This is a genomic window from Roseovarius sp. (assembly GCF_040219995.1).
GTDB lineage: Bacteria > Pseudomonadota > Alphaproteobacteria > Rhodobacterales > Rhodobacteraceae > Roseovarius.
This window is the reverse complement of sequence record NZ_JAVJUC010000039.1, coordinates 1-54787: the sequence shown is the minus strand read 5'-3', so window position 1 is coordinate 54787 and position 54787 is coordinate 1. Positions and strand designations below refer to the sequence as shown.

The following is a 54787-nucleotide window of genomic DNA, read 5'->3' as shown; positions in this document are numbered from 1 at the left end:
CGCACGCTCATCGCGCGGGGTGCCTCGCCGCTCGCCGCCTATCGCGCGGCGTCTTTGTCGGGCGCCGAGGCGTTCGGGCTGCGCGACCGGGGGCTGATCGCGCCGGGACGGCGGGCGGATATCGTGGTTGTCGGATCGCTGGAGGCGTGCGATGCGCGGTTGGTGCTCTGTGGCGGCGTGGTGGCGGACGATACGGCGTTTGCCGCACTTAGGAGCATCGCGCCGGTCGGCCGCCAGTCGGTCAAGGCCCCCACGGTGACACCACAGGATTTCCGTCACACCGGCAACCGCGCCGAAACCGACGTGATCGGCATTCTCGAAGGCAAGATCCTGACCGAGCATCTGCATGAGGAAATTGCGCCGCAGGATGGCGAAAAGCGGCCTGATCCTGCCCGCGATCTGGTGCGCATCGCGGTGGTCGAGCGGCATGGGCGCAACGGCAATATCGCGACGGGTTTCGTGCGTGGTTTCGGGTTGCAGGCCGGGGCCATCGCCTCGACCGTCTGTCACGATCACCACAATATCGCCTGCGTGGGGGTGGAGTATGACGACATCGCCCTTGCCGTGAACCGCCTCTCGGAGATCGAGGGCGGCTTTGTAGTGGCGCATCAGGGCCGGGTGCTGGCCGAATTGCCGCTGCCGTTGGCGGGGCTGATGAGCCTTGCGCCGTTCGAGGAGGTGCGCGACCGGCTGGAAGAATTGCGCGCGGCGGCCAAGTCGCTCGGGGTCACGTTGCAGGAGCCGTTCCTGCAGCTGGCGTTTTTGGCGCTGCCGGTGATCCCCGCGCTCAAGATCACCGACCGGGGGCTGGTGGATGTGACGCGGTTCGAACTGATCGGCTAGGGTACGACCTCAAAGCCCCTCGTAGGTGCAGAGCGTGTGCACCTCCTTCCCCATCTCGGTCAGCCGGGCATGGCCGCCAAGGTCGGGCAGGTCGACGATGAAGGCGCAGCCGGTGATTTCACCGCCCAAGCGTTCAACGAGCCGGATTCCCGCTGCCGCCGTGCCGCCCGTGGCCAGAAGGTCATCGACCAAAAGCACCCGCTCGCCCGGCTCGATGGCGTCGTCATGGAGTTCGACCACCGCCTCGCCGTATTCGAGCTGGTACTCTTCCGAGATCACCGCTCCGGGCAGTTTGCCCTTCTTGCGGATCGGCACGAAGCCCACGGAAAGCTGATGCGCGATCGCGCCGCCAAGGATGAAGCCGCGCGCCTCCAGCCCCACCACCTTGTCGATGGGCTGACCGGCATAGGGGTGCAGCATCTGGTCGATGGCGATGCGAAAACCGCGCGGATCGGCGAAGAGCGTGGTCACGTCGCGGAAAAGGATGCCCTCATGCGGGAAATCGACGATGGTGCGGATGTAATCCTGGACGGTCTTGGGCGGCGGCATGGCGGCTCTCCGGTCGGTTGCGTCCCGCTTCTGCCGCAGGGACGCGGGTCGTGCAAGGGGTCAGAGCGCGCCGCGATAGGCGGCGATGGCCTCGGTCAGGGCGCTGACGGCATAGATCGTGAGGCCGAAGACCACAATACAGAGCAGGAAGTTGAGCGCCGATTGGATCAGGCGGCCCATGCGCCCGGATGGGTTGCCGAGAAACGGGATCTCGGGGCGCAGCAGAAAGCGCGATGCGATGTAGCCGAAGAGCAGGACCGAGAGCACCCAGTGGGTCAGGCTGAGGATCAGTGCATCGTGTGTTTTCGCCAGATAGCTGGCCAGCCCCACCACCAGCACCCACCGGATCACCTGGAAAATCTCGTCGGTCATCGCCTCGAACCGGCGGCCCATGCCGTAGCGCCAGTTCTGGTCCGCGAGGGTGTCGATGATCCGGGTCATGCCCTTGTTAATGGGCACGACGCGCGCGGGCGTCCAGTGGTGTGACAGCCCGCGCGCGAAGAGTTGAGCGGCGCGCGATCAGCCGAGCACGCGCCCCGCCACCGCATCGAGCCGCGCCACAAGGGCCGGGTCGCGTTTGTCGGGGGCGGTGAGGATGGCAAACTCGAGCGCGCGGTCGCAGCCATGCGGGCAGGGCGCGCGGTCGGGTCCGAGCAGCACGGGCAGGCCGCGGACCATGTTGCGGCCCTTGTCGGCATTGCCTGTGAGGGTGGCGATGATGGTGGTGATATCCACCTCGCCATGATGCGGGTGCCAGCTGTCGTAGTCGGTGATCATGGCGACCGAGGCATAGCAAAGCTCGGCCTCGCGGGCGAGCTTTGCCTCGGGCATGCCGGTCATGCCGATCACGTCGCAGCCGAAGGTGTCGCGATAGAGTTTCGATTCCGCCATGGTCGAGAATTGCGGGCCTTCCATGGCGAGATATGTGCCGCCCTTGTGCACCGTGATGCCCGCGTCGCGCGCCGCCGTCTCGCAGGCCTCCGACAGGCGTGGGCAGGTGGGGTTTGCGACGCTCACATGGCCCGCGCAGCCGGGCCCGAAAAAGCTTTTCTCGCGGGCGAAGGTGCGGTCAATATACTGGTCGAGGATGACGAAATCGCCCGGCGCCATGTCCTCGCGGAACGACCCGCAGGCGGAGACCGAGATCACATCGGTCACGCCGAGGCGTTTGAGCGCGTCGATATTGGCGCGGTAGGGCACCGAGGAGGGCGTGTGCACGTGGCCGCGCCCGTGGCGGGGCAGAAAGGCCATCGGCACATCGCCCAATGTGCCGGTCAGGATCGCGTCGGAGGGTGCGCCCCATGGCGTCTCGACCGTTTGCCAGGTGGCGTCCTTCAAGCCGTCGATCTCGTAGAGCCCCGAGCCGCCGATCACCCCGATGTTCGTGTTTGCCATGTGCTGCCATTCCTGCCTGTCGATCACTGTCGCATATAGAATTACGCGGCTTTCGGAGAAAAGAAAATGCCTGCGCGGAGCCCTGCGGTAGCCGGGGCATGCCGACCTCTATTCAACTTGAGTCGGCCGGGGTCGGCTTGCGTGCAAGCCGTGCTGTGGCGAAGGTCTGGAATGAGGCCATCCGGTCAAACGCTGCGCTACGCACCAAGGTCCGATTTTCGATACGCTTTGTTTGCCGCGAGACAGATTTACGCTTTTGGGTTTAAGCTTATCCGTAACCTTAGGGAGAAATATATGAGAAAGTTTAGAAATGCCCAACCTGCCGATGCGGAGCGCTGTTTCGAAATTGAGACCTCCGCTTACGAGGGCGACGAAGCTGCGACCCACGCCAAAATCTGCGAGCGGATCAAGACCTATCCGAAGGGCTTTCTCATCCTTGAAGTGGATGGGAGAGTTGTTGGCTTCATCAATTGCGGATGCGCTCATGAGGTCGAGATGTCCGACGAAGACTTCAAAGAGCTCATTGGTCACGACCCTGACGCGCCTAATGTCATAATCATGTCCGTCGTCGTGGATCCGACGGAACAAGGCAAAGGCTATTCGAGTTCGCTGATGGATGAGTTTGTCACCCGGATGCGACAATTGGGCAAAGTAACGATCTATCTGATGTGTAAAGAGCATCACGTGTCCCTCTACGAGAAGCTTGGATACGGCTATCTGAAACCATCTGCCTCCGACCACGGGGGAATGGCATGGCATGAGATGAGCATGCGACTTTGAACCAGGACTTGTTGTTTCTGTTTCTCTGCATGGCGGACACTCGGCACTCCAAGTGAAGTGGCAGCTTCTGTCGGCACACCGGACGCAACATCCTGATGCGATACCCCGGTCAAATCCGGAGGTCTTTGCCAGCCGCAGCACCGTGCCGCGCGGGTTTTGGGCGGGGATCAGGCGGCGGAGCGGGCGCAGAGACTGGCTTGGTTGCGGCCCTGCGCCTTGGCGAGGTAGAGCGCGCGATCGGCCTCATTCAGCAGCCCCTCGACCGTCGGGGCGGGCAGGCCGGGCCGGTGTCGCCCGATGGTCACGCCGATCGAGATCGTGACGGTGAGCGCGGTGCGGCTGCCGGGCAGGTGAATCGGTGATTCGCGCACGCTACGGCAGAGACGTTCGGCAATCTGCAGCGCGCGCCTGCGGGGGGTATCGGGCAGGATGAGGAGAAATTCCTCACCGCCGATCCGGGCAAGCGCATCGCCGTCGCGCAACTGGCTGCGCAGGTGCTGGGTGATGGCGCAGAGCACCGCATCGCCCGCAGCGTGGCCATGGCGGTCATTGACACGTTTGAAGAAATCGAGATCGGCGAGCATGACGGCGGTCTGGGTGTCGTTGGTGCGGCTTTCACTGATCTGGCGGTCAAGGAAAGGCAGGGCGTAGCGGCGATTATAGGCTCCCGTCAGGGGATCGACGATGGCCGCTTGCAAGCCCGAGAGCAAGCGGGCGCGCAATCCCTCATTGCGCTGTTTGCGGCGCAGGTGAGTGTCGAGCCGCAACGCGAGTTCGATATGGTCGATCGGGCCGGCGATCACGTCGTCGGCCCCGATATCGAGCAAGGTCACGGCAAGCGGGCGGGCATCGGGGTCGAGAATGGCGACGACCGGACAGCCCCGGGTGCGCTGAGCCGCCTTTAGATCGGCCAGCAGACGCAGACCGTCCTCGGCATGAGCCATGGAAATGCGGATCATGTAGATATCGGTCAGTGCCGGTGCCGTCCGGGCGTCCAGTGTCAGTGCCGTATAGGCATGCGCGCTATGCGCCGTGATCCGGTCGCGCAGCTGGATCGCCTCTGCCCGGGTCTGCCCGATCACGGCGATGCGACCAGCGGTCATGAAATCCGATCGTTGATCGGCAAAGCCCGGGTCAATGCGCCCGCCCGAGGCCTGTGCGGCGAGTTCATGGTCGGTGTGATGCTGTCGCAGGAGATTACGCAGACGCGCAAGCAGCAGTGGTTCTGCCACGGGCGTGGTCAGGATGTCGTCGGCCCCGGCGCGCAAGGCCGCGTGCCGTTCGTCACGGCAATCATGCGCTTGCAGGACCAGGATCGGCGTGGCTGTCGCCCCGGTGAGGCGGCGCAGCGCTGCAATGAACGCGTCCAGTGTCAGACCCGAGATCTGGCTGCTGGTCAGGATGAGATCGGGCTGCTCGCGCTTCGCGATGTCGAGCGCCTCTTGCGCACTGGCCGCTTGCAGGACGTCATACGGCGTCGCTGAAAGCTTCACCTTCAGGACAATCCTGTTGGTGGCCAGTTCATCGACGATCAGAATTTTCCCTGACATCGGCGGAACGCCTTTCTGACTTGCCCTTTGCACGTCATCGACTATCCATGGCAGAGGTTAAGAAAACCTTTCCAGAAATTAACCGAGATGAAGATGCAGCAGGAATCCGCCGAAACGATCGCCTTGCAGGCCCTGGGCTGGCTGGCTGGAAATGAAGAGCTCTTGCCGGTGTTCCTGGGCGCGACCGGGGCGTCGGAGGCTGATCTGCGGGTCCGCGCGACAGAGCCGGAATTTCTCGGGTCGGTTCTGGATTTCCTGATGATGGACGATGCCTGGGTCGTGGCGTTCTGCGACAGTCAGGGTCTGAGCTACGAGACGCCGATGATGGCGCGCGTGGCCCTGCCGGGCGGCACGCAGATGAGTTGGACATGAGCCGCGCTGACGGGGTGCTGTTCGACAAGGATGGCACGTTATTTGATTTTCACGCGACCTGGAGTGTCTGGGCGCATGAAGTGATCCGCGATTTGGCCGAGGGCGAGGCTGAACTCATGCTGCGGATTGCCGAAGTCGCGCATTACGATCTGGCGGCGCGCTGCTTCCGGCCCACGAGCCCGATTGTCGCGGGCACCAATCGCGAGGCCGCTGAATGTCTGGCGCAGGCGCTGCCGGGGCGTCTGGTCGAGGAGATCGAAACCCATCTCATGCTGAGCGCGGCGCATGCCCCGCTTGCCCCCGCCGTGCCGCTTGTGCCCTTCCTGGAGGGGCTGGCGGCGCGCGGATTGCGCCTCGGGGTGATGACCAACGACACCGAATATGGGGCAAAGGCGCATCTGACCGCGGCAGGGGTGTTGGGACATTTCGATTTCGTTGCGGGGTTTGATTCTGGGCATGGTGCCAAGCCCGCACCGGGGCCGCTTCTGGCCTTTGCCCGCGCCATGGGGCTGGAGCCTGCGCGCGTGGTCATGGTGGGTGATAGCGCCCATGACCTGATTGCAGGGCGCGCGGCGGGGATGCAGACGGTGGGCGTGCTGACCGGCACGGCGGTCGAGGCCGATCTGGCACCACTGGCCGATGTGGTCATGCCCGATATCGGACATCTGCCGGATTGGCTTCTGGCATGACGCGACACCCTTTGTTCGGCCTGTTGCTCGCCACATTCGGCGCGCTGACGCTCACGCCGGATGCGCTCTTCATGCGGTGGTCGGGCATGGGCGGCTATCAGATGGTGGGCTGGCGCGGCCTGTTGATGGGGGTGGTGATGGTGGCGCTTTGGGCGATCACCTCTCGCCGCAGGGGCCGCGATGTGGCGCTTTTGGGCACCGGCTTTGGCCTTGCTATCGTTGTGTGTCAGTATTTCAATGCGACACTTTTCAGCCTCGGGATCGCGCATGCGCCGGTGGCGGTGATGCTGCTGGCGGTGGCGACGGTACCGGTCTTTGCCGCCATCTTCGCCCGGCTGATCATCGGAGAGCCGACGCGCCGCGCCACATGGGGGACGATCATTGTGGTGCTGTTCGGTATCACGCTCGCGGTCTTCGGCGGTAAGGGGGCGGTGACGCTGACCTCGGATGCGCTCCTGGGGGCGCTCGCGGGGCTTGGCGTGGCGATGGTGCTGGCGCTCAATTTCGTGATCCTGCGCGCGCGGCCCGACCTTCCGATACCGCTGTTGATCGGGCTGGGGGCGGCGCTCGCCGGGGTAACGGGGGTCGTCATCACCGGCCCGGCGCAGATGGCCGAGGGCACGGTCTGGGCGATCGTGGTCTGCGGCCTCATCATCCTGCCGGTGTCGTTCTTCTCGCTGTCGCTTGCCTCGCGCTATACCCATGCCTCGAATGTCAGCCTTCTGCTGTTGCTGGAAACGGTGCTGGGGCCGCTCTGGGTCTGGATCGGGGTGGGCGAGGGGCCGACGCCGATGATGCTGGTGGGGGGCGTCATCGTGGTCGGCAGCCTTGCGATTTACCTGTGGCACACCGGGCGGCGGCGGCTCGGGCTGCAAACGTGAAAGCGGCCAAGGCAAAAACGACAAGATACGTCGCAAAGCGGCATGTAGCGCGCATCGGTGCGGTGTTTCGTTAACCGAGACGAGCACCGGGAGGGCGTGACATGGCCGAGGATCTCAAGCGCAGAAAACGGACGGGCGGACGTGCGGGCAGTGCCGCGCGGCGCGGCACGGCGGTGATCGAACAGATGCCGTGGAACCCGCCGGTCAACACCGACCGGCCCGTTGAGCCGCTGCGCCCCGAGGGGGTGCAGGCGGTCCATGACGGCGCGATGCGCATTCTCGAAGAGATCGGGATCGAGTTCCTGAACCCCGAGGCGGTCGAGATCCTGCGCGCCTCGGGCGGCTGCGAGATCAATGGCGAGAACGTGCGCATGGGCCGCGATTTCGTCATGGAGATGATCGGGAAAGCGCCGGAAAGCTGGACGATCACGCCGCGCAACCCGGCGCGGCAACTGACCATCGGCGGCAATCATCTCAACTTCGGCAACGTGTCGTCGCCGCCGAGTTACTGGGACATGAAGATCGGCCGCAAGGTGACGGGCACCCGCGAGATGTGCCAGAACCTGTTGAAACTGAGCCAGTATTTCAACTGCATCCATTTCGTCGGCGGCTATCCGGTGGAGCCGCAGGATATCCATGCCAGCGTCCGGCATCTCGATGTGCTTTATGACAAGCTGACGCTGACCGACAAGGTGGCGCATGCCTATTGTCTGGGGAAAGAGCGAGTCGAGGACGTGATGGAGATGGTGCGCATCGCGGGCGGACTCAGCCACGAGGAGTTCGAGGCGACGCCGCATATGTACACCAACATCAACTCCACCTCGCCGCTCAAGCACGATTACCCGATGCTGGATGGCTGGATGCGGCTGGCGCGGCGCGGGCAGGGGCTGGTGGTGACGCCCTTCACGCTGGCCGGGGCGATGGCGCCGGTGACGATGGCGGGGGCGGTGGCGCAGTCACTGGCGGAGGCGCTCTGTGCGGTGGTGCTGGCGCAGGTGATCCGGCCGGGTGCGCCCTGTGCGATCGGCACGTTTACCTCGAATGTCGATATGAAATCCGGCGCGCCTGCCTTTGGGACGCCGGAATATATGCGCGCGACGCAGATGACCGGGCAGTTGGCGCGGTTCTACCGCCTGCCGATGCGGGCGAGCGGGGTCTGTGCCGCGAACGTGCCCGACGGGCAGGCGATGTGGGAGACCTCCAACAGCCTGTGGTCGGCGGTGCAGGCGGGGGCCAACATGGTCTATCATGCGGCGGGCTGGCTGGAGGGCGGGCTCATTGCCAGCCCCGAGAAGTTCGTCATGGATTGCGAGATATTGCAGCATATTCAGCGATATATGGACCCGATGCTGACGGCGACCGGGCCTGACGAGATAGCGGTGGACGCGATCCGAGAGGTTGGCGGGCAGGGGCATTTCTTTGGCATCCAGCACACCCAGGACCGCTATACCACGGCGTTCTACGCGCCCTTCCTGAGCGACTGGCGCAACTACGAGGCGTGGGAGGCGGCGGGGGCTGTGTGGACGCCCGCACGGGCGCATCAGGTGTTTCAGGACATCATCGCGGGGTTCGAGGCCCCGCCGATGGACGAGGGCATCCGCGAGGAACTGGCGGGTTTCGTGGAGCGCCGCAAGGCCGAGGGCGGGGCCCCGACGGATTTCTGAGACGGGGGTGAAACCGGGGGCTGTATTGGGTCGGTATTGCATCGGTGCGCGGGCGGCGGTCGATGGGATGGATGTTTGGGGTAAGATGAAGGCGGCGCTCGGGCGAACCGGGTATCAGGTCGTGGAGCGAGTGCAGGCCTCTGGCTTGCAGCGGACCTTGGCGCTAGGGTCCTTGGGGTCGAGACTGTAGAGCGCGGGCCGGTTGGTTAGATAGGCGCGCAAGGTCTTGTCCGGCAGGGTGCTGACCTTGAGTCCGTGCTCTTCGAACATACGGGACGCCATCACCGTGATCGGCAGCCCAATGGCATCTGCGCTATGCTCGCGGATCACATCGCGGACCTTCTCGTCCACTTGAGGACAAGGAATTCATCACCCAAGCGTCAGCGGGTAATCCGGATGGTTTTGCGGCAAGGGGCGATCTTTCTCGTGGCGCGCAAACCGGCCGTGGTCATGCCTGGGGTGCTTTGGGCACAGGGGGCGGAGCGGTGGCTCAGCCCGTCGTGTCCTGCCATTGGGGAAGCGACAGAACGCTTTGCATCAGGCTGTGGAAAGCGGGCAGTTCGGGGGCGGGGCGTCCGTTGAACAAGGCGACGAAGGTCTGCCCCTGCGGTCTTTTCAGGACGACGCTGAAGGCCCCCGGCATCGCGCCGAAATGGGTGAGCAATGGGTGCTCGTGCAGTGACCACACCCGCCAGCCAAGCCCGTAATGCTGTTGGCCTTCGGCGTAAGGCGGTCGCTCCATGGTCGCTGGATCGGAGGGCTGTGAAGCGAAGAGGAAATAGTCACCGGCGCTTGAAATCCAGCCACCTGCCGCCGCGATGATCGACGGGGTGTTGACCAGAAACGATCTGAAATTCTCGCTTGTCGGGTGCTCGACGGTAACCGCTGCGGGATCAAGGGACAGGCCGTTCGTTTCGGGCAGGAGCCTGTGCGCGGTGGCCGCGTAGCTGTCTGCGCCCACTTTGCCGAGCACGCGCCCGAGCCAGCAATAGCCGATATTGGAATAGGCATAGCGTGTGCCGGGGTCGAATTGCAGAGGCAGTGGCAGCATCGCATCGGCCACGGCTGCACAATCGGTGGCCGCGTCCGGTCTTAGGCCAAGCCGGTCTTGCAGCGCGGCTGAGTCAATAACGAAGGGATCGAAGCTCTTCGCGTTGTCCCAGCCTCCGCTGTGCTGCAAAAGCTGCCGGAGGGTAATGTGCGGCAGGCGTGGGTCTGTTGCGCGTGCGACATGTGGAAAGATATCTGCGAGCGTAGTGTCGAGGGTCAGGCGACCCGCGCGCACGAGCGCGAGCACCGCCGCAGCCGTGACCGGTTTCGACAGGCTGGCGATCTTGAACATGTCGCGGGGGGTCATGGCGCGCGTTCCGGCCTGATCGGCATGGCCATAGGCGCGCACCTCGGGGCGTTCACCTGTGGCACCGAAGGCAACCACCGCGCCTGCAAGTCCGTAAGCCGCCCGAAAGCGTTCGATCACGTCGTCGAGCGGGTTCGAAAAGGGGCGATAGCGGGACAGCAGGAGGCCTGCGCACAGGCCAGACACCCCGAGAATGGCCGTTCGTCGTGAGGTTTTCAGGATGCGCCCCCCATATTTGTCGATGGGATGTGACAATTATGCCGGCAAGTTGTCAACAACCGGGGTGTGAGACCATGGCGACGGGCGTTGTCGGAGCGGCGCAGGCGGGCTAAGTCGCTGCACGCCCATCCAGCCACCGCCGACACGCGCGGTCGACGCTCATGTGCAGCAGAAGCGTGAACACCGCCAGCACGATGAGGGCGGCGAACATGAGGTCGATCTTGGCGCGGCCGTTGGCGAGGAGCATGAGGTAACCCAGCCCCTTGGAGGCCCCGACCCATTCGCCGATGATCGCGCCGATGGGGGCGTAGACGGCGGCCAGCCGCAGCCCCGAGGCGAAGCCGGGCAGGGCGGCCGGGACGCGGATATGCCACATGAGGCGCGGGCCGTTGGCGCCCATGATCCGCCCAAGGTCGAGCCAATGTTGCGGGGTGCGCATCAGTGCGTCGAAAAAGGCCGAGGTGACGGGGAAGTAGATGATCAGCAGCGCCATCGCGACCTTGGACCACAGCCCATAGCCCAGCCAGAGCGTCAGGATGGGCGCGAGGGCGAAGACCGGGATCGCCTGTGAAAAGACCATCATCGGGCGGATCAGGCGGCGCGCCATTGGCGAGGCGGCGAGGCCGATCGCCGAGAGCCCGCCGAGGATTGCACCGAGGGCAAGCCCGATCAGCACCTCGGCGGCGGTGATGCCTGCGTGTTCCAGGATCAGCGCGCGGCTTGCCCAAAGCGTCTCGGCGACGCGGGCAGGCCCCGGCAGGATGAAGCGGGGCAGCGCTGCCAACACCACCAGCGCCTGCCAGAGCGCCAGCGCCAGCGCGGTGGAGGTGGCGATGGTGATCAGGCGGCTCATGTCTCGGGATAGCCTGCGAGGGCGGCGTCGAAGAAGGCGCGCTCCAGCCGGGTGGCGTGGGTGAAGGTTGCCTCGACCGCGCGCTGTTCCTCGGGGGAGAGGCCGGGCCAGACCGCGTCAAGCTGGCCGCGCAGGTAGGCGACGACGCTCTCGAAGCCGTCGCCGCTGTGGAGCGTGATCCATTCGCCGAACCAGAAGGGCAGGTCGTCCGCCTTGTCGGCATGCGGCGTGGCCCAGTCGAGATAGGACCATTCGGCCACCACCAGCACGGCGAGCATCTGTTCATAGCGGCCCGAATGCGTGGCCTCACGCATGATGGTCTGGAACTCTGCGGTGACCGGGTGCGCCGGGGCGGGCGGCTCTGCCTGACCACCCAGAGCCTCGATCGCGCGCAGGAAATAGGTGTTTTCCGGCCCCGAGATCAGCCCGAGGAACTGTGCGCCGGGGAGCGCGTCGGGGAGTGTGGGCGCATGGGCAATGGCCGAGGCCAGAAGCCGCACGAACCCCTCGATGAAGAGATAATCCTGCCGCAGATAGGCCAGCATGCGATCCTCTGGCAGGGTGCCCGCCGCCAATTGATCGGTGAAGGCGTGGCGGGTGGCGGCCTGCCAGTCCTCGGCGCAGAGCGATTGCAGGTGATCGGTGGGGCGCATGGGGGGTCCTTTCAGGCGGGGGCGCGCAGGCGCGCGAGCAGGCGGCCCTGCGCGGTGAGGGTGTCTGGATCGTCCACGGGCCGGGGCACGGTGCCGGCGGGCGGTGTCACGTCCTCCAGCCCCGTCTCGGTGAGGATGTGGATGGCGTGGCCCATGCGCGCGGCCTCGGCCGGGTCATGGGTGACCATGAGCACGGTGCGGCCCTTGAGGTGTTCTGCCGTGAGATCCTGCATCTGCGTGCGGGTGCGCGCGTCGAGCGCCGAGAAGGGCTCGTCGAGCAGGATCACGGGGCGGTCTTCCATCAGGGTGCGGGCGAGGGCGACGCGCTGTTTCTGCCCGCCCGAGAGCGCGCCGGGGCGTTTATGGGCGTGATCCTCGAGCCCGACGCGGGCGAGCATGCGCATCGCGCGGGTGCGGTCACGCGCCTCGCCCCGCAGCCGCGCGCCGATCGTGACATTGCCCAGCACGTCGAGCCACGGCATCAGCAGATCGCCCTGCGCCATCAGCGCCATCCGCCCGGCAAGGGGGCGGTCGTCGGAGGCGGTGATGCTGCCGGTGAAATCGGTCACGTCGTCGACGCCCGCGATGAGGCGCAGGAGTGTTGTCTTGCCGACGCCCGAGGGGCCAAGCAGGCAGGTGATGCGCCCGGCGGGCACGGTGAGGTGCAGCGGGCCAAAGACGTGCAGACCACCGATGCGGGCGGTGCCGTCGAGTGTGAGCGCGGGCGCGTCGGGGCGCATGGGCGGCCTTTCGGTCGGGCGGATCGCGGGCATGGGGGAGGGGCGCGGGTGCGCGGTCTCCGTTCCCTACGCCGGTGCGAGCCGGATCAGGTTCGGTGGGTTGGCATCGCTGCCTCTCAGCCCCAAGGGGCACCCCAACGGATGCGTCAGATGTAACAACGCTGTCGGGCCTTGGCAAGCGGTGCGCCTGCACCGGCATGGCAGCCGTTCAGCGAATGTTAAGATTTGCTTGCCATGCTGCGCGGGTACGAGGGGAGAGACGAGATGCACGGACTGGTGAACCGCGCCTTGGAAAGATTTACCCGCGACAGCTATGGCGACGGGCTGTGGCAGGAGGTGATGTCGGGGCTCGATCTGGGCTATAGCGAGTTCGAGCCGCTGATGCGCTATGAGCCGGAGGTGACGGAGCGGGTGCTGATGGCGCTCGGCACCCGGTTGGGGCGCGCCCGGGCTGATCTGCTGGAGGATGTCGGCACCTATCTGGTGTCGCATCCCAAGGTGGAGCCGATCCGACGGCTGTTGCGCTTCAGCGGCGTCGATTTCGCCGATTTCCTGCATTCGCTGGAGGATCTGCCGGAGCGCGCGCGGCTGGCGGTGGCGGATCTCGATCTGCCGCCCATTTGCCTGCGCGCGCAGGGGGCCGGGCTCTACCGGCTGGAGGTCGGCTTGCATGATTGCAAGGGGGTGCGCTTTGGCCCGGTGGTGATGGGCGTTCTGCGTGCCATGGCAGACGATTACGGCGCGCTGGTGGTCCTTGAGCATCGCGGTGCCACCGGGGCGGAGGAGTTGATTGAGGTGCGGTTGCTGGACGAGGGCTTTGCCAGCGGTCGGGCGTTTGATCTGGGCGCGGGGCGGCAAGCGGGATGAGACAGGTGACCCCCGAGGCGGTCCTGCCGGTGCTGAACCGGATCTGCCCAATGCATGCGGTGCTGGGGCCGACCGGTTATATCGTGCAGGCGGGGCCGACACTGGCCAAGGTGATCGCGCAGCGTGCGGTGACGGGGGCGCGATTTCTCGACCTGTTCGAGCTCGTGCGCCCGGCGCAGGTGCGGGACATGGCGGGCCTGCTGGCGCTCGACGGGGCGCGGCTGCGGTTGCGGCTGCGTGCGGGGCCGCGTCATGCGTTCAAGGGAGTTCTGGCTCCGTTCGACATGGCCGGGGGGCGTGGCGCGCTGATCAACCTGTCCTTCGGCATCTCGGTGATCGAGGCGGTGCGCGATTTCGGCCTGACCGGGGCGGATTTCGCGGCGACCGACCTGGCGACGGAAATGCTCTATATGCTGGAGGCGAAATCGGCGGCGATGGAGGAGTCGCGCAAGCTCAACCTGCGGCTGGAAGGGGCGCGGATCGCGGCGCAGGAACAGGCCTTTACCGACACGCTGACCGGGCTCAAGAACCGGCGCGCGCTCGATCACATACTGGAGCGTATGGTGCAGGGGGGTGAGGATTTCGCGCTCATGCATCTCGATCTCGACTACTTCAAGCGGGTGAACGACACCCATGGTCATGCAGCGGGGGATCATGTTTTGCAGGTGGTTGCACGGCGGATGCTGTCGTTGGTCCGCCCAGACGATGTGATCGCGCGGGGGGGGGGGGGATGAGTTCATCCTGCTCTTCGTCGGGGTGAACGCACGCGATTGGCTGGCGGACGTGGCGCAACGTCTGATCCGGCGGTTGGAGGAACCGGTTGAGCATGACGGCCGGATATGCCGGATTTCGGCCAGCATCGGGGCCACGCTCAGCCGGTTATACGAACATGCCGATACCGCGCGGATGATGGCCGATTCCGACCAGGCGCTTTATGCGGCGAAGGAGGCGGGGCGCGGCTGTCACGTGATCCACCAAGCCGGGCCGGAGAGGGCGGCGGAATTGCGGGACGCGGGGTAGGCCGCTACTGCGCCGCAGGGCTTGCGATAGTGCTGAGATAGGCCCAGACATCACGCGCCTTTTTGGAGTCGCGCAGCTTGTAGGCCATTTTTCCGCGCGCGTCGGGATCATCGAGATAGTCGCGCAGAAAGGCGGTGGCGTCTTTCACATAGACCACGAAATCGGCTTCGTTCCAGCGCAGGCCGGACTCGCCTGACGCGACCATCGACGTGGAGTAATGGAAATCCGGGACGCTGCCCGCATGGCGCCCGATGACGCCGTAGAGATTGGGGCCGGTGCGTCCGCCGCGCGCCACCATCGCGCCGGTTTCGTCGATTACGGAATGACAGGCGAGACAGTCGCGAAAGAGCCGCTCACCGCGCACCGCATCGCCCGCCACCCCCGGCGTGCCGAGCAGGCAGAGTGCTGTTAGAGTCGCCAATAGGTTGCGTCGCATTGCGTCCCTCCCGATAGCAGCCCTTTGCCAAGCTGACAGTCGGAGCGTGAAACGCAATGGGTGGATCGCTGTAGTCACGCGCTTGTCACCGGGGATTAGCCGGATGTGAGCGGCGTGAGCCCCTGATGCGCGGCGGCGAGTTCTTCAACCTTTGCAAGAATATCTGCTCTTGGGTCGCAGCTACGCCGGGTGTCGAGTCCGACATGAATCATCAGTTGATCGCAGGTTGCCAGCAGCGTGCCATCCGCCTTGCGCCGCATCTCGTGCCAGCAGCGCAGTTTCTTGCCGCTGCCCTCGGTGATCCGGGTCTGCACCTCGACGCGCTCGCCCGCGTGGGTTTCGGCCAGAAAACGCAGCCCGGTCTCGACCGTGAAATAGCTGTGTCCGGCGGCGATGTAATCGGGGCCCGCGCCGACATGATTGAGCACCGCGTCGGCGGCGTCCGAGAAGATCTGCCCGTAGCGCCCCTCGTTCATGTGGCCGTTGCGGTCGGTCCAGTCGACGGGGATGACGCGATCTTGGGTGCGCAGCGGGCGGTCCTGTGGGGCCTTGGGTCGTGATAGCTGCGCGTGATGGGCATTGATCAGCCGCCCGGCGGCGTTGCCCTGCTGGCGCAGGGCGCGCATCATCGCGATCAGGTTGTTGTCGCGCTTGCGCTCCAGCTGGCGGATCGAGAGGTGGCCGGATTGTGCGTCGGATTGATCGGCGATGCGCTGCGCCAATTCGTCGGTCATCTCGGGCACGTCCATCAGCTTGGTCCAGGGCCAGGCGAGGGCGGGGCCGAACTGGTCGATGAAATGCTTCATACCCGCCTCGCCACCGGCGATGCGATAGGTCTCGAAGAGGCCCATCTGCGCCCATCTGAGGCCGAAACCCATGCGGATCGCGTCGTCGATTTCGCCTGTCGTGGCGATGCCGTCATGCACCAGCCAGAGCGCCTCGCGCCAGACCGCTTCGAGCAGGCGGTCGGCGATATGGGCGTCGATCTCGCGGGTGAGATGCAGCGGGTGGAGGCCGAGTGCGGTCAAGGTCTCCTGCGCGCGGGCGACGAGGCCTGGGTCATTCGCGGGGCTGGTGACGAGTTCCACGAGGGGCAGCAGGTAGACCGGGTTGAACGGGTGGGTGACGACGATCTGTTCGGGGTGCGTGGCGCAGCTCTGCAACTCGGACGGTTTGAAGCCCGAGGTCGACGAGCCGATCACCGCGCCCGGGTCGCAATGTTCCTGGATGGTCTGGAAAACCTTGCGCTTGAGCGCGAGGCGTTCGGGCACGCTTTCCTGGATCCACGCGGCCCCTGCTACGGCTTCGGACATGGTGGGATGAAAGGAGAGCCGCCCCTCGTCGGGCAGGGCCGTGTCGTAAAGCATGGGAAGCGCGTGACGGGCATTGTCCAGCACTTCGCCGATCTTGCGCGCGGCCTGCGGGTCAGGATCGAACACGCGCACATCCCAGCCGTTGAGCAGAAAGCGCGCGGCCCATCCACCGCCGATCACGCCACCGCCGATGATCGCCGCCCTCATGTCGCAGAAGCCTTGCGATAGCGATTACGCTGCAAGAGCGGCCAAGCGTCCTCATAGGGCATGATGTCTTCATGTTTAGAGCGCCAGTGTGCGTCTATTCCGTCCCAGCCATTCCCTTTGAATACATGACCGCATTCCGGGCAAACTTTCTTCCCAGCAGTCGAGTTTGACGACGAAGACGAGGAACCGGGCGCTCTCTTAGTCAGGCCCAGCTTGTCACGCACCTCGTCTGGTCCGAGCACCCGGGCACCGAGACGCTCTATGATCTCTGCCGCGCGTTCGACAAGCTGGGCGTTGGTGGCGGGCACGCCGCGGTCGAGCATCAGGTTATCCTCAAGCCCTACGCGCACATGGCCGCCTGCGAGGACCGAGGCGGCGACGTAGGGCATCTGGTGCCGCCCGAGACCGAAGGCGGAAAAGGTCCAACCGTCGGGCACGTTGTTGACCATTGCCATGAAGGTGCCCATGTCATCGGGCGCGCCCCAGGGCACACCCATGCAAAGCTGTACGAGCGCATCGGGGGCGAGCACGCCATCGGCGACAAGCTGCTTGGCACACCACAGGTGGCCGGTATCAAACGCCTCGATCTCGGGCTTGACGCCGAGATTGGTCATCATCCGGCCCATGGCCTGCAACATGCCGGGCGTGTTGGTCATCACGTAGTCGGATTCGGCGAAATTCATCGTGCCGCAATCGAGGGTGCAGATCTCGGGCAGGCAGTCGGCGATATGGGCGACGCGTTCACTGGCGCCGGCCATGTCGGTGCCTGCCTGATTGGGGGGCAGCGGGTGTTCGACGCCGCCAAAGGTGATATCGCCGCCCATCCCGGCGGTGAGGTTCAGCACCACGTCGGTGGCGCTGTCGCGGATGCGCTCGGTCAGTTCACGAAAGAGCGCGGGGTCACGGGAGGGTGCGCCGGTCTCGGGGTCGCGCACGTGGCAATGCACGATGGCCGCCCCCGCCTGTGCTGCCGCGATGGCGCTGTCGGCGATCTGCTGCGGCGAGCGGGGGACATGCGGGCTGCGGTCCTGTGTGGCGCCCGAGCCGGTGACGGCGCAGGTGATGAAAACCTCGCGATTCATGGTGAGTGGCATTGGTGTCCCCTGCTTGATCGGCCGTTGTCGGGCCGATCAATGCATGTTTCACCGGGGCGGACAAGGCGATCAGAGGGCAGGCAGCCGATACATGCCCGCGCTGGAAAAGGCGATCGAGGTGCCGTCGGCAATCTCTTCTGCGAAGCGCTCGGCGATCACCCGCAAGGCTGCCTGCCGCCCGCGCGCGACGAGGGCGCGGCGCGAGGGCAGGGCCGGGGTCAGGCCCGGGCTGAGCAGGGTTTGCGACCAGATCAGCGGGTGCAGTTCCTGCAGGTGGTTTTCCAGCAGCCAGTCGAGACAGCCATGGATGCGGGCGCGGGTGGCCTCTTGTGCGGCGGGGAGGCGGGACTTGCCGCTCTTCGGTGCCATGATCAGCCCGCAGAACGCGGCCAGCTGGTTGATCACATGCTGATTGTGCCGCCGGGCCACGATGTCGCGCAGACCGTCGGTGAAAAACTCGGCTTCGAGCCGGGTGAGCGCGCCCGGATCACGGGCGAGCGCGTCGAGATAGACCCAGGCATAGCCGCCGGTCCCCCAGACATCCTGCGTGCGCGACGCTGTGCGCCGCGCCTCGAGATCAAGGCTTTCGTAATCGCCGTAGCGGGCTGGAAGGAGTGCCTCGCCAAGGGCGCGCATGTGGCGCGGCGTGTCGGGGTCCAGATCGATCAGCGTGGCGTAATCATCAGCCACGCGCAGGCGCGGCGTGGGGCGTGCGGCCAAAAGCGCGCATTGCGCGGCTGCGAGCGATGGCGCGTCGAGATCGGACCCGTCGAAGGGGCTGAGCAGATCCTCGGCCCGTTTGAAATGCTCCAGAAAGCGCGCTTCATGGTGAGTTGCAGTCTGCTCCGTCGCCGTCGCGCGCCAGGCAAGGCCGATATCCACATGGGCGAGGGCGAGCACGAGCGCCATCGGGTAACTGTCCGGCAGGTCGGCGCGAATCTCCTCAAGGGCGTCGATGCCGTCGCCGTCGGGCTCTGCGCCATCATGCAGCGCGTCTTCGGCGGCGCTGACCACATCGGCGCGTGCGCCGTAGGCCAAAAGCCCGGTTGCCGCCTCGCCACCCGGCGTGCGCAAACGCGCGGAATCGGCGTATTCGATGATCTCTGCCAGGTCTTCCCACTGTTCCTGACGGGCGAATTTCTGACCTTTATCCTGATGCGTGGCACGGGCCATTTCCTCGTCGGTGACGGGGAGCGCGGGCAACAGGATGCGCTTGGTCAGACTGTCGATGTCCAGCTCCGGCTTGCGCCCGAACAGACCGGTCAGACCATCCAGCAGCCGGGCAAGGCCAGGACGGCTCGACTTGGCGCTGTCGGAGATGGGTTCCGGTGGGGCAAGCGGGTCGAATGTCATGGTGTCTCCGGGAACTTTGATCCGAAACAGATTGCCGCTGCATTTCGACCAAAAGAGGGCGAGCCTTTGGTGATGGCGGGGAATTGCGCAGCGGGCCGGATAAGATTGCCAAACCCCGCATCCTGCGGCAAACTCTGCCGATGAAATGCGTTCTGGTCCTTTTTTGTCTGGTGTTCTGGCCTTCCCTTGCCCTGTCGGAGGTGGCGCAGGCCGTGAGTGTACCGCCGCCGCAGGCTGCGCGTGACGGCAATATTCCGCGCACCCGGTGGGAACATCAGCCGCAAGGCGCGCTTTGGACGCGCAGTGCGCTGTCGGCGCTCAAGGCGCATGGGGCGGCGCTGGTCGAGCGGGTGCCGCGTGATATCGCGGAGTGGTGCCCGGCCTATCCGCAGGCGGCAGAGCGGGGGCGGCGCGCCTTTTGGGTCGGCTTTCTGTCGGCGCTTGCCAAGCATGAAAGCACGTATAATGCGCGGGCTGTCGGTGGTGGCGGGCGGTGGCATGGGCTGTTGCAGATCCTTCCCGCCACGGCGCGTGGCTATGGCTGTCGTGCGGGCGACGGTGCGGGGCTGCGGCATGGCCCCGACAACCTGTCCTGTGCGATCAGGATCATGGCGTTTACCGTGCCGCGCGACGGGGTCGTCTCGGAGGGCATGCGCGGGGTGGCTGCCGATTGGGGGCCGCTGCACAGCCGCGCGAAGCGTGAGGATATGAAACGGTGGCTGCGAGGGCAGAGCTATTGCAAGCCGCTGTCGGCGGTGCGCCCGCGGCCACGGCCGGACCAAGTCGCGCGGATGGCCGAGTAGCACAGCGCTGGTCAAGACGCGCGATCCGTTGCATGACGGGGCATGGAAGCCTGGATCATCCTCTCGGTTGCGGCGGCGGCGTTTCAGACGCTGCGGTTCATGCTGCAAAAGCATCTCAGCATGGGAGCGCTGAGCGCCGGGGGCGCGACGCTGGCGCGGTTCTTCTATTCGGCGCCCTTCGTGGTGACGCTGGCGGTCGGATATCTCTGGGTTTCGGGGGCGGTCTGGCCCGGCTATACGCCGCTCTTCTGGGTCTATGCCGTGGCGGGCGGGTTGTCGCAGATCCTTGCCACCTGGTGCGTCGTGGCGCTGTTTTCCGAGCGAAATTTCGCCGTTGGGATCACCTTCAAGAAAACCGAGGTGGTGCAGACCGCGGTCGTGGGGCTTGTGGTGCTTGGCGACCGCATCACCATCTGGGGGGTCGGGGCGATCATGCTGGGCCTTGTGGGCGTTTTGATCCTGTCGGACACGCCGGTGCTGGAGGGGCGGTGGTGGCGGCGTTTCGCCAATCGCGCGGCGTTTCTGGGGCTGGCGTCGGGGGCGTTCTTTGCGGTCTCGGCGGTGGGCTATCGCGGCGCGACGCTGGAGATCGCGAGCGCCGATCCGCTGCTGCGCGCCGGGCTGTCGCTGGCGGTGGTCACGATGATGCAGGCGGTGGCGCTGACACTGTGGCTGATATGGCGCGAGCCGGGGCAGGTGGGGCGCGTGATCGCGGCGCGGCGCACGGCCGTCTGGATGGGGCTGACCGGCATGGCCGGAAGCCTGTGCTGGTTCACCGCCTTCACGCTGGAGAACGCGGCGATGGTGTTTGCCGTGGGGCAGGTCGAGGTGATCTTTTCGCTCTTTGCCTCGGTGCTGTTTTTCGGTGAGCGGATCACCCGGCGCGAAGGCTGGGGGATTGCGTTGATTACGTTGTCGGTGATTGCGGTGGTGCTGTTGCGGTGACGGGCGGCGGGTGGCCGGTCACTCGATCTGGCGTCCCGCTTGCACGGTGAACGGCTCCAGCCGGTCGCCATTGACCCAGGCATAGCCGTCCGCATCGGTGCGGACCATGGCGTAGGGCGTCCAGCCAGTGCTGCGCCACCAGCTTTCGTAGTCATTGGTTTCGCCGTTCACCCGCCACTGGCCGTTCTCGACCCGGCCCTCTTCGGAGGTATAGACGGTGGTGCCGTCGCTATCGAAATACTGGCGATAGCCGGTGCCTGACCATGTACCGGTGATCGTGTTGCCAGCCAGAAGCGTCTCGATTTCCGAGGCGGTCAGCCGGACGGTGTCGGCGGTGGCGGGCGAGGTCGCGGCCAACATCGCCGACATCGCGGCGGCGATCAGGATACGGCGTCGCATGTGTTAACTCCCTTGAACGTGAGATCAAGTATTGCAAAGCGGTGTACCGATTGCGACTCGAATCTTGTCTCTAAGGGATGACGCAGCGTCAGGCGGGCGTGATCAGGATGGCGCGAAAATCGTTCACATTGGTCAGGGTCGGGCCGGGAACGACCTGATCGTCAAGGGCTGCGAAGAAGCTGTGCGCGTCGTTCCGGTCAAGGGCGCGCTGCGGGTCGGCGCCGCATTCCGCAGCACGTGCGAGCGTGCGCGGGTGGATCACGGCGCCGGCCACCTCGGCCGCGCCATCGACGCCGTCGGTATCGCAGGCGATGGCGTGAATGCCCGGTGCGCCATCCAAGGCAAGCGCCAGTGCGAGCGCGTATTCGGCATTGGGCCCGCCCACGCCGTCGCCGCGCCGCGTCACCGTCAATTCGCCCCCGGACAAGAGCAGCACGGGGGCCGCATCGGGGGCGAGCGCGGCCTGAACGGCGCGCGCCTCGGTGGCGTGGTCGCGCGCCACCTCACGGGCCTCGCCTTCCAGCGCGTCGCCCAGGCTGCGCACCTCGATGCCTTCGGCGCGGGCGATTTCGGCGGCGGCCTCGAGCGATTGGGCGGGGGCGGCGTAGATCACGTTATCGACCTTTGACAGGCGTGGATCACCCGGGGCGATCACCCCGGTCCCCGCGTCCAGCACTGCCTGCGCCGAGGCGGGCAGGTCGATGCCGTAAGCCGCCACGATCTGCCGCGCGTCTTCGGGTGTCGAGGGCTCGCCCACGGTGGGGCCGGAGCCGATCATCGCCGGGTCGTCGCCCGGCACGTCCGAGATCATCAGCGCCAGCATCCGGGCAGGGTATGCGGCGGCGGCCAGTTGCCCGCCTTTCACCCGGCTGAGATGCTTGCGCAGCAGGTTCATCTTGCCGATCGGTGCGCCCGAGGCCAGCAGGGCGGCGTTGACGGCCTGTTTTTCCGTGAGGGTCATCGCGCCTGCGGGCTGTACCAGCAGCGATGAGGCCCCACCCGAGATCAGCGCCAGCACCATGTCCGCCTCGCCCAGCCCCGCGACGAGATCGAGCATACGTGCAGTGGCCTGCATGCCTGACGTATCGGGCACCGGGTGCGCGGCCTCGACGATCTCGGTCCCCGCGCAGGGCCGCCCGTAGCCGTATCGCGTGATCACCAGCCCCTCGCAGGGGCCGTAGACGGCCTCCACCGCCTCGGCCATGCGCGCGCTGGCCTTGCCCGCGCCGATCACCACCAGCCGCCCCTCGGGGCGTTGCGGCAGATGCGCGGCGAGGCTTTGCATCGGGTCGGCCACGGCCACGGCGCGCTCGAACATCGCGCGCAGGAGGGGCAGGGGGTCGGTCATCGGCGTGGTCCTTTGGGGGGTGCGGTCCTGCGCACATTAGGCAGCGGCCCCGGCCCTTGCAACCGGATGCGGGGCGGGTGTCAGCGGCCCGCCGAGCGGCGGGGCATCGGCACCGCATGCAGCATCGGGCCGGTGAGCACCGCGAGTGCCTCGTCGCGCATCAGCCCTGTAAAGGCCGGATCATCGCTCCAGAGCCCGCCGGTATAGGTACCGTAGGCGGGCAGAATCACCCGGTCGCTGTCAATCAGGAAGGCCGGGCGGCTGAGGCTGCGACCGCGCAGGGCAAGCCGCGCCTTGGGGTGGTAATGGCCTGAGATCTCGCCCGATTGCCGGGCCCGGGCGATGTGGCGAAAGACCAGCGGCGGGCTGGGCAATTCGGCCATATGCGCGCCGCCCAGATCCACCGGGCCAGGATCGTGATTGCCCTCGATCCAGACCCAGCGACGCCCGGCCTGCAGCTTGGCGATCCAGAGCTTTTCGGCGTCGGGGAGGGCGTAGGCAGCGGCGGCATCGTCGAAACTGTCGCCAAGGCAGATCACGGTTGCGGCCCCGGTGCGGCGCAGGTCCTCTTCCAGCCGGGTGAGGGTATCGCGCGTCTCGTAGGGGGGCAGGGGCGGCTCACCCAGACGGGCGCGGCGCTCGGACTTGCCAAGGTGCAGGTCCGACACGCAGAGCAGGTTGCGCGCCTCCCAGTAGAGCGCGCCCGAGGGCAGGGCCGTAAGCGCAGCGCCCGCAAGGGTAAAACTGTAGCCATCCATGCCGCATTGGTGGCCTGTGCCGTGGAGAATGGCAAGGCCGGTCATCGCGCCGGATCGATCTATGCCAGCCCTGCCGCCTCCATCAGCCGGGCGCTTTCCTCGGCCAAGAGGCGCTCTTGTGCTGCGCCCTCGACCGGTGTGCGCCCCGCTTCGAGGAAGAGCGGGGCCGCAAGCGGGCTGACGCGCTTGAGGCGGCGCAGGGTGATCCGGCCATTGATGCGGTCCAGCATCTCCTCGATGCGGCCGAAATCGACCAGACCGCGCATCGCCTCGGCCTTGGTGATGTCCAGCAGCAGGTGGCCGGGGTCGTATTTTACCAGCGCGTCATAGAGGATATCCGACGACATCGTGGTCTGACGGCCATTCTTGCGCGCCTGCGGGCTGTTACGCTGAATGAGGCCCGCGATGGTGGCCGAGGCGCGGAAGGTGCGTTTCATCACCGCGTTGCCCATCAGCCAGCTTTCGAGCCCGTCGCGCAGGGCGTCGCGGGCAAAGATCGGGGCGGCATCGGTCAGCGGCTCCAGCCCCCAGATCAGCGTCGCGTAATCGGTCGAGACGAAGCCCAAGGGGGCGAGGCCCTCTTCCTCCATCCGTTTGGTGACCAGCAGGCCAAGCGTCTGCATCGCGTTGCGGCCCGCAAAGCCGTAGATGCAGACATGCTCGCGCCCCTCATGCGGAAAGCTCTCGATCAGCAGGCGCCCCGCCTGTGGCATTTCCGAAAGGCTGCGCTGCAACTCCAGCCAGTCGCGGATATGGGCGGGCAGGTCGGGCCAGTCGGGTTGATTGAGGATCGCGAGAATGCGTTCAGAGAGTTGCGTCGAGGTGGCGAATTTGGTGCCCATGAAGGTGGCGATTTTTGGCGTGCGCCCAGGGTCGCGGCTGACCTCGACGACCATTTCGCGCAGGGATTCGAAGCGCACGATCTGACCGCCGATCAGGAAGGTGTCGCCGGGGTTGAGCGAGGCGGCAAAGCCTTCCTCGATCTCGCCCAGGGGCTTGCCGCCGCGCGCCCGGCGCATCCGAACCTTGAGCGTGTCGGTGTCCTGAATCGTGCCGATATTCATGCGGATGAGGCGCGGGCTGCGCGGGTCGCGCAGTTGCCAGAGCCCGTCGGGGCGCTGCTTCAGCCGCTGCCATTGGTCATAGGCCCTGAGCGCATAGCCCCCGGTGGCGCAAAAATCGAGACAGTCGTCGAATTCTGTGCGCGTGAGCGTGGTATAGGCCCCGGCGGAGGCGACCTCGGCATAGAGATCACCCGCATCAAACGGCCCGGCACAGGCGCGGATCAGGATATGCTGGCACAGCACGTCACGCGGGCCCGGCCCCCGCGGCGCGCCATCGAGGTCGCGATCCTTGACGGCCTGCAACGCGGCGAGGCATTCCACCACCTCGAACCGGTTGGCGGGCACCAGAAGCGCCTTGGACGGCGCGTTGTAGCGGTGATTGGCCCGCCCGATCCGCTGCACGAGGCGTTTGACGTTCTTCGGTGCGCCGACCTGAATGACCAGATCGACATCGCCCCAGTCGAGCCCCAGATCGAGGCTGCCGGTGCAGACCACGGCGCGCAACTCGCCGCGCACCATCGCGCCCTCGACCCGCTCGCGTTGCGCGCGGTCAAGGCTGCCGTGATGGATGCCGATTGGAAGCGCGTCCTCGTTGGCGAGCCAGAGGTTGTGAAAGAAGATCTCGGCCTGCGCGCGGGTGTTGTGAAAGATCAGCGTGGTCTTGTGGCGGCGCACCTGATCGAGCACCGCGGGGATTGCATAGGCGGCCCCGCCGCCGGACCACGGCGGTGCCTCGGCCGTCTCCAGCATGGCGATATCGGGATCGGGCCCGGGATCGGCGTGCAGGATATCGCAGGGATGGTCGCGATGCGCCATGAAGCGGGCAAGCGCGGGCGGGTCTTCCACCGTCGCCGATAGCCCGACGCGGCGCATCTCGGGGCAAAGCACCTGCAATCGCGCGAGTGCCAGCATCAGCTGATCGCCGCGTTTCGATTCGGCTAAGCTGTGCACCTCGTCCACCACCACGCGTTTTAGCCCGGCAAAGATGCGCGGTGCGTCCTCGTAGGAGGTCAGCAGCGCAAGGCTCTCGGGGGTGGTGAGCAGGATATGCGGCGGATCGGCGCGTTGGCGGCGTTTGGCGTGCGATGAGGTGTCGCCGGTGCGATCCTCGATCCGGATGGCGAGGTCCATCTCTTCGACCGGACGCGTGAGATTGCGCCGGATGTCCGCCGCCAGTGCCTTCAAGGGGGAGATATAGAGCGTGTGCAACCCGGCGTGATCGCCTTGCGCCAGATCGGCCAGCGTCGGCAGGAACCCCGCCAGCGTCTTGCCGCCGCCGGTGGGCGCAATGAGCAGCGTCGCGGGGTCATCGGCGCGCGCCAGCATCTCGGCCTGATGCGGGTGCAGCTGCCAGCCGCGGGCGGCGAACCAATGATCGAGGGGGGCGGGCAGGGTGCGCATGTCGGGCAATCTAGGCGCGCGGGCGGGCAAAGCAAAGCGGCAGGGAAGGTGGGGCCAAGGTTTGCGTCAGACAACAAAAAACGGCGGCACCAGGGAGGAGGAGAGGTGCCGCCGTTTCCTGTACGTCGGGCCCCAGGGAGGAGGAGGGGGGCCTTTCGCAAACTATCGGGATCAAGTGATCCCTATGTCCGGTCCCGAGCTTCAGGGAGGAGGAGAGAAGCCCGTTACCGTAGCAGATGCATCAGGGAGGAGGAGAGATGCATCCGATTCTGTTGTTACGACCAGTGGCCGTAGACCGCGTCATGGGCGACGCGCTTGATTTCGCTGCGATGCATGCCCAGATCCGACAAGTCACGCGCGGTGAGGTCTTGCAGTTCGCGCAGCGTGCGACGATACATGCGATAATCGGCAAGCCGCTGCACTGCAGCATAGACTGCGGCACTCAGGTCCTCGCCGAGAATGTGCAGAGCCGAGCGGCGCATGTGGATCGTGGTTGGCATCGTTCGTATCCTTGCGGATGTATTCGTTTCATCAGGCGTCGCGGTTCGTTTCGCCTTTGTTGAGTTTAAAATAACGCGTTTCTGCATCTGCACAATACCCCGGATAAGCAATGCTGCTATGCAGCAAATGCATATGAAAAAGGTGACGTAAGGTTAGGCAATCGCTGGATTTTATGGTCAATTCGGGGATGAATGGTGCCGATCGGTGATGGGGTTGCCACCTTTGCGGGCAGATGCGCTGAAGGAGTGGGCAGAATGAACATGTGCGAAAGTGAGAGGCGGCGGGTGGTCCGGGTGCGCTGCGCCGATGTCGGCACCCCGGTCGGGGCGGTCGGTAAGCCGCCGGAGAGGGAATCGGTGTCCGGGGATGTCGCATGAGCCCGCATGACATGGTGCTCACGCCCATGGGGCTGCGGTTTCAGGGGCGGTGCTATCCCTGCACGATCGGGCGTGGCGGTCTTGCCACGGACAAGCGCGAGGGCGACGGGGCGACGCCGCGTGGTGCGCATCGCATTGTCGGTATGCTCTACCGGCCCGACCGCATGACGCGGCCGGCCGATTGGGCGCTGCCGATCCGCCCGGGTGATCTGTGGTCGGATGATCCCGGCGACGAGGATTACAACCTCATGGTGCGTGCGCCTTATGCGCATAGCCACGAGGCGTTGCGCCGGGCCGATCCGCTTTATGATCTGGTGATCGTGACAGATTGGAACTGGCCAAGGGCCAAGCGCGGGCGCGGATCATGCATTTTCATCCATCGTTGGCGCAGGCCGGGTTATCCGACGGCGGGATGTATCGGACTGCGGCCGGATCATCTGCGCCGGGTCGCGGCGGCGATCCGCTACGAGACACGGCTGATTGTAAGGTGAGTGCGGGGTAGAGGGGTGGCCTCGAGAGGACCTTGGATCAAAGCACCCGCGCGATACGCGGTCGAAGACCGCCGCGCATCGACGGGCCGCCCCGACGGCACGGCGATTTGGCTGCAACCTGCTCTGCGCTCTGATGTTTTTCGGGCTTGGCTGATATAAAGCGCTACAAAACTGACGTTGGATCGCCACACCGCGGCCCGTCGATGCGCGGCTCACGTCAATGTTCGCTCGAGGCCAGAACCGTCACCACGCCCTCTCGCCGGTAGCGTGGCGTTAGTCGTAATCGCGGTCTCCGAAGATGGCCGATCCGACGCGCACATGCGTCGCACCAAGCGCGATCGCCTGTTCGAAGTCGCTGCTCATCCCCATCGACAGGCCTTCGAGCCCGTTGCGCGCTGCCATCTTGGCAAGCAGGGCAAAATGCAGACTCGGCTCTTCGTCGACAGGGGGAATGCACATCAGACCGCGCAGGGGCAGGTCGAGCCTGCGGCATTCGGCCACGAATGCCTCCGTGTCGGCAGGCAGGATGCCCGCCTTCTGCGGCTCTTCGCCGGTGTTGACCTGAATGAAAAGATCAGGGCAGGCCCCGATCTCCTGTGCCAGACGTGCAAGTGTGTTGGCCAGTTTCGGGCGGTCCAGCGTGTGGATCTCCTGAAAGAGGTCCATCGCCTGTCGCGCCTTGTTGGTCTGCAATGGCCCGATCAGATGCAGCCTGATTCCGTCATAGTGATCGCGAAAGCCGGGCCATTTGCCGGCCGCCTCCTGCACCCGGTTCTCGCCGAAGACGCGGTGGCCTTCGCGCAGCACCGCCTCGATCCGTTCGTTGGGCTGGACCTTGGAGACGGCGATCAGTTCGATGCTTTCGGGCGCGCGTCCTGCGTCCTCTGCGGCTTTGCGCAGCCGCGCCTTGATCTCTTGCAGCCCCATGATGACTCTCCCGGCGGATAACCTGCTGAGTGCATGCCACAGTGCGCCCCCCGCGCACAAGTGTGCGGATCGGCGCAAACGGCTTGCCCATGTCGCCACGCTTGGATAGTAGGGGTGGAAACAATCTCGGACGGTGCCATGACCCATTCGCGTATCAAACTGGCCGGAATATCGGCGGCTTGCCTTGTTTTCCTGAGCGCCTGCAGTGCGTTTCAGAATGCCAGGTACGACCCCGAGGCAACGCGTGTGAAGGGCGGCCGCGAGGCCAGGCCCGCCCCCGGCGATGGCTCGCTCCTTGATGCGTTTCGCGGGGCCAAGGACACCGTCAAGGTCAACCGATTCCTCTGGTCCGCGTCGCTTCAGGTGCTCGACTTCCTGCCTGTCGAGGCCGCTGATCCCTTTACCGGCGTGATCAGCACGGGTTATGGCACACCGCCGGGCGGCGGTCAGGCCTATCGCGCGACGATCCTGATCAGCGATCCGGCGCTTGATGCGCGGTCGCTGAACGTGGCGCTGCAATCGCGCCGCGGGCCGGTCGATGCCGCCACCGAACGTGCGGTCGAGGATGCCATTCTCAACCGGGCGCGGCAGTTGCGCATTCAGGCCGCCCGGTTCTGATCCCCAAGGGCGGCGCCACGCCGCTCTTGCAAGGATTGCCGGATGATTTGCACCGACGAGTTGACGAAGAGCGCGGCCATCAGCCCGGCCACGATCAGGTCGGGCCAGCCGGTGCCGCTGCCCCAGACCCCGAGGGCCGCCAGCATCACCGCCACGTTGCCGATGGCGTCATTGCGCGAACATAGCCAGACCGAGCGCACATTGGCATCGCCATCCTTGTAGGCCATCAGCAAGAGCACGCTTACCACGTTCGCCGCGAGCGCAAGAAACCCGATCAGCCCCATGATCTCGGCCTCGGGTACGCCGATGTAAAGTACGCGGTAGAGCGTGGTACCGAGCACCCAGACCCCCATCGCCATCAGGCTCAGCCCCTTGAAAAGCGCTGCCGTTGCGCGCACTCGCAGGGACATGCCGATCACGGCCAGCGACAGTCCGTAGGTCAGCGCATCGCCAAGAAAATCGAGCGCATCGGCCTTGAGTGCCTGGGATTGCGCGGCCTGACCGGCGCTCATCTCGATCGCGAACATCGCCGCGTTGATTGCGATGACCAGCCAGAGCCGCCGCTTGTAGGCCGCCGACACGCCCTCGAACCGCACATCGTGGTCACAGCATCCCGCCATTCCGGAGCCTCCTTTGCATCTTGCCTGAGGGACATGTAATCTCTCTAGCGACTAGAGCTTCAAGAGGAGGCGCGATGTTTTTCTCGATTGGCGATCTTGCGCGGCGGACCGGTGTCAAGGTGCCTACGATCCGCTATTACGAGCAGCGCGGGCTGCTTGATGCGCCGTTGCGCAGCGCGGGCAATCAGCGGCGCTATGGGCAGGCGGAACTGGAGCGGCTTCGCTTCATCCGTCATGCCCGCGATCTGGGATTCTCGCTCGGTGCGATCTCGGGGTTGATCGAATTGCAGGACCACCCCGACCGGTCCTGCGAGACCGCAACGCGCATCGCGCAGGATCAGCTTGACGCCGTCCGTCAGAAAATCCGCCGGTTGCGCGCGCTGGAGGCAGAGTTGGCGCGGATCACCGATGGCTGCACCGGTGCAGGCGTCTCTCGCGAATGCTATGTGCTGGCCTCGCTTGCCGACCACGAGTTGTGCGAGCATGATCACGCGCCGGTGGATGGAGTATGAGCTACTCTTGCGGGACTGGATCGGTGTGGTGGTAAGGGTGGTATTTGTCGAAACATAAGCGTGGCTGATGGGGCGTGTTTGGACTGTTGCGGACATCCGATTGAAGCACCCTGCGCGAAACGCGGCCGAAGGCCGTCGCGCATCGCCGGGCCGCCCCCCGGCGCGGCGATTTGGCTGCAACCTGCTCTGCGCTCTGATGTTTTTCGGGCTTGGCTGATATAAAGCGCTACAAAACTAAGGTTGGCTCACCGCACCGCGGCCCGCCGTTGCGCGGCTCACGGCAAGGGCAACTCAAGGCCAAAAGCGTCCCCTTGCCGAATCCCCCGGACGCAGTTGCGGTTAAGGCCGCGATGGGTGCCCGCCTCACGCCTCGGCCACCTCGCTCACCCACGCCACCTGACGCGGCAGGCAGATGGTTTGCAGATCGTAGCGCGCGCGGATCAGGTCGCGGGCTGCCACCCCCAGACGGTGCCGCGCGGCCTCATCCTCCAGCAGCGCGCAGACCTCGCCCACAAGTGCTGCACCGTCGAAGAAATCCACCAGCCGCCCGGTCTCGTCATGGGTGATCACCTCGCGCACCGGCGCGGTATCGCCGGCGACAATGGCTGCGCCACAGCTCATCGCCTCCATCAGCGACCAGCTGAGCACGAAGGGATAGGTGAGGTAGACATGCACCCGACTAACCTGCAACAGGCGCAGAAAGCGGTCATAGGGGATGCGCCCAAGGAAATGCACGCGCGCCCAGTCGGCGTCTGAAATCTGCCCGCGCACCTCGTCGATGAAGATCTGTTTCCAGGTCTGTCCCTTGGGCGGGCGCGCACCATAGCTCACCTCGTCGCCGCCGACGATCAGCACGCGGGCCTTTGGCCGCTCGCGCAACAAGCGCGGCAGGGCGCGCATGAAGATATGATAGCCGCGATAAGGCTCGAGGTTGCGATTGACGAAGGTGATCACCTCGTCGTCGCGGGTGAGGGTGCCCGCGCCCTCGACCTCTAGCCGGACATCGCGCAGGGGGCAGGCGGTGAGCGTGTCGATGCCGTCATGGCTGACGGTGATGCGACCGCGGAAGGGTTTCGGAAAGGTGTCGGCCTGAAACCGGGTCGGGCTGATCCCGGCATGGCCCTGATCGAAATGCAGGTGGTTGTTGAGGTTCTTGAGCCGGATGCGCAGGGCCTCGGTCTCGGGCGTCTTGCTGGCGAATTCCGGATCGAAGTTGAGATGTGGCCAGCCAGCCAGATGGAAAAGTTCGCAATAGAGCCCCATGCGCGCCTCGGGCCAGACATCGCGCAGGAAGAGCGATTCGCCCCAGCCGGGATGCGCAAGGATGAGATCGGGCACATAGCCTTTGTCACGCAGTTGCCGCGCGGCGTGATAGCACGCCTCGCCGCGCGTTACCTTGGTGTCGAGATCGACCAGCCAGGGGTGCAACTTTTGCCCCTCGCGCTTGGGCAGGGTGTAGGGGACCACGCGCACCCCCTGCCATGTGGTGGCCGCCTTCACCCGCAGCGTCAGCGCCACGCAGTGATGCCCCTGCCGGGCGAGAAGCGGGGCCAGATGCTTGTACTGGCCGGGAAAATTCTGATGGATGAAAAGGATCTTCACGGATATGCCTGTCTGGTGCCCCTCAGGTGCTTATACGCGTGCAATACCAGACCCGCAAAGCCCCGCATTTTTGTTAGCGGAGGCTGGACCATGCCCACACAAGCGCCTATCACCCCTTCCAACATCTGACAGAGCAAGAGAGGCCCGGCCCATGTCGCGCTATTCGCCCGCCGAGATAGAAAAAACCTGGCAAGAAAAATGGCAGGAGGCGGATATCTTCCGCGCCCGCCGGGATGAGGCCAGACCGAAATATTACGTGCTGGAAATGTTCCCCTATCCGTCGGGGCGCATCCACATGGGCCACGTGCGCAACTATACGATGGGCGACGTGGTGGCACGCTACAAGATCGCGACCGGGCATAACGTGTTGCACCCGATGGGCTGGGACGCCTTCGGCATGCCCGCCGAGAACGCCGCGATGGCGAGCGGAGGCCACCCCAAGGACTGGACCTATGCCAACATCGCCACCATGCGCGACCAGATGAAGCCCCTGGGACTGAGCATCGACTGGAGCCGTGAATTCGCGACCTGTGATCCCGAATATTACGGCCAGCAACAGGCGCTGTTCCTCGATTTCCTCGAAAAAGGGCTGGTTTATCGCAAGAACGCGGTGGTGAACTGGGACCCTGTGGACATGACCGTGCTTGCCAATGAGCAGGTGATCGACGGCAAGGGCTGGCGCTCGGGCGCGGAGGTGGAGCGGCGCGAGTTGACGCAATGGTTCTTCCGCATCTCGGACTTTTCCGAGGAGTTGCTGGAGGCGCTCGATGGCCTCGACGACTGGCCCGCCAAGGTGCGGACCATGCAGGAAAACTGGATCGGCAAGTCGCGCGGGCTGCAATTCGCCTTTGGCCTCAATGACGGCCCCGACGGGCATGACCGGGTGGAGGTCTACACCACGCGCCCCGACACGTTGATGGGGGCGTCCTTCATCGGGATTTCGCCCGATCATCCGCTGGCGCGCCAACTGGAGCGCGAGCGCGAGGATGTGGCGGCGTTCTGCGCCGAGGCGCGCAAGGGCGGCACCACCGCCGAGGCGATTGAAAAGGCCGAGAAGCTGGGCTTTGATACCGGCCTGACCTGCCGCCATCCGTTTGATACCGCTTGGGAGTTGCCCGTCTACATCGCCAATTTCATCCTGATGGATTACGGGACCGGCGCGATCTTTGGCTGCCCCGGCCACGATCAGCGTGACCATGATTTTGCGCGCAAATACAGCCTGCCGATCATCGACACCTTTCTGCCGCTTGACGCGGAGCACGACATTCAGGCCGCGCCTTACGTGCCGCTCAAATCCGAGCGGGTGCGCTATACGCGACTGGTGGCGGGGGAAGTGGCGGGGGAAGAAGAGCAAACCGGCGAGGCGGGCGTCGAGGCGGCGATCGAGTTCTGCGAGAAGAATGGCGTGGGGCAGGGCGTGACCAAGTTCCGCCTGCGCGATTGGGGCCTCAGCCGTCAACGCTATTGGGGCTGTCCCATTCCGGTGGTGCATTGCGACGCCTGCGGCGTGGTGCCCGAGAAGAAAGAGAACCTGCCGGTGCAACTGCCCTATGACGAGGGCGGCACGCCGATTGATTTCTCTATCCCCGGCAACCCGCTCGACCGGCATCCCACATGGCGCGATTGTGCCTGCCCCGCCTGTGGTGCGCCCGCCCGGCGCGAGACCGACACGATGGATACTTTCGTGGATTCGAGCTGGTATTACGCCCGCTTCACCGCGCCCCATGCGACGACGCCCACGGACATGGCCGAGGCGGAATACTGGATGAACGTGGACCAGTATATCGGCGGGATCGAGCATGCGATTTTGCATCTGCTTTATTCGCGGTTCTTCGCCCGGGCGATGCGGATTTGCGGGCATCTGCCGGAAAAGGCGATCGAGCCGTTTGACGCGCTCTTCACGCAAGGCATGGTGACGCACGAGATTTACCAGACGCGGGATGCCAAGGGCCGCCCGGTCTATCACTTGCCCGAGGAGGTCGAAAAGGTAACTTTCGAGGACAAGAGCGTATACGTCCTGAAATCCGCGTTGACCGAACGTGGCTGGGAAAATGGTGACAGCAACATTAGAGAAGCAATTGCAAAAAGCTTTGTCTCTTTTCCTCACTACGGCGTTGATGTCATCCCCTCCGCCAAGATGTCGAAATCCAAGAAGAATGTGGTCGATCCCTCGACCATCATCGCGGAATACGGGGCCGATACCGCGCGCTGGTTCGTCCTGAGCGACAGCCCGCCCGAGCGGGACGTGGAATGGACCGCCTCGGGCGCCGAGGCGGCGCATCGGCATCTGAGCCGGGTTTGGCGCATCGCGTCCGAGATCGCGCAGAGCCCCGTCGAGGCCGCGCCCGAAGCCGATGAGGCGCTCCTGCGCGAGATGCACAAGACCATCGACGAGGTGACCAAGGGGGTGGACAGTTTCGGCTTCAACGCGGCCATCGCGCGGCTTTACGCCTTTACCAACACGCTGGCGAAATCGCAGGCGGGGCAGGCGGCCAAGACCACCGCCGCGCGCACGCTGGCGCAGCTGATGTCGCCGATGACGCCGCATCTGGCCGAGGATGTCTGGGCAATGCTGGGCGGCGCGGGGCTGGTGGCCACCGCGCCCTGGCCCAAGGCAGACCCCGCCATGCTGATCGACGACACCGTGATCCTGCCCATCCAGATCAACGGCAAACGCCGGGGCGAGCTGTCGCTGCCCGCGGATATGGACAAATCCGAGGTTGAAAAAGCCGCGCTCGCGCATGAAGCTGTGCAAAAGGCCCTGAATGGGGGTCAGCCCAAGAAGGTGATCGTGGTGCCGGGACGGATCGTGAATGTCGTCGTATAGCCGCCGCCTGCTGCTTGCTGCGGGGCTTGCCTTGCTGACGGCTTGCGGCTTTGCACCCGCCTATGCGCCGGGGGGCGCAGGGGCTGCGCTGATGGGGCAGGTGGAGGTGAGCGAGCCGGAGACGCGGGCGGGTTACCTGCTGACCCGTGAGCTTGAGGGCCGTCTGGGCCGGGCCCCTGCGGCACGCTATGAACTGCGACCCGCGATCCGCCTTGTGACCGAGGCGATTGCCATCGACCGCAGCAACGTCGCATCACGGTTCAACATGCTGGGGCGGGTCGAGTATGCGCTGATCGACCGGCAGACCGGCCTGACCGTGACCAGCGGATCGGTCGACAGCTTTACCGCCTTTTCGGCCACCGGCACGCCGGTGGCGACACAGGCCGCAGAGCGCGATGCCGAGGTGCGGCTGATGACAATCCTCGCCGATCAGCTTGTGACCCGTCTGCTGGCGACTGTACCCGACGCGGCGCAATGAAGCTGAGCGCGCGCGATGCGGCCCGTTATTTCGCCAAGCCCGAGGCGCATCGCACGGGGCTGTTGATCTATGGTGCCGACGCGATGCGGGTGGCGCTGAAACGGCAGCAGGTGATCGCGGCGCTGCTTGGCCCCGACGCCGAAGAGGAGATGCGCCTGACCCGGATGTCCGGCGGCGACCTGCGCAAAGACACCGCCCGGCTGATCGACGCGGTCAAGGCGCAGGGGTTCTTTCCCGGCCCGCGCGCGGCCTTTGTCGAGGACGCCAATGATACCGCCGCCGACGCGATTTTGGCCGCGCTGAGCGACTGGCGGGAGGGCGATGCGCAGATCATCGTCACCGCAGGCCAACTCAAGGCCACCTCGAAGATCCGCAAGGCGTTCGAGGCGCATCCCAATGCCTATGCCGTTGGAATTTATGACGAACCGCCCTCGCGCGAAGAGATCGAGCGGGTGCTGGGAGAGGCCGGTCTGCGCGACATTCCCGGCCCGGTGATGGCCGATCTCACGGCGCTCGCCCGCGATCTCGACCCCGGCGATTTCCGGCAGACGATGGAGAAGCTGGCGCTTTACAAGCTGGGCGAGGATGGCCCGCTTTCGTCGGAGGATATCGCCGCCTGCGCGCCCGCCTCGACCGAGGCGGATCTCGACGACATCCTCAACATCGTGGCCGAGGGGCGGTCGGGCGAGATCGGCCCGGTGCTGCGGCGGTTGAAGGCGCAGGGGGTGCAGCCGGTGGGGCTGTGCATCGGGGCGACCCGGCATTTCCGGGCGCTCTACACGGCGGCCTCGGACCCCGGCGGGGCAGCGCAGGGCATCGCCCGGATGCGCCCGCCGGTCTTTGGCCCGCGCCGCGACCGGATGCTGCGGCAGGCGCAGGGCTGGGGGGCGGAGAAGCTGCAACAGGGGCTGACGATCCTCACCGACACCGATCTGCAACTGCGCTCGGCGGCGCAGCGGGCCCCCGAGATGGCGCTGATGGAACGGGCGCTCATCCGGTTGGCGATGCTCGCGGGGCGGTGAGGGGGGTGGGTTGGAAACCCACCCTACGGGCAGTGCGAATCAGGGTTAACGCATTGGAAAAGGGGAAGAGTCCGGGGCGGTATCGCGTCGGTATCCTGTCGGTATTGCGTCGGTGCGGAATTCGGTAGGGGCCGGGGTGAATGCAGCGTTCGGTGGACAGCGGGGCACGGGCGGGGCAGGGTTCGGGGTGATGAGTGATGGTGTGGACATAAACGACCGGGAGAGCCTCGAGGCGTGGCTGAAGGATCAGCCGCGCGAGGTGGCGGTGTGGATTGCATCGCGGGCAGCGGCGCGGGTGCTGCCGGTGTGGTGGGACGCCGTGCTGACCAAAGAGTGGGCGCGCAAACGTGATTTGACAGCTCTGCCGGTTTTGCGCAGCGTCTTGATATCGGCGGTTGCGGCTTTTGTACCAACTGACGATATCAGGGCCGCCGCCCACGCCGCCGCCGCCCACGCCGCCGCCGCCTACTCCGCCTACTCCGACGCCGCCTACTCCGCCGCCCACGCCGCCGCCGACGCCGCCTACTCCGCCGCCGCAGCCGCCGCCGCCGACGACGCCGCCTACTCCGCCGCCCACGCCGCCGCCGACGCCGCCTACACCGCCGCCTGGGTGGCCGTCAGGGCCGATGTGGGAAAGGTGGCGGAGGGCGACATTCCCGATGCCCTTGCGCTCTGGCCCGACGGGGCGGGGCCGCTGGCAAAAGACTGGGACCTGATCAAATCGCAACTCTCGCAATCGTCTGATGGGGCCGACTGGCAATTCTGGGTCGACTGGTATGACGCCCTGCTCGACGGTCGCCTGATGCTGGGGGATGCGGGGCGGACGTGGGAGATGCTGGAGAGGATTGCCCTCATCGACCCCGGGACGTGGGACAAGGGGCCGGAGGTGGTGAACCCGGTGATCCGGGGGATTTGGGAATTGCACCGCCTGCGCGCGGAGGTGGCGGCGCTGCAGGCCGAGAAGGCGGCGTTTCTGGCGGCGCGGGCCTCGGAGGTGCAGCGGGGTCATAATCAGCCGCCCGAGGGATTGGTCGATGACGCGCCGGAGGTGGCGTGGCAGATCACAATCATCTGGGATGGTTTGGACGAGGCGCGCGAAGAGTTGGAGCGGGACGCGCCGGACAAGGGCGTGTTGCGCGCCATAGCGGAGCAAATCTTGGCGGCGCTCAACGCGGTTGTCGCCTATTGTGGGAAGGTCGCGGATGCGGTGGTGATATCGGCTGCCAAGATTGGCGGCGGCGCGGTTGGCACGGCGGTGCTCGACCATGTGGTAAACAACGGGCGTCTGATGCAGTTTGCCAAGGACTTGCTCGCCTTTGGCGGCGGGTGATTGGCGCGGTGGGTTGGAACCCCACCCTACGCCGCCTGCATCGGGTGGGGTTCAAGTTCCCTCTTTGCGTACAAGCGTGTCATGGAATGGGGAGAGGTGTGGCCTGGAGTTGACGTTGATGTCTAGAACCCATGCGCGGAATCAAGGCGCGGAACGCGCCGCCGCGCAGCGCCCGACCGCCCCCCGGGCGGGCGCTTCTGCAACGTCATTACCCCGCGCAATCGTTGCAGTATTTGGCTGCCATAAAGCGCGCCCCGGAAAGGTTGCAGCGCCCACCCGCGGTCGGGCACCGCGCGGCTCATCTCGGAAACGTCAACGGCAGCTCCAGGCCCTTCACGCCCCTGCGAAGGCGTCGCATGACCCGTCCTGCCGCCGTTGCCTTCGCCTGCTCTTTGCGCAATGCTGCCGCAACACCAACCGAACGGGGACCGTTCCATGTATGACGTTATCGGATCGCGGGCCAGCCGGGCCTTTCGGGTGCTCTGGCTGCTGGAGGAAATGGGCATCGAGTACAATCACCTGCCCGTCGCGCCGCGCTCGGCGGAGGCGCTGGCGGTGAACCCGTCGGGCAAGATTCCGGCGCTGCGGGAGGGCGAGCATGTGCTCACCGATTCCAGTGCGATCATGACCTATCTCGCCGACAAGCATGGCCGGATGACGCATCCCGCCGGTACGCCTGCGCGGGCGCGGCAGGATGCGCTGACGCATCAGATCCTCGATGAGGTCGATGCGGTTCTGTGGACGGCGGCGCGGCATTCCTTCGTGCTGCCCGAGGAGCACCGGGTGCCCGCTGTCAAGGAGTCGCTCAAGTGGGAATATGCGCGCAATGTCAACGGGCTGGAGGCGGCACTCACGGGGCCGTTCCTGCAGGGCGAGACCATGACCATCGCTGATATCCTGCTGGCGCATTGCCTGATGTGGGCGGGCAAGGCGGGCTTTCCGGACCCGCCTGCGCGGCTGGCCGGGTATCTTGAGGCGATGATGGCGCGGCCCGGGTTTCAGCGGGCGGCGGCGCTGCCCTGAGCGTAGGCCGCCGCGTGGCGGCCGGCCCAGAGGCCGGTGGCGAGGCAGGCGGTCAGCAGGTAGCCGCCGGTGGGGGCCTCCCAGTCGAGCATTTCACCGGCGGCGAAGGTGCCGGGGCGGGTGTGCAGCATCAGGCCGGCGGTCAGGGCGCTGAGGCGTAGGCCGCCTGCTGTGGAGATGGCCTCGTCCATCGGGCGGGGGCCGAGGAGGGGGACGGGCAGCGCCTTGAGCGTGGCGGGCAGGTCGGGCGTGGTGCGGGCGAATTCCATCACCAGCGCGCATTTCGCCGGGTCGAGGTTGAGGGCCTTGCGCAGGCGGTTTTTCAGGCTGTCGCGGGGGCGTGCCTTGGCCAGTCTTGCGGCGATTTGGGTGGCTGAGAGGTCGGGTGCGAGGTCGAGCGTGAGCGGGGCGCCGTCGCGCAGGGCGGCGCTGATTTCGTAGAGGCCGCCGCCCTCGAGCCCGCTGGCGGAGAGGACGAATTCGCCGCGCGAGCGGGTGGTGTCGGCGTGGAGTTCGATGCCTTTGACGGGTTGGCCGAAATGCGGGGTCATGTGGGCTGACCAGTCCACCAGAAAGCCCATGTTGGCGGGGCGGAAGGGGGCGAGGGTTTCGGGGGCGAGATGCGCCGCCCATGCGCCATCCGAGCCGAGCCGCGCCCAGCTTGCGCCGCCGCAGGCGAGCACGGTGACGGTGGGGCGCAGGCGCTGTGGTCCGTCGGGCGTGTCGAAGAGGACGGTATCGCCATCCCATCCGGTCCAGCGCCAGCGGGTGCGGGTCTCGACCCCCAAGCTGTGCAATTCGGCCAGCATGCTGCGCAGGAGCGGCGAGGCTTTCATGACGGTTGGAAAAACCCGGCCGGTGGAGCCGGTGAAGAGCGTTTGGTCGTGCTCGCGCGCCCAGTCCTGCACCGCCTCTGGCCCGAAGGCGGTGAGCATCGGGCGCAGGGCCTCGGCGCGGGTGCCATAGGCGGCGAGGAAGGTTTCGAACGGTTCGGATTTGGTGAGGTTGAGCCCGGATTTGCCCGCCATCAGGAATTTGCGGGCGACCGAGGGCTTGGCCTCGGCCAGCGTCACGCGACGCCCGGCACGTGCGAGTTCCCGCGCGGCCATGAGGCCCGCAGGCCCGGCCCCTATGACGAGCGCGTCGGTCATGCGGCGGGCGGCAGCCCGACATGATGCAGCACGCGCTGCGGGAAGGGGATGTCGATGCCCTCGGCCTTGAGCGCGTTCCAGATCGCGAAGAGCACGTCGGATTGATACTTTCCGGTGACGTCCTCGATCCCCTCGACCCAGTATTCGATCGAGAAGTCCACGCCGCTGTCGGCGAAGGCCTTGAGCTCGCATTCCGGCGCGCGGGCACCTTCGGTGAGGACGAAATCGAGCGCTGCGACTGCGGGTTCGATCAGGGCGGGGATGCGGTTGATATCGGTGTCGTAGCTGACCGAGAAATCGGCCTCGTAGCGGTGTTGCGCGCCGGCGTCGGAGAGGTTGACGACGCGCGAGGTGATGAAATCCTCGTTCGGGACCACGATCCAGCGGCCATCGGGGGTCTCGAGGATGGCAGCGCGGGCGGTCATCTTGAAGATGGTGCCCTCGGAGCCGTCATCGAGCACGACATAGTCGCCCACGGTGGTCTGGCCTTCGAGCAGAAGGATCACGCCGGAGACGAAATTTGCGGCGATCTGTTGCAGCCCGAGGCCGATGCCGACGCCGAGCGCGCCGCCGAGGACGGCGATGGCGGTGAGGTCAATGCCCATGATCGACATCAGGAGCAGGAAGGCCGCGCCGAATATGGCGATCTGGCTGGCCTTCATCGCCAGTTCGCGGGTGGCGGGGCGCAGGTCTTCCTGACGGCGGATGAAGTCCTCGGACTGGCTGTTGGACCAGCGGCCAAGCCAGAACAAGAGCGCGCCTGAGACCGCGCCACGGATGAGCGACAGGGCCGAGAAGCTGATATTGCCGAGATCGACCGAGATCGCGGCGAGCCGGTCATTGGCGAGCCCCAGAAGATCGAAAAGGTAGAGCAGCGCGACGGGCATGAGTACGAAGCGCCCGAGCACCTTGAGGAACGGGTCGGTCAGGATGTCGCGCACGAAGAGGCGGGCGGCGAGGACCATGAAGAGCCGCTTGCCGAAGGCGATCACGTCGCCGGAGCCGAAGATGGAGCGCGTCACGCTCTCGCCCATGCCGGTGAGGCCATAGGCCAGAAGCGGCATCAGGAGCGGCAGGAACATCAGCACGAAGCGGCGGCCTGAGGCGATCGGCCCCTCCTGTCCGGCGGCGGGGGTCAGCAGGCGGGTGAGCATGGGGCGTATCCGCCCGGTGATCAGCACTGCCAACAGCCAGGCCACCACCAAGAGCCCGAATTGTGACCAAGCCGCCGGGCTGAGCAGCCAGACCTTGGCCATGTCCCAGCCCTGCAGACCGTAGCCGATGGCCGTCTGCACGATCTGCGGTTGCACCTCCATCACACACCCCTTGTCATCTTGACCCTTTGTGCCAGTCTCTTGCCCGCACTGTCCGAAAGGATCAAGACAAACTGACCGAGGACCCGATTTGCCCGCTCTGCCTGCGGCCGATTCCGCCCGGTGCCCGGCAGAGCCTGCATCACCTTGTGCCCAAGCTGAAGGGCGGCAAGGGCGGGCCGGTCGTGCGCCTGCACCAGATCTGTCACAACGAGATACATGCGACGCTGACGGAGGCGGAACTGGCGCGGGAGTACTGCACGGTCGAGGCGCTGCGGGCGCATCCGCGTCTGGCGAAGTTCATCGCATGGGTGGGGCGGCGCCCGCCGGAGTTTCATTCGAAAACGCCGGGGCCGAGGCGGAAGCGGTGAGGGACGTCAGTGCACGTGCCAGAGCGACAGCCCGCCGACGAGGATCAGGCTGAGCGCCCAGACGAGATCGAGGTTGAACCAGCTTTTCGACAGGAACTTCAGGCCGAGCCAGCGGTAGACGCCATAGGCGAGCGCGCCGCCCGAGAGCATCATTGCGGCTGTGTGCAGCAGCGCCACGGCGGCGGCGATGGTGACGTTGCCGCCGATCAGCGTGTCGGCGGCGGCGTGGCCGGTGTCGGTGTCGACGGTGCCGCAGATGCCCAGATAAATGGGCACCAGCATCAGCCCCGCGCCATGCGCCATTGCCGCGAGAAACGACCAGAGCGCCAGCCGCGACGGCGGCACACGGGCCAGAAACCGGGGATGCCTGCGATTGATCAGCAGGTAGAGGCCGAGGCCGATCACGAGGCAGGCCGCACCGATCTGGATTTCGCGCTGCCATGCCGCGAGGGTCATCAGCGCAGAGAACGGAAAGAGGATCGCGGCCATGGCAAGCAGGTGCCCGCCCGCCAGCGCCAGCAATGCCATCCACAGGCTGCCGCGCTTGCGTTCCATCAGCGCGGCGGAGACCGCGAGCGGCCAGCCCATGCCGGGATTGACCCCGTGATAGATGCCCGAGGCGACGACGGCCCACCACAGGGCCGCCGTGCTATTGAGATCGGCCACGCCTTAGACGGAAGGGTAGCAGAAACTGTCGGTGGAACAGTCGCCGCCTTCGAGCCGGATCTGGTGGGCGCGGTAGCCCTTGGGGAAGTCCACGAAGAAATCGGGGTCGAGAGTGAGACCGCCCTCGTCGCCGACATTGGCCATCACCATCTGGCCGCCCTCGTCCTCGGGATAGAACTGATCGTCCCATGTGGAATAGAGCGAGTTGGTCCAGTAGACGCGCTTGCCGTCGCGGCTGATCTCGACCATCTGCGGGCCGTAGGCGAAGGCCTTGCCGTTGGGATGCGCGGTGCCGCGGGCGATGCCGCCAAGCTCGACCTTGCCCGCAAGCACCGGCTTCATCGGGTCGGAGACATCGTATTGGTGCATCTCGCCGGTGCCCCAACAGGCGACGTAGAGGTATTTGTCGTCAAGGCTGAGGTCGATATCGGTGACCAGCGGCGGCACCGCCTCGAACCCCTTGAGCAATTCGGGCAGGTCATCGGCGGCGGCGGGGCGCGGCGGGATGGTGACGGTTTTCTTGGCATCAAAACTGCCGTCGTCGTTGCGCCACCATGTCCAGATCGAGCCTTCGAGATTGGTGGTGTCGACCACCACGCCGCAAAAGCCGTAATCCTTGGCCGGGTCATGCGCGGGTCGGATTTCGAGCGCCATCTGGTGGTTTTCGCCAAGGTCGATGGTCTGCACGTTCTTGCGCGCGCGCAGGTCCCAGAAATGGATGGAATGGCCATATTTGTTGCTGAGCAGGTCCTCGGCCACGATGCCGTTCTCGAATTGCGGCGGCAGGCCCCATTCGGAACTGACCATGTAGTTGCGCGGCAGGTTCCACCAGAAATCGTAATGCTTGTCCTGCGCGCCGCGATCCATCTCGTAGCGGCCAAGGATCTCGAAGGTCTCGCAATCCATGATGAAGATGCCGGGCGGGCCGTCGGTGCCGTCCTTGCCGCCGCCGCCCAAGGTGCTGACATAGATGCCCTCGGGGCCGCAATGGATGGTGTGCGGGCGCGAATAGCCGGTCTTGGCGAAGACCTCTTCGGGTTCGATGATCTTGTGGATCTTCGCCTTGAGCGGTTCCTTGACGTCGATGATGTAGATGCGGCTGGAGCGGATGCCGGGGATGATCAGGTAGCGCCGTTCAAGGAAGGCGTGACCGGAGAGCGGGCTGAGCGACGAGGAACAGGCGTTCCAGCCGAAATGGTGAAACTCGTCGCCGGTGTTGGGCATGATCACCTGATGGACGATCTGGCCGTAGGTCTTGGACTTGGGGTCAACGTCCACCACGGCGAGGCCGTCGGGCTGGCTGCCATCGGGGCTGAGCATCAGGGTGAAGGCGAGCTTTTCCGCCGGGGCCTCCATCGCGAGTTTGGGTGTGGCGTGAAATGTCGGGTCTGGCCGCAGGTTCATTGTTCAATCCTCCCTGAAATACGCGCCTGTCCTCCGCATCAGGCGCAGCTTACCCTGTCACGGAATATCCGATGCGGCAAACCTTTTGGCGCGCGGTGGGGCGCGCGGTCAGGGACGGCAGAGGGCCTTGATCCCCGCGACATGGGCGGGGTCGGCGGCGAGCGCGTCGGTGGCGAGGACGCGGGCGGTGTCGAGCACGGTCTCGCTGTCCGGGGTGATCCGGTCGAAGAGACCCCATGCCAGTGCTGTTTCGGTGTCGATCTTTTGTCCCGCCAAGAGAATCATCCGGGCGCGGGCCGGGCCGATCAGAGCGGTCAGGCGGGCGGGGTCGCTGGGCTGCGGCAGAAAACCGAGTTTCATCACCGGGTAGAAGGCCCCGGCCCCCGGCACGGCGACGCGGATATCGCAGGCCAGCACCATGCCCATCGCGCCGCCTGCCACCGTGCCGTTGAGCGCGGCGATGCTGAGGCCGGGAAAGGTGGCGATGGCGGTTGAGAGCCGTTCCCAGACCGGGCTGGTAGCCAGCCCTGCGCGCGCGGCCTCGAGATCGGCCCCGGCGGAGAACACCTTGCCCGCGCCGGTGAGGATGAAGACCTGTGCCTCAGATGCTGCGGCCTCGGCGATGTCGGCAAGCTCCGACAGCATCGCCTCGGTGAGCGCATTGGCCTTGTCGGGGCGGTCGAGCGTGGCGGTCCAGAGCGCGCCGTCCTTGTCGAGCCGGATCATGCGAGGCCGATCCGGCGGCGGATATCCTCGTCGCGCAGGGAAATTTCCTGGCCCACGAACTCATCCGCCTCGGCGCTGCACATCCACAGCAGGGCCTTGGCGGGCCAGTCGGCAGGGATGTGGTCGGACCAGTCGAGCGCGCTGACGGGGTTGACGCCGCTGGCCTTGATCTCGCGCTGCATGTCGGTGGCCACCGTGCCGGGCGAGAGGCCCATGACCCGCAGCCCCGCGCCCCGCGCCTCGTGATCGGCGCAGCGGGTGAGCATCGCCGCCCCGGCCTTGGAGGTGCAATAGGCGCTCCAACCCTCAAGCGGGTTATGCGCCGCGCCGGAGCTGACGGTGAGGATGGTGCCGGAGCGGCGTTCGATCATGCCGGGCAGGGCGGCGTGCATGCCGTTGAAGACGCCCTTGAGGTTGATGTCGATGGCATGCGCCCAGGCGCCGGGGTCGACCTCGGACAGCCCGGCGATGGGTTCGATCACGCCGGCGTTGTTGATCAGCACGTCAAGCTGACCGAAGGCGGTGTGGCAGGCCGCGACCGCGGCCTCCATTTCCCAGTAGCGGCTGACGTCGCAGGGGATGGCGATGGCGCTGGGCCCGATTTCGCCAGCGAGATCGGCGATGGCGTCGCGATTGCGCGCCACCAGCGCGACATTGGCCCCCGCCTCGGCGAAGACCTTTGCTGCGGCGGCGCCGATGCCCTTGCTCGCGCCGGTGATCAGAACGCATTTGCCTTGCATTGTCATGGCTTGCCCCCTTTGGCCCTGTGATACGGGGTCTTGCATAGCGGGGCGTGCGGCGAAGTTCCAGTGACATCCTCCCTTGACCCCGCGCGCCCGAGGCCCGAAGTTATCGGCAACCCGTTTTTGAAAAAGGTGCCTTGCATGTCTTATCTTCGCCCGCTGGCCGCGTCGGCCCTTGTCCTCGGTTTCAGCGGCACCGCCGCGCTGGCCGATCTCACCGCCGATCAGGTCTGGCAGGACTGGAAAACCTACCTGGAGGAGTTCGGCTATCAGGTCACCAGCGACGAAAGCCGGTCCGGTGACACGCTGACGATCCGCGATCTGGCGATGGAGTTGTCGCTGCCCGAAGCCGAAGGCGCGGTGTCGATGCGTCTGGGGCAGATGGAACTCGTCGAGAATGGTGACGGCACCGTGACGGTGGTTCTGCCCGAGACGATGCCGATCGCGATTGCCGCCTCGGATGACGAGGCGCAGCAGGTGACGGCGACGATGGAGATGACACATCAGGGGCTGGAGATGGTCGTCTCTGGCAGCGCCGAGGCGATGGAGTACAGCTATGATGCCGATGCGCTGACCATGGCGCTGACCGATATTCAGGCCGGTGAGGAAACGCCCGAAATTCGCGCCGCGCAGGTCCGTCTCGAGAATCTCAGCGGCACAAGCCGGACCGCGATTGGCGAGGTGACGCGTGCGGTTCAGCAGAACATGACTGCGGGCCCGGTGACATATGATCTGGATTTCACCGATCCGACCGAGGGCGGCACGCTGGTGTTTTCCGGCTCGCTGGCCAATGCGACGTTCGCAGGGACCGGGGCGATCCCCGAAACGTTTGATTCCAACGATATCGCCGCCGCGCTGCGCGACGGGTTCCGGTTCGACAGCCGGATGGAATATGAGACCGGCAGCACCGTCTATCGGTTTGAGGATGATGGCGATGTGCTGGAGGGGGCCAACAGTTCCGACAGTGGCACTATCACGAGTTCCATCGGCCCGGATGGTCTGCGCTATGGCGGCGCGGGCGAGGGTGTGACGATCGCGATCAGTTCCAGCGACATGCCGTTCCCGGTTGATCTGAGCATGGCGCGGATGGGGTTTGATATCGCAATGCCGGTGATCGAGAGCGAGACCATGCAGGATTATGCGGTCGGGATGGAACTGGCCGAGTTCACCATGCCCGACCAACTGTGGTCGCTGTTCGATCCCGGCGCGCAGTTGCCGCGTGATCCGGCGTCGCTCAAGCTTGACCTGTCCGGCAAGGGACGGCTGTTCGTCGACCTGTTCGACCCTGAGCAGATGGCGAAGATCGATAGCAGTGAGGACGCGCCGGGTGAGGTCGAGAGCCTGACCCTGCACGATCTGACGCTTGATGTGGCGGGGGCGACGCTGACCGGCGAGGGGGCGTTTACCTTTGATCAGACCGACACCGAGAGCTTTGGCGGCGCACCGGCGCCCGAGGGCGCGCTTGATCTGCGCCTCGTGGGCGGCAATGGCCTGTTGGACAAGCTGATCGCCATGGGCCTCGTGCCGCAGGATCAGGCCACCGGCGTGCGCATGATGATGGGGCTGTTCGCGCGGCCAGGTCCGGGCGAGGATGAGCTGGTTTCCAAGATCGAAGTGACCGAGGACGGGCAGGTTCTGGCCAACGGGCAGCGGATCAAGTAAGCCGCGCGGGCTCAGGCCGGGTCCAGATCCTCCAGCATCGCCGCGCGTTCCCGGATGCGCGGCGGCTGCAAGACCAGCGTCAATGCGCCCGGCAGGCTTGCTGCCGCGAGGAACATCATCTGCGCGCCGAATGCATCGGCGGCGGCACCGGCGAGGGCGGGGCCGATCATGCTGCCGCCTGCGGTGGCGAGCAGGGCGGCGGTGAAGCTGAGCGAGGGCAGCGCGGGGAAGAGCCGTTCCGACCATGACGCCAGCACCGCACTGACCATCATCACGTGCAGCCCTTGCAGCCCCGCCGACAGGACCAGCCCGGCCGATGTGCCGGGGATCAGCGCCACCAGCGCGAGCGAGCCTGCCCCGGCGAGCATCAGCCCGCGCAGGAGGGTGGCCAGCCCGATGGCGGTTTTGATCCGGGCAGTGGCGAGCCCGGCCAGACCGCAGAGCCCGTAGATCACGAAGACCAGTCCGGGGGTGGCCGAGGCGGGCAGGCCGAGGCTGCCGCCCGCGGCCCGGAGGTGGTCAGGGGCAAAGGAGATGTAGATCGCCGAGGTGCTGCCATAGACGAAGGCCACGGCAAAGAGCGGCAGGGCGGCGGTGTGGCACAGCTCGTCCCATGCCGTGCGAGGCCGGGGCGCGCCGCCAGGCTCGACATCGCGCAGTGCAGCCCAGTTGGCCGCGAGGGCGATCAGGCTGGCCACGGAAAAACCGGCCCAGCAGGCCCGCCACGAGAGATCCGTGGCGATCAGCCCGAGGGCGGCGAGCCCGGCGAGGGCCACCCCGAGGCTGGTGCCGGTGCTGATTTCGGTGAGGGCCGTGGGCCGGTCGAAATCGCGGATCTTGCGGTGCACGGCGTCATTGAAGGGCGTCCAGGCAAAGCCCGCGCTCGACCCCGCCAGAAAGACGCCGAGTGCGAGCGTGGGCACGGTTTGGGCGAGAGCCACAAGGGCGGTGCCGGTCGCCGCGGCAAGGAGACCCAAGGCCACCGGCGCGCGTGGCCCCGCGCGCCCGAGCATGGCTTGTGCAAGCACGAGGGCCACGAAGAAGCCGAAGAACCCAAGGCCCGAGACGAGCCCGACGGTGGTGTCGGACATCGCGAATGTCGCCTTGAATTCGGGCACGAAGAGGCCGAAACCCATGCGCCCGGGGCCGAAGCTGATCGCGGTTGCGGCAAAACCGGCGGCGGACAGGCTCTGGAACGTGGTCATGGTGGCCCCTTGCTGCGCGTGTTGAACTGTGTCCCCGCGCGCCCCGACGGGGAAGCTTCTGATGTGTGGCCCCGGCGGAATATCTGCAAGGGCCGGGCCGGGGCGCGGCTTTTCACGTGGCATGGCCTTGCACCATGGGCCGGGCCGGTCTACCTCAGTGCGGCATTCAGGAGACGCCCATGCCCCAATCGCTCGATGATCTGTCCCATGCCCTGATCGGTGCCGCGCTGAACGCGGGGGCGCAGGCGGCGGATGCCATCGCGATCCGGGGGCAGTCGGTGATCGTCGACATGCGCGGCGGCACGCTGGAGCAGGCGGAGCGCGCCGAGGGCACCGATATCGGGCTGCGCGTGCTGATCGGCGGGCGGCAGGCCAATGTCTCGGCCTCGGACACACGGCCTGAGACGATAGAGGCGCTGGCGACCCGCGCGGTGGCGATGGCGCGCGAGGCGCCCGAGGACCCCTATGCCGGGCTGGCCGCGCCGGAAGAGTTGGCGCGCGACTGGGATCTGGCGGCGCTGGAACTCTGCGACCCGGCGGCGGAGCCCGCGCCCGATGCGCTAATGCAGATGGCGCAGGAGGCGGAGGCGGCGGCGCTGCGCGTGGCGGGCGTGAGCCAGGTGCAATCGGCGAGCGCCGCCTATTCGCACAATGCCGCGCATATCGCGGCGAGCAACGGGTTTTCGGGCGGCTATGCGCGCACCGACACGAGCCTGTCCTGCGTGGCCATTGGCGGAACCGGGGCGGGGATGGAGCGCGATTACGATGCCGACAGCCGGGTCTTTGCCAGCGACCTGCGCGGGGCCGGGGAGATCGGGCGCATCGCGGGGGAGCGCACCGTCGAGCGGTTGAATGCGCGTCGCCCGCGCACCGGGGCCTATCCGGTGCTCTTCGATGAGCGCGTCGCGTCCTCGCTGATCGGGCATCTGCTGGTGGCGGCAAGTGGGGCGTCGGTGGCGCGGGGCTCGTCCTGGCTGATGAACCGGCTGGGTGAGCAGGTGCTACCCGACGCGCTGTCGCTGTTGGAGGATCCGCACCGCCCGCGCGCCACCGGATCGCGGCCCTTTGACGCCGAGGGGCTGCCGACCGCGCCGCGTGCGATTGTCGAGAAGGGCAAGCTGATGGGCTGGACGCTCGATCTGGCGAATGCGCGCAAGCTGGGGATGCGCTCCACCGGCAATGCGTCGCGTGGGACATCCGCGCCGCCGTCGCCCTCGACGTGGAACGTGGCGCTGACGCAAGGCAGCCAGAGCCGCGATGATCTCATTCGCGAGATGGGCACGGGCCTCATGGTGACCTCGATGATCGGGGCCACGATCAACCCCAACACGGGCGATTATTCGCGCGGGGCTGCCGGGTTCTGGATCGAGAATGGCGAGATCGCCTATCCTGTCAATGAATGCACCATCGCGGGCAGTCTGCCCGAGATGCTGCGCAGCGTGATCCCCGCCAATGACGCGCGCCTGCATCTGAGCCGCGTGGTGCCGTCGCTTCTGGTCGAGGGGCTGACGCTTGCCGGCGAGTGATCTTTCCCTGCTGATCGAGGCCGCGCAGGAGGCGGCGGAGATCGCGACGCGCTATATCGGCGCGCCGCTCGATATCCGCGACAAGCCCGGCGGCGCGGGGCCGGTGACCGAGGCCGATCTGGCGGTCGATGCGGCGCTCAAGCAGATCCTGTGTGCGGCGCGGCCCGACTATGGCTGGCTGTCGGAGGAAACCGAGGACGACGCCGCGCGGCTGGACGCGGAGCGGGTGTTCATCATCGACCCCATCGACGGCACCCGCAGTTTCATCGAGGGCAATGATATCTGGGCGCATTCCATCGCCGTGGCGGAGCGCGGCGTGGTGACGGCGGCGGCGGTCTACCTGCCGATGCGCGACAAGCTCTATGCGGCGGGCGCGGGGCTGGGGGCGACGCTGAACGACGTGCCGATCCGGGCGACGACGCGGGCGGATCTGGGGGGCGCGTCGCTGCTCGCGGCGAACCCGGCCTTTGCGCCCGAGGTCTGGCGCGAGGGGCGCGCGCCGGAGGTGACGCGCGGCTTTCGCCCCTCCTTGGCCTATCGCCTGAGCCTTGTGGCGGAAGGGCGCTATGACGCGATGATGACGCTGCGCCCGACCTGGGAATGGGATATTGCGGCGGGCGATCTGATCCTGCGCGAGGCGGGGGCGGTGACGTCTGACCGGCGCGCGGCGGCGCTGCGGTTCAACAACCCGGTGCCGCGCCTTGACGGGGTGCTGGCGGCCAATCCGGCGCTGCACGGCGCGCTGCATGCAGCGCTTGCCGACTGATCCCCCTCTGATCCCCCCTTGCACCCGGACGCGATCCGCGTCTAATGCGCGGGACTTATGATCAAAAAACAGGCAGACCATGCCCCGTTCCGACAACCTGACCGGCGCGCTCCTGATGATGGGGTCGATGGCGGCGTTCACGATAAACGATGCGATGATCAAGGGCCTGTCGGGGCAGGTGCCGCTGTTTCAGGTGATGTTCCTGCGCGGGGTGGGGACGACCGTGCTGGTGGCGGTGATCGCCTGGCGGATGGGATCGCTGACGAAGCACCTGCCGCGCGAGGACCTGTGGCCAGTGTTCTGGCGCATGGTGGGCGAGATCGGATCCGCGTATTTCTTTGTCTCGGCGCTGTTCAACATGCCGATCGCCAATATCAGCGCGATCATGCAGGCGCTGCCGCTGACGATCACGCTGGCCGCGGCGCTGTTTTTCCGCGAGCCGGTGGGCTGGAAGCGGATGTCGGCGATTCTGGCGGGGTTTATCGGCGTGATGCTGATCGTGCGGCCCGGCACCGAGGGGTTCAACGTCTATTCGGTCTACGGGCTTGCGGCGGTGGCCTTTGTCACGCTGCGCGATCTGGCGACGCGCAAGCTGTCGCGCGATGTGCCCTCGATGCTGGTGACGCTGATCACGTCGTTTTTCATCACCACCTTCTTTGGCCTGGCGAGCCTGACCGGGGACTGGGCCGCCGTGGACGGGCGCGCCATGCTGCTGATCGGGGGCGCGGCGGTGATGATCATCGGCGGCTATCTGTTCTCGATCATGGTGATGCGGGTGGGCGAGATCGGCTTTGTCGCCCCGTTCCGCTATACCAGCCTGATCTGGGCGCTGATCCTGGGGTGGGTGGTGTTCGGCGACTGGCCGCAGACCGTCACGCTGATTGGGGCGGCGATTGTCGTGGCCTCGGGCCTCTTCACGCTCTACCGCGAGGCGCAGGTCAGCCGACGGGCACGGGCGGCGCAGAAAAGACAGCTTTCACTTGGTCCTCGTCCACGTTGAACTGACGCTTGAAGAAGGCGCGGTCGGTGTCGGTGAGGGGCTCGAGGCCGCGCGGCTCGAAATTGGCGCCCGAGTCGTTGTCGTCATGCTTGGAGCGCAGATACATCTTCGGTGCCGGGTTGGAGATCATCGGCATTTCCAGATGCAGCTTATGATGGCCGTAATTCATCACCGTGCGCGGATCACCGGGGCGAAAGAGAACAGCGAGACCGCAGGCCCAGAACGGCGACTGGACCTCTTCGGCACGGATGCCCTGATCCGAGAGCGCGACCGAGTAGCCGCGATTATACTCAAACGCCACGTTGCGCCACTTTTTGCGCATGGTGCGGCTGGCCTTGGCGGACCAGCGCAGGCTGCGGGTGAAGCCGACGGCGACGGCATCGTCATCGTCGAGGCGGAACTGGATCGATTCCGTTGCGTCCTCGCCAAGTTCCTGCTTGATGGCAAGCTGCATGGCGCTGCGGTGGCGCATCGGCGGCTGTGCGACGATCCTGATCTGCGGCACGGCGGCGGTCAGGTCATGCAACCGGTCGCGATAAGGCTTTGGCAGGCTCTCGCCCACAACGATGAGAAAGGTGAAATCGGGGTTCTGCTGGGCGGCGATGGAGGGCAGGGTGAGGCATTCGAAATGTCGGAACCGCAACTCCATGCGCGCGGGATCGTAGAGATAGGCCTCGCGGTCCTCGATGCTGTCATGCATCCGCTTGAACCCGCCCTGCGCGGGGTAGGAGAACCGGCAAATTCCGATGACGCGCATGATGTCGGACACTCCGAACAGGGTGGGTTGGCGGCGTTTCGCCTGTGCGATACATCGCATTCACGCAGGCATTGCGCAAGCACCGGGCGGGCCTGTTGACAACCCCCGCGACTCCCCCTATACGCGCCCCATCCAAGGCAAAGGGGGCCGCCCCACCGCCTGTATCAGAACTGAAGTGGTCAAGATCCGGGCATGATGCCCCGATCCTCTGGAAACCCACCGCGTCGGACCCGGAATATGGGGTGCGATTGCGGTTTTTGCGTATTGCGGACGCGCAGTGTGCTTTTGATTAACCGCACGGGTCACCTCGTGCAGACACATGTGTTGAGAGACGGGGAAAAAACCGGAATGCCAACGATCCAACAGCTGATCCGCAAGCCGCGGCAGCCGAAAGTCAGAACCACCAAGTCACAGCACCTGCAGGGCTGCCCGCAGAAACGTGGCGTTTGCACGCGCGTCTATACCACGACGCCGAAGAAGCCGAACTCGGCCATGCGGAAGGTTGCCAAGGTGCGCCTGACCAACGGCTTCGAGGTCATCAGCTACATCCCCGGTGAAAGCCACAACCTTCAGGAGCACTCGGTTGTCCTGATCCGTGGCGGCCGTGTGAAAGACCTTCCCGGCGTGCGCTATCACATCCTGCGCGGCGTGCTCGACACGCAGGGCGTCAAGGACCGCAAACAGCGCCGCTCGAAATACGGGGCCAAGCGTCCGACATAAGGATTTCGGGCGTCCCGGCATCGGCCCGGGGCCTCGCCCGCAGAGGAACAAGAGGAATATCAGATGTCCCGTCGTCACGCCGCTGAAAAACGCGAAATTTTGCCCGACGCCAAGTATGGCGACCGGGTTCTGACCAAGTTCATGAACAACCTGATGGTGGACGGCAAGAAGTCCGCCGCAGAGAAAATCGTCTACAACGCGCTGGAGCGCGTCGAGAGCAAGATCAAGCGCGCGCCGGTGGAAGTGTTCCACGAGGCGCTCGACAACATCAAGCCCTCGGTCGAGGTGCGCTCGCGCCGTGTCGGCGGTGCCACCTATCAGGTGCCCGTCGAGGTTCGCCCCGAGCGCCGCGAAGCCCTGGCGATCCGCTGGCTGATCAACGCATCGCGCGCCCGCAACGAGAACACCATGGAAGAGCGTCTTGCCGGTGAACTGGTCGACGCTGTCCAGAGCCGCGGCTCGGCCGTGAAAAAGCGCGAAGACACCCACAAGATGGCAGACGCGAACAAAGCGTTCAGCCATTACCGCTGGTAAACCTTTAGAGGCATCTGAATCATGGCACGCGACTATCCGCTCGAACGCTATCGCAACTTTGGCATCATGGCCCATATCGATGCAGGCAAGACCACCTGCTCGGAACGGATCCTGTTCTATACCGGCAAATCCCACAACATCGGTGAGGTGCACGACGGTGCCGCCACCATGGACTGGATGGAGCAGGAGCAGGAACGCGGGATCACGATCACCTCGGCTGCGACCACGACGTTCTGGCAGTGGCAGGAGGACCCCACCAAGGAGGGGACCGACGACACCAAGTTCCGCATGAACATCATCGACACGCCCGGCCACGTCGATTTCACCATCGAGGTGGAGCGGTCGCTGGCCGTGCTCGACGGCGCGATCTGCGTGCTGGATGCCAATGCCGGTGTCGAGCCGCAGACCGAGACGGTGTGGCGTCAGGCCGACCGCTACAAGGTTCCGCGCATCGTCTTCGTCAACAAGATGGACAAGATCGGCGCCGATTTCTACAACTGCGTCAAGATGATCGAGGATCGCACCGGTGCCCGCGCCGTGCCGATCGCGCTGCCGATCGGGGCCGAGAACGAGCTTGAGGGCATCATCGACCTGGTGACCATGGAAGAGTGGACCTGGAAAGGTGAGGATCTGGCGCGTCCTGGACCCGTCAGCCGATCCGTGACGAGCTCAAGGACACCGCCGACGAATGGCGTGCCAAGCTCATCGAGAACGCCGTCGAAATGGACGACGACGCGATGATGGAGTACCTTGAAGGCAACGAGCCCGACATCCCCACCCTGCGCAGCCTGGTCCGCAAGGGCACGCTGTCGCTGACCTTCGTGCCGGTTCTGGGCGGCTCTGCCTTCAAGAACAAGGGCGTGCAGCCGCTGCTCAACGCCGTGGTCGATTACCTGCCGAGCCCGCTCGACGTGGTCGATTACATGGGCTTCAGCCCCGATGACGAGACCGAGACCCGCAACATTCCGCGCCGTGCGGATGACGCGATGCCGTTTTCGGGCCTCGCCTTCAAGATCATGAACGACCCGTTCGTGGGCTCGCTCACCTTCACGCGCATCTATTCGGGCGTGCTCAACAAGGGTGACACGGTCCAGAACTCGACCAAGGGCAAGAAAGAGCGCATCGGCCGGATGATGATGATGCACTCCAACAACCGCGAAGAGATCGACGAGGCGTTCGCCGGCGACATCATCGCGCTTGCCGGTCTCAAGGACACCACCACCGGGGACACGCTCTGTGATCCCAAGGCGCAGGTCGTTCTGGAAACCATGACCTTCCCCGATCCGGTGATCGAGATCGCGGTCGAGCCCAAGACCAAGGGTGACCAGGAGAAGATGTCGGCCGGTCTGGCGCGGCTTGCCGCCGAAGACCCGTCCTTCCGCGTCGAAACCGACATGGAGAGCGGCCAGACCATCATGAAGGGCATGGGCGAACTTCACCTTGATATTCTGGTGGATCGTCTCAAGCGCGAATTCAAGGTCGACGCCAATATCGGTGCGCCGCAGGTGGCCTATCGCGAAACCATCGGTCACGAGGTCGAGCATACCTACACCCACAAGAAACAGTCGGGTGGTTCGGGTCAGTTCGCCGAGGTCAAGATGATCATCTCGCCGACCGAGGCGGGCGAAGGCTTCAGCTTCGAGAGCCGTATCGTCGGTGGCTCGGTGCCCAAGGAATACATCCCGGGCGTCGAGAAGGGCATCCGCTCGGTCATGGATAGCGGTCCGCTCGCCGGCTTCCCGGTGATCGACTTCAAGGTGGCGCTGATCGACGGTAAATTCCACGACGTGGACTCGTCGGTGATGGCGTTCGAGATCGCAGGCCGGATGTGCATGCGTGAAGGTCTGCGCAAGGCCGGGGCCAAGCTGCTCGAGCCGATCATGAAGGTCGAGGTGGTCACGCCTGAGGAGTATACCGGCAACGTCATCGGCGATCTCACGTCGCGGCGCGGTCAGGTCTCGGGTCAGGAGCCGCGCGGCAACGCCATCGCGATCAATGCGAATGTGCCGCTCGCCAACATGTTCGGCTACATCAACACGCTGCGCTCGATGTCCTCGCGCCGCGCGCAGTTCACGATGCAGTTCTCGCATTACGATCCCGTGCCGCAGAACATCTCGGAAGAGATCCAGTCGAAATACGCATAACCGGGTGGCGGGGAGACCCCCGCCCTACCCAAACCGTAGGGTGGGTGCAAACCCACCATCCGCAACGAAAAAAGGAGCCACGACCATGGCAAAGGAAAAGTTTGACCGTTCGAAACCGCATGTGAACATCGGCACGATCGGGCATGTGGACCACGGCAAGACGACGCTGACGGCGGCGATCACGAAGTATTTCGGGGATTTCCGGGCCTATGACCAGA

55 protein-coding genes, 2 pseudogenes and 1 riboswitch (1 of these 58 cut by a window edge) are annotated in these 54787 nt (G+C 65.7%); of the genes and pseudogenes, 28 read left to right on the top strand and 29 right to left on the bottom strand.

Annotation, left to right across the window (positions count from 1 at the left end):
- Positions 1–843 carry the 3' end of an adenine deaminase gene (ade, locus tag RID11_RS15920; protein WP_350140938.1) on the top strand. It extends 852 nt beyond the left edge of the window, so 843 of the gene's 1695 nt are visible here — the last part of the coding sequence; its start codon lies off the left edge, out of view; the stop codon is at positions 841–843.
- A 9-nt stretch (positions 844–852) separates the two neighbouring features.
- Here the strand turns inward: ade and RID11_RS15915 are convergent, their stop codons facing one another.
- The 3 genes from RID11_RS15915 to RID11_RS15905 form a co-directional block, all read right to left on the bottom strand.
- Positions 853–1392: an adenine phosphoribosyltransferase gene (locus RID11_RS15915; protein WP_350140936.1), complete on the bottom strand. Its 540-nt coding sequence runs from the start codon at positions 1390–1392 to the stop codon at positions 853–855.
- 60 nt (positions 1393–1452) lie between these two features.
- The gene (locus RID11_RS15910) at positions 1453–1833 is read right to left on the bottom strand and encodes a hypothetical protein (RefSeq protein ID WP_350140934.1); all 381 of its coding nucleotides are present in this window, start codon (positions 1831–1833) and stop codon (positions 1453–1455) included.
- Between the two features lie 78 nt (positions 1834–1911).
- The gene (locus tag RID11_RS15905) at positions 1912–2787 is read right to left on the bottom strand and encodes an S-methyl-5'-thioadenosine phosphorylase (RefSeq protein WP_350140932.1); all 876 of its coding nucleotides are present in this window, start codon (positions 2785–2787) and stop codon (positions 1912–1914) included.
- A gap of 294 nt (positions 2788–3081) precedes the next feature.
- Here RID11_RS15905 and RID11_RS15900 point away from each other — a divergent pair, with 294 nt between their 5' ends.
- Positions 3082–3567 carry a GNAT family N-acetyltransferase gene (locus RID11_RS15900; protein ID WP_350140930.1) on the top strand — a complete coding sequence of 162 codons (486 nt, stop codon included), beginning with the start codon at positions 3082–3084 and terminating at the stop codon, positions 3565–3567.
- Between the two features lie 167 nt (positions 3568–3734).
- Here RID11_RS15900 and RID11_RS15895 read toward each other — a convergent pair whose 3' ends face one another.
- A complete protein-coding gene (locus RID11_RS15895; protein ID WP_350140928.1) occupies positions 3735–5117 on the bottom strand; it encodes a diguanylate cyclase in 1383 nt (460 codons plus the stop codon).
- 87 nt (positions 5118–5204) lie between these two features.
- Here RID11_RS15895 and RID11_RS15890 point away from each other — a divergent pair, with 87 nt between their 5' ends.
- The 4 genes from RID11_RS15890 to RID11_RS15875 all read left to right on the top strand — a co-directional run bounded on the left by RID11_RS15890 (position 5205) and on the right by RID11_RS15875 (position 8723).
- Positions 5205–5489, top strand: coding sequence for a DUF3572 domain-containing protein (locus RID11_RS15890; RefSeq protein WP_350140926.1), 285 nt, complete (start codon positions 5205–5207; stop codon positions 5487–5489).
- Complete coding sequence (locus tag RID11_RS15885) at positions 5486–6178, top strand: HAD family hydrolase (RefSeq protein WP_350140925.1); 693 nt, start codon at positions 5486–5488, stop codon at positions 6176–6178. Before RID11_RS15890 ends, RID11_RS15885 begins: the two co-directional genes overlap by 4 nt.
- Positions 6175–7059: a DMT family transporter gene (locus tag RID11_RS15880; protein WP_350140923.1), complete on the top strand. Its 885-nt coding sequence runs from the start codon at positions 6175–6177 to the stop codon at positions 7057–7059. The genes RID11_RS15885 and RID11_RS15880 overlap by 4 nt, the downstream gene beginning before the upstream one ends.
- 101 nt (positions 7060–7160) lie before the next feature.
- The gene (locus tag RID11_RS15875; RefSeq protein WP_350140921.1) at positions 7161–8723 is read left to right on the top strand and encodes a trimethylamine methyltransferase family protein; all 1563 of its coding nucleotides are present in this window, start codon (positions 7161–7163) and stop codon (positions 8721–8723) included.
- Positions 8724–8837: 114 nt separating this feature from the next.
- Here the strand turns inward: RID11_RS15875 and RID11_RS15870 are convergent, their stop codons facing one another.
- The 5 genes from RID11_RS15870 to RID11_RS15850 form a co-directional block, all read right to left on the bottom strand.
- Positions 8838–9074 (bottom strand): hypothetical protein, encoded by a 237-nt coding sequence (locus RID11_RS15870; RefSeq protein ID WP_350140919.1) that lies wholly within the window; start codon positions 9072–9074, stop codon positions 8838–8840.
- Positions 9075–9213: 139 nt separating this feature from the next.
- The gene (locus tag RID11_RS15865) at positions 9214–10335 is read right to left on the bottom strand and encodes a serine hydrolase domain-containing protein (protein ID WP_350140917.1); all 1122 of its coding nucleotides are present in this window, start codon (positions 10333–10335) and stop codon (positions 9214–9216) included.
- Positions 10336–10408: 73 nt separating this feature from the next.
- Positions 10409–11152, bottom strand: coding sequence for an ABC transporter permease (locus tag RID11_RS15860; protein WP_350140915.1), 744 nt, complete (start codon positions 11150–11152; stop codon positions 10409–10411).
- Positions 11149–11805 carry a TenA family protein gene (locus RID11_RS15855; RefSeq protein WP_350140913.1) on the bottom strand — a complete coding sequence of 219 codons (657 nt, stop codon included), beginning with the start codon at positions 11803–11805 and terminating at the stop codon, positions 11149–11151. The genes RID11_RS15860 and RID11_RS15855 overlap by 4 nt, the downstream gene beginning before the upstream one ends.
- Positions 11806–11816: 11 nt before the next feature.
- Complete coding sequence (locus tag RID11_RS15850; RefSeq protein WP_350140911.1) at positions 11817–12545, bottom strand: ABC transporter ATP-binding protein; 729 nt, start codon at positions 12543–12545, stop codon at positions 11817–11819.
- Between the two features lie 46 nt (positions 12546–12591).
- Positions 12592–12692, bottom strand: a riboswitch (TPP riboswitch).
- Between the two features lie 117 nt (positions 12693–12809).
- Between RID11_RS15850 and RID11_RS15845 the strand changes: the two genes are divergently transcribed.
- Genes RID11_RS15845 through RID11_RS15835 form a run of 3 tightly spaced genes read left to right on the top strand, consistent with a single transcriptional unit; the run spans position 12810 to position 14432 of the window.
- Positions 12810–13412 carry a heme NO-binding domain-containing protein gene (locus RID11_RS15845; protein WP_350140909.1) on the top strand — a complete coding sequence of 201 codons (603 nt, stop codon included), beginning with the start codon at positions 12810–12812 and terminating at the stop codon, positions 13410–13412.
- Positions 13409–14146 carry a diguanylate cyclase gene (locus RID11_RS15840; RefSeq protein ID WP_350140907.1) on the top strand — a complete coding sequence of 246 codons (738 nt, stop codon included), beginning with the start codon at positions 13409–13411 and terminating at the stop codon, positions 14144–14146. Before RID11_RS15845 ends, RID11_RS15840 begins: the two co-directional genes overlap by 4 nt.
- Positions 14147–14168: 22 nt before the next feature.
- Positions 14169–14432 carry a diguanylate cyclase domain-containing protein gene (locus RID11_RS15835; protein ID WP_350140905.1) on the top strand — a complete coding sequence of 88 codons (264 nt, stop codon included), beginning with the start codon at positions 14169–14171 and terminating at the stop codon, positions 14430–14432.
- A gap of 4 nt (positions 14433–14436) precedes the next feature.
- Here the strand turns inward: RID11_RS15835 and RID11_RS15830 are convergent, their stop codons facing one another.
- The 4 genes and pseudogenes from RID11_RS15830 to RID11_RS15815 all read right to left on the bottom strand — a co-directional run bounded on the left by RID11_RS15830 (position 14437) and on the right by RID11_RS15815 (position 18835).
- A complete protein-coding gene (locus RID11_RS15830; RefSeq protein WP_350140903.1) occupies positions 14437–14868 on the bottom strand; it encodes a c-type cytochrome in 432 nt (143 codons plus the stop codon).
- Positions 14869–14963: 95 nt separating this feature from the next.
- Positions 14964–16388: a carnitine 3-dehydrogenase gene (locus tag RID11_RS15825; RefSeq protein ID WP_350140901.1), complete on the bottom strand. Its 1425-nt coding sequence runs from the start codon at positions 16386–16388 to the stop codon at positions 14964–14966.
- 188 nt (positions 16389–16576) lie between these two features.
- Positions 16577–17482, bottom strand: a pseudogene (locus RID11_RS15820) (beta-keto acid cleavage family enzyme); the annotation flags it as partial.
- Between the two features lie 69 nt (positions 17483–17551).
- The gene (locus tag RID11_RS15815) at positions 17552–18835 is read right to left on the bottom strand and encodes a hypothetical protein (RefSeq protein ID WP_350140899.1); all 1284 of its coding nucleotides are present in this window, start codon (positions 18833–18835) and stop codon (positions 17552–17554) included.
- Positions 18836–18975: 140 nt separating this feature from the next.
- Here RID11_RS15815 and RID11_RS15810 point away from each other — a divergent pair, with 140 nt between their 5' ends.
- Both RID11_RS15810 and RID11_RS15805 read left to right on the top strand, forming a co-directional pair.
- Entirely contained in the window at positions 18976–19638 is a 663-nt protein-coding gene (locus RID11_RS15810) for a transglycosylase SLT domain-containing protein (protein WP_350140896.1), read from the top strand.
- Between the two features lie 42 nt (positions 19639–19680).
- Positions 19681–20583: an EamA family transporter gene (locus RID11_RS15805; protein WP_350140894.1), complete on the top strand. Its 903-nt coding sequence runs from the start codon at positions 19681–19683 to the stop codon at positions 20581–20583.
- 18 nt (positions 20584–20601) lie between these two features.
- On the opposite strand, the gene RID11_RS15800 is transcribed toward RID11_RS15805, so the two are convergent.
- The 5 genes from RID11_RS15800 to RID11_RS15780 form a co-directional block, all read right to left on the bottom strand.
- Positions 20602–20982: a hypothetical protein gene (locus RID11_RS15800; RefSeq protein ID WP_350140892.1), complete on the bottom strand. Its 381-nt coding sequence runs from the start codon at positions 20980–20982 to the stop codon at positions 20602–20604.
- Between the two features lie 88 nt (positions 20983–21070).
- Positions 21071–22330 carry a glycerate kinase type-2 family protein gene (locus RID11_RS15795; RefSeq protein WP_350140890.1) on the bottom strand — a complete coding sequence of 420 codons (1260 nt, stop codon included), beginning with the start codon at positions 22328–22330 and terminating at the stop codon, positions 21071–21073.
- 80 nt (positions 22331–22410) lie between these two features.
- Entirely contained in the window at positions 22411–23088 is a 678-nt protein-coding gene (pdeM, locus tag RID11_RS15790; protein ID WP_350140888.1) for a ligase-associated DNA damage response endonuclease PdeM, read from the bottom strand.
- Between the two features lie 59 nt (positions 23089–23147).
- Complete coding sequence (locus RID11_RS15785) at positions 23148–25553, bottom strand: ligase-associated DNA damage response DEXH box helicase (protein WP_350140886.1); 2406 nt, start codon at positions 25551–25553, stop codon at positions 23148–23150.
- A 275-nt stretch (positions 25554–25828) separates the two neighbouring features.
- A complete protein-coding gene (locus RID11_RS15780; protein ID WP_350140884.1) occupies positions 25829–26053 on the bottom strand; it encodes a DUF1127 domain-containing protein in 225 nt (74 codons plus the stop codon).
- A gap of 374 nt (positions 26054–26427) precedes the next feature.
- On the opposite strand from RID11_RS15780, the gene RID11_RS15775 reads away from it, so the two are divergent.
- On the top strand, positions 26428–26922 hold the full coding sequence (locus RID11_RS15775) for a L,D-transpeptidase family protein (protein WP_350140882.1): 495 nt from the start codon (positions 26428–26430) through the stop codon (positions 26920–26922).
- 273 nt (positions 26923–27195) lie between these two features.
- Here RID11_RS15775 and RID11_RS15770 read toward each other — a convergent pair whose 3' ends face one another.
- Positions 27196–27849, bottom strand: coding sequence for a YggS family pyridoxal phosphate-dependent enzyme (locus RID11_RS15770; RefSeq protein ID WP_350140880.1), 654 nt, complete (start codon positions 27847–27849; stop codon positions 27196–27198).
- A 138-nt stretch (positions 27850–27987) separates the two neighbouring features.
- Here RID11_RS15770 and RID11_RS15765 point away from each other — a divergent pair, with 138 nt between their 5' ends.
- Positions 27988–28467, top strand: coding sequence for a DUF3576 domain-containing protein (locus RID11_RS15765; RefSeq protein ID WP_350140878.1), 480 nt, complete (start codon positions 27988–27990; stop codon positions 28465–28467).
- On the opposite strand, the gene RID11_RS15760 is transcribed toward RID11_RS15765, so the two are convergent.
- Positions 28449–29087: a cation efflux transmembrane domain-containing protein gene (locus RID11_RS15760; RefSeq protein ID WP_350140877.1), complete on the bottom strand. Its 639-nt coding sequence runs from the start codon at positions 29085–29087 to the stop codon at positions 28449–28451. The two genes, RID11_RS15765 and RID11_RS15760, sit on opposite strands and share 19 nt — an antisense overlap.
- A 74-nt stretch (positions 29088–29161) precedes the next feature.
- Here RID11_RS15760 and RID11_RS15755 point away from each other — a divergent pair, with 74 nt between their 5' ends.
- Positions 29162–29599, top strand: coding sequence for a MerR family transcriptional regulator (locus RID11_RS15755; protein ID WP_350140875.1), 438 nt, complete (start codon positions 29162–29164; stop codon positions 29597–29599).
- Between the two features lie 363 nt (positions 29600–29962).
- Here RID11_RS15755 and RID11_RS15750 read toward each other — a convergent pair whose 3' ends face one another.
- Positions 29963–31201 (bottom strand): glycosyltransferase, encoded by a 1239-nt coding sequence (locus RID11_RS15750; RefSeq protein ID WP_350140873.1) that lies wholly within the window; start codon positions 31199–31201, stop codon positions 29963–29965.
- Between the two features lie 151 nt (positions 31202–31352).
- Here RID11_RS15750 and leuS point away from each other — a divergent pair, with 151 nt between their 5' ends.
- From leuS to RID11_RS15725, 5 genes are all read left to right on the top strand, one after another.
- Complete coding sequence (gene leuS / locus RID11_RS15745; protein ID WP_350140871.1) at positions 31353–34028, top strand: leucine--tRNA ligase; 2676 nt, start codon at positions 31353–31355, stop codon at positions 34026–34028.
- Complete coding sequence (gene lptE, locus RID11_RS15740; protein ID WP_350140869.1) at positions 34015–34506, top strand: LPS assembly lipoprotein LptE; 492 nt, start codon at positions 34015–34017, stop codon at positions 34504–34506. Before leuS ends, lptE begins: the two co-directional genes overlap by 14 nt.
- Positions 34503–35528 (top strand): DNA polymerase III subunit delta, encoded by a 1026-nt coding sequence (gene holA, locus RID11_RS15735; protein ID WP_350140867.1) that lies wholly within the window; start codon positions 34503–34505, stop codon positions 35526–35528. Before lptE ends, holA begins: the two co-directional genes overlap by 4 nt.
- 190 nt (positions 35529–35718) lie before the next feature.
- Positions 35719–36858: a hypothetical protein gene (locus RID11_RS15730; RefSeq protein ID WP_350140865.1), complete on the top strand. Its 1140-nt coding sequence runs from the start codon at positions 35719–35721 to the stop codon at positions 36856–36858.
- 435 nt (positions 36859–37293) lie between these two features.
- Complete coding sequence (locus RID11_RS15725; protein ID WP_350140863.1) at positions 37294–37881, top strand: glutathione S-transferase family protein; 588 nt, start codon at positions 37294–37296, stop codon at positions 37879–37881.
- Here the strand turns inward: RID11_RS15725 and RID11_RS15720 are convergent.
- Positions 37857–39032, bottom strand: coding sequence for a TIGR03862 family flavoprotein (locus tag RID11_RS15720; RefSeq protein ID WP_350140861.1), 1176 nt, complete (start codon positions 39030–39032; stop codon positions 37857–37859). The two genes, RID11_RS15725 and RID11_RS15720, sit on opposite strands and share 25 nt — an antisense overlap.
- Positions 39029–40348 (bottom strand): mechanosensitive ion channel family protein, encoded by a 1320-nt coding sequence (locus tag RID11_RS15715; protein ID WP_350140859.1) that lies wholly within the window; start codon positions 40346–40348, stop codon positions 39029–39031. Before RID11_RS15715 ends, RID11_RS15720 begins: the two co-directional genes overlap by 4 nt.
- Before the next feature lie 71 nt (positions 40349–40419).
- On the opposite strand from RID11_RS15715, the gene RID11_RS15710 reads away from it, so the two are divergent.
- Entirely contained in the window at positions 40420–40716 is a 297-nt protein-coding gene (locus RID11_RS15710) for an HNH endonuclease (RefSeq protein ID WP_502949362.1), read from the top strand.
- A 6-nt stretch (positions 40717–40722) separates the two neighbouring features.
- On the opposite strand, the gene RID11_RS15705 is transcribed toward RID11_RS15710, so the two are convergent.
- The 4 genes from RID11_RS15705 to RID11_RS15690 all read right to left on the bottom strand — a co-directional run bounded on the left by RID11_RS15705 (position 40723) and on the right by RID11_RS15690 (position 44258).
- Positions 40723–41304, bottom strand: a complete 582-nt coding sequence (locus RID11_RS15705) for a hypothetical protein (protein WP_502949361.1) — start codon at positions 41302–41304, stop codon at positions 40723–40725.
- Positions 41305–41385: 81 nt separating this feature from the next.
- Positions 41386–42786 (bottom strand): selenium-binding protein SBP56-related protein, encoded by a 1401-nt coding sequence (locus RID11_RS15700; protein WP_350140855.1) that lies wholly within the window; start codon positions 42784–42786, stop codon positions 41386–41388.
- 108 nt (positions 42787–42894) lie between these two features.
- A complete protein-coding gene (locus RID11_RS15695) occupies positions 42895–43512 on the bottom strand; it encodes an enoyl-CoA hydratase/isomerase family protein (protein ID WP_350140853.1) in 618 nt (205 codons plus the stop codon).
- The gene (locus RID11_RS15690; protein ID WP_350140850.1) at positions 43509–44258 is read right to left on the bottom strand and encodes an SDR family oxidoreductase; all 750 of its coding nucleotides are present in this window, start codon (positions 44256–44258) and stop codon (positions 43509–43511) included. Before RID11_RS15690 ends, RID11_RS15695 begins: the two co-directional genes overlap by 4 nt.
- 138 nt (positions 44259–44396) lie before the next feature.
- On the opposite strand from RID11_RS15690, the gene RID11_RS15685 reads away from it, so the two are divergent.
- Positions 44397–45917 carry a DUF2125 domain-containing protein gene (locus RID11_RS15685; RefSeq protein ID WP_350140848.1) on the top strand — a complete coding sequence of 507 codons (1521 nt, stop codon included), beginning with the start codon at positions 44397–44399 and terminating at the stop codon, positions 45915–45917.
- Between the two features lie 11 nt (positions 45918–45928).
- Here RID11_RS15685 and RID11_RS15680 read toward each other — a convergent pair whose 3' ends face one another.
- Positions 45929–47122: an MFS transporter gene (locus tag RID11_RS15680; RefSeq protein WP_350140846.1), complete on the bottom strand. Its 1194-nt coding sequence runs from the start codon at positions 47120–47122 to the stop codon at positions 45929–45931.
- Positions 47123–47301: 179 nt separating this feature from the next.
- Here RID11_RS15680 and RID11_RS15675 point away from each other — a divergent pair, with 179 nt between their 5' ends.
- From RID11_RS15675 to RID11_RS15665, 3 genes are all read left to right on the top strand, one after another.
- Positions 47302–48648: a TldD/PmbA family protein gene (locus tag RID11_RS15675; protein ID WP_350140844.1), complete on the top strand. Its 1347-nt coding sequence runs from the start codon at positions 47302–47304 to the stop codon at positions 48646–48648.
- Positions 48635–49414: an inositol monophosphatase family protein gene (locus RID11_RS15670; protein WP_350140842.1), complete on the top strand. Its 780-nt coding sequence runs from the start codon at positions 48635–48637 to the stop codon at positions 49412–49414. Before RID11_RS15675 ends, RID11_RS15670 begins: the two co-directional genes overlap by 14 nt.
- A 79-nt stretch (positions 49415–49493) precedes the next feature.
- The gene (locus RID11_RS15665) at positions 49494–50414 is read left to right on the top strand and encodes a DMT family transporter (RefSeq protein ID WP_350140840.1); all 921 of its coding nucleotides are present in this window, start codon (positions 49494–49496) and stop codon (positions 50412–50414) included.
- On the opposite strand, the gene RID11_RS15660 is transcribed toward RID11_RS15665, so the two are convergent.
- The gene (locus RID11_RS15660) at positions 50353–51231 is read right to left on the bottom strand and encodes a putative rhamnosyl transferase (RefSeq protein ID WP_350140838.1); all 879 of its coding nucleotides are present in this window, start codon (positions 51229–51231) and stop codon (positions 50353–50355) included. The two genes, RID11_RS15665 and RID11_RS15660, sit on opposite strands and share 62 nt — an antisense overlap.
- A gap of 288 nt (positions 51232–51519) precedes the next feature.
- Here RID11_RS15660 and rpsL point away from each other — a divergent pair, with 288 nt between their 5' ends.
- The 4 genes and pseudogenes from rpsL to RID11_RS15640 form a co-directional block, all read left to right on the top strand.
- Positions 51520–51891 carry a 30S ribosomal protein S12 gene (gene rpsL / locus RID11_RS15655; protein ID WP_350141014.1) on the top strand — a complete coding sequence of 124 codons (372 nt, stop codon included), beginning with the start codon at positions 51520–51522 and terminating at the stop codon, positions 51889–51891.
- A 63-nt stretch (positions 51892–51954) separates the two neighbouring features.
- On the top strand, positions 51955–52425 hold the full coding sequence (gene rpsG / locus RID11_RS15650; RefSeq protein WP_074785967.1) for a 30S ribosomal protein S7: 471 nt from the start codon (positions 51955–51957) through the stop codon (positions 52423–52425).
- 21 nt (positions 52426–52446) lie between these two features.
- Positions 52447–54569: pseudogene (gene fusA / locus RID11_RS15645) on the top strand (elongation factor G).
- 85 nt (positions 54570–54654) lie between these two features.
- Positions 54655–54787 (top strand): GTP-binding protein (locus RID11_RS15640; protein WP_350141012.1); only part of this gene is annotated, 133 nt, incomplete at its 3' end.

What these genes read in the sequence shown, in the direction of transcription:
- RID11_RS15805 (WP_350140894.1), top strand. Translation starts at nt 19,681, where the DNA reads ATGGAAGCCTGGATCATCCTCTCGGTTGCGGCGGCGGCGTTTCAGACG.
- RID11_RS15825 (WP_350140901.1), bottom strand. Translation starts at nt 16,388, where the DNA reads ATGAGGGCGGCGATCATCGGCGGTGGCGTGATCGGCGGTGGATGGGCC.
- RID11_RS15695 (WP_350140853.1), bottom strand. Translation starts at nt 43,512, where the DNA reads ATGATCCGGCTCGACAAGGACGGCGCGCTCTGGACCGCCACGCTCGAC.
- RID11_RS15770 (WP_350140880.1), bottom strand. Translation starts at nt 27,849, where the DNA reads ATGGGGCTGCAAGAGATCAAGGCGCGGCTGCGCAAAGCCGCAGAGGAC.
- RID11_RS15690 (WP_350140850.1), bottom strand. Translation starts at nt 44,258, where the DNA reads ATGACAATGCAAGGCAAATGCGTTCTGATCACCGGCGCGAGCAAGGGC.
- RID11_RS15830 (WP_350140903.1), bottom strand. Translation starts at nt 14,868, where the DNA reads ATGCGACGCAACCTATTGGCGACTCTAACAGCACTCTGCCTGCTCGGC.
- RID11_RS15775 (WP_350140882.1), top strand. Translation starts at nt 26,428, where the DNA reads ATGAGCCCGCATGACATGGTGCTCACGCCCATGGGGCTGCGGTTTCAG.
- RID11_RS15665 (WP_350140840.1), top strand. Translation starts at nt 49,494, where the DNA reads ATGCCCCGTTCCGACAACCTGACCGGCGCGCTCCTGATGATGGGGTCG.
- pdeM (WP_350140888.1), bottom strand. Translation starts at nt 23,088, where the DNA reads ATGGATGGCTACAGTTTTACCCTTGCGGGCGCTGCGCTTACGGCCCTG.
- RID11_RS15765 (WP_350140878.1), top strand. Translation starts at nt 27,988, where the DNA reads ATGACCCATTCGCGTATCAAACTGGCCGGAATATCGGCGGCTTGCCTT.
- RID11_RS15855 (WP_350140913.1), bottom strand. Translation starts at nt 11,805, where the DNA reads ATGCGCCCCACCGATCACCTGCAATCGCTCTGCGCCGAGGACTGGCAG.
- RID11_RS15800 (WP_350140892.1), bottom strand. Translation starts at nt 20,982, where the DNA reads ATGCGACGCCGTATCCTGATCGCCGCCGCGATGTCGGCGATGTTGGCC.
- RID11_RS15720 (WP_350140861.1), bottom strand. Translation starts at nt 39,032, where the DNA reads ATGACCGACGCGCTCGTCATAGGGGCCGGGCCTGCGGGCCTCATGGCC.
- RID11_RS15880 (WP_350140923.1), top strand. Translation starts at nt 6,175, where the DNA reads ATGACGCGACACCCTTTGTTCGGCCTGTTGCTCGCCACATTCGGCGCG.
- RID11_RS15915 (WP_350140936.1), bottom strand. Translation starts at nt 1,392, where the DNA reads ATGCCGCCGCCCAAGACCGTCCAGGATTACATCCGCACCATCGTCGAT.
- RID11_RS15755 (WP_350140875.1), top strand. Translation starts at nt 29,162, where the DNA reads ATGTTTTTCTCGATTGGCGATCTTGCGCGGCGGACCGGTGTCAAGGTG.
- leuS (WP_350140871.1), top strand. Translation starts at nt 31,353, where the DNA reads ATGTCGCGCTATTCGCCCGCCGAGATAGAAAAAACCTGGCAAGAAAAA.
- RID11_RS15780 (WP_350140884.1), bottom strand. Translation starts at nt 26,053, where the DNA reads ATGCCAACCACGATCCACATGCGCCGCTCGGCTCTGCACATTCTCGGC.
- RID11_RS15730 (WP_350140865.1), top strand. Translation starts at nt 35,719, where the DNA reads ATGAGTGATGGTGTGGACATAAACGACCGGGAGAGCCTCGAGGCGTGG.
- RID11_RS15795 (WP_350140890.1), bottom strand. Translation starts at nt 22,330, where the DNA reads ATGACCGACCCCCTGCCCCTCCTGCGCGCGATGTTCGAGCGCGCCGTG.
- lptE (WP_350140869.1), top strand. Translation starts at nt 34,015, where the DNA reads ATGTCGTCGTATAGCCGCCGCCTGCTGCTTGCTGCGGGGCTTGCCTTG.
- RID11_RS15660 (WP_350140838.1), bottom strand. Translation starts at nt 51,231, where the DNA reads ATGCGATGTATCGCACAGGCGAAACGCCGCCAACCCACCCTGTTCGGA.
- holA (WP_350140867.1), top strand. Translation starts at nt 34,503, where the DNA reads ATGAAGCTGAGCGCGCGCGATGCGGCCCGTTATTTCGCCAAGCCCGAG.
- RID11_RS15680 (WP_350140846.1), bottom strand. Translation starts at nt 47,122, where the DNA reads ATGACCACGTTCCAGAGCCTGTCCGCCGCCGGTTTTGCCGCAACCGCG.
- RID11_RS15905 (WP_350140932.1), bottom strand. Translation starts at nt 2,787, where the DNA reads ATGGCAAACACGAACATCGGGGTGATCGGCGGCTCGGGGCTCTACGAG.
- RID11_RS15885 (WP_350140925.1), top strand. Translation starts at nt 5,486, where the DNA reads ATGAGCCGCGCTGACGGGGTGCTGTTCGACAAGGATGGCACGTTATTT.
- RID11_RS15890 (WP_350140926.1), top strand. Translation starts at nt 5,205, where the DNA reads ATGAAGATGCAGCAGGAATCCGCCGAAACGATCGCCTTGCAGGCCCTG.
- RID11_RS15705 (WP_502949361.1), bottom strand. Translation starts at nt 41,304, where the DNA reads ATGGGCTGGCCGCTCGCGGTCTCCGCCGCGCTGATGGAACGCAAGCGC.
- RID11_RS15715 (WP_350140859.1), bottom strand. Translation starts at nt 40,348, where the DNA reads ATGGAGGTGCAACCGCAGATCGTGCAGACGGCCATCGGCTACGGTCTG.
- RID11_RS15810 (WP_350140896.1), top strand. Translation starts at nt 18,976, where the DNA reads ATGAAATGCGTTCTGGTCCTTTTTTGTCTGGTGTTCTGGCCTTCCCTT.
- RID11_RS15845 (WP_350140909.1), top strand. Translation starts at nt 12,810, where the DNA reads ATGCACGGACTGGTGAACCGCGCCTTGGAAAGATTTACCCGCGACAGC.
- RID11_RS15785 (WP_350140886.1), bottom strand. Translation starts at nt 25,553, where the DNA reads ATGCGCACCCTGCCCGCCCCCCTCGATCATTGGTTCGCCGCCCGCGGC.
- RID11_RS15875 (WP_350140921.1), top strand. Translation starts at nt 7,161, where the DNA reads ATGGCCGAGGATCTCAAGCGCAGAAAACGGACGGGCGGACGTGCGGGC.
- rpsG (WP_074785967.1), top strand. Translation starts at nt 51,955, where the DNA reads ATGTCCCGTCGTCACGCCGCTGAAAAACGCGAAATTTTGCCCGACGCC.
- RID11_RS15860 (WP_350140915.1), bottom strand. Translation starts at nt 11,152, where the DNA reads ATGAGCCGCCTGATCACCATCGCCACCTCCACCGCGCTGGCGCTGGCG.
- rpsL (WP_350141014.1), top strand. Translation starts at nt 51,520, where the DNA reads ATGCCAACGATCCAACAGCTGATCCGCAAGCCGCGGCAGCCGAAAGTC.
- RID11_RS15840 (WP_350140907.1), top strand. Translation starts at nt 13,409, where the DNA reads ATGAGACAGGTGACCCCCGAGGCGGTCCTGCCGGTGCTGAACCGGATC.
- RID11_RS15700 (WP_350140855.1), bottom strand. Translation starts at nt 42,786, where the DNA reads ATGAACCTGCGGCCAGACCCGACATTTCACGCCACACCCAAACTCGCG.
- RID11_RS15685 (WP_350140848.1), top strand. Translation starts at nt 44,397, where the DNA reads ATGTCTTATCTTCGCCCGCTGGCCGCGTCGGCCCTTGTCCTCGGTTTC.
- RID11_RS15900 (WP_350140930.1), top strand. Translation starts at nt 3,082, where the DNA reads ATGAGAAAGTTTAGAAATGCCCAACCTGCCGATGCGGAGCGCTGTTTC.
- RID11_RS15760 (WP_350140877.1), bottom strand. Translation starts at nt 29,087, where the DNA reads ATGGCGGGATGCTGTGACCACGATGTGCGGTTCGAGGGCGTGTCGGCG.
- RID11_RS15675 (WP_350140844.1), top strand. Translation starts at nt 47,302, where the DNA reads ATGCCCCAATCGCTCGATGATCTGTCCCATGCCCTGATCGGTGCCGCG.
- RID11_RS15895 (WP_350140928.1), bottom strand. Translation starts at nt 5,117, where the DNA reads ATGTCAGGGAAAATTCTGATCGTCGATGAACTGGCCACCAACAGGATT.
- RID11_RS15725 (WP_350140863.1), top strand. Translation starts at nt 37,294, where the DNA reads ATGTATGACGTTATCGGATCGCGGGCCAGCCGGGCCTTTCGGGTGCTC.
- RID11_RS15815 (WP_350140899.1), bottom strand. Translation starts at nt 18,835, where the DNA reads ATGACATTCGACCCGCTTGCCCCACCGGAACCCATCTCCGACAGCGCC.
- RID11_RS15910 (WP_350140934.1), bottom strand. Translation starts at nt 1,833, where the DNA reads ATGACCCGGATCATCGACACCCTCGCGGACCAGAACTGGCGCTACGGC.
- RID11_RS15850 (WP_350140911.1), bottom strand. Translation starts at nt 12,545, where the DNA reads ATGCGCCCCGACGCGCCCGCGCTCACACTCGACGGCACCGCCCGCATC.